The sequence below is a fragment of the Chryseobacterium sp. GVT01B genome (genome assembly GCF_019970045.1).
Taxonomy (GTDB): Bacteria; Bacteroidota; Bacteroidia; order Flavobacteriales; family Weeksellaceae; genus Chryseobacterium.
The window spans coordinates 1-57,671 of the sequence record NZ_JAHXYI010000001.1 but is presented as its reverse complement, the minus strand read 5'-3'; the positions used below and the strand labels follow the sequence as shown (position 1 = coordinate 57,671).

General features: G+C 36.2%; 46 protein-coding genes (1 of these 46 running past the window's edge). 15 read left to right on the top strand and 31 right to left on the bottom strand.

The window, feature by feature from the left end:
* The 4 genes from LC457_RS00230 to LC457_RS00215 all read left to right on the top strand — a co-directional run.
* Window positions 1-828 carry the 3' portion of an endonuclease/exonuclease/phosphatase family protein gene (locus LC457_RS00230; RefSeq protein WP_223598112.1) on the top strand. It extends 162 nt beyond the left edge of the window, so 828 of the gene's 990 nt are visible here — the last part of the coding sequence; its start codon lies off the left edge, out of view; the stop codon is at window positions 826-828.
* A 73-nt stretch (window positions 829-901) separates the two neighbouring features.
* Window positions 902-1,873 (top strand): endonuclease/exonuclease/phosphatase family protein, encoded by a 972-nt coding sequence (locus LC457_RS00225; protein WP_223598111.1) that lies wholly within the window; start codon window positions 902-904, stop codon window positions 1,871-1,873.
* A gap of 4 nt (window positions 1,874-1,877) precedes the next feature.
* On the top strand, window positions 1,878-2,189 hold the full coding sequence (locus LC457_RS00220; RefSeq protein ID WP_223598110.1) for a hypothetical protein: 312 nt from the start codon (window positions 1,878-1,880) through the stop codon (window positions 2,187-2,189).
* 28 nt (window positions 2,190-2,217) lie between these two features.
* Window positions 2,218-2,661: a hypothetical protein gene (locus LC457_RS00215; RefSeq protein ID WP_223598109.1), complete on the top strand. Its 444-nt coding sequence runs from the start codon at window positions 2,218-2,220 to the stop codon at window positions 2,659-2,661.
* Window positions 2,662-2,729: 68 nt separating this feature from the next.
* Here the strand turns inward: LC457_RS00215 and LC457_RS00210 are convergent, their stop codons facing one another.
* The 17 genes from LC457_RS00210 to mraZ form a co-directional block, all read right to left on the bottom strand.
* Window positions 2,730-4,244 (bottom strand): GH3 auxin-responsive promoter family protein, encoded by a 1,515-nt coding sequence (locus LC457_RS00210; protein ID WP_223598108.1) that lies wholly within the window; start codon window positions 4,242-4,244, stop codon window positions 2,730-2,732.
* 105 nt (window positions 4,245-4,349) lie between these two features.
* Window positions 4,350-4,760: a BrxA/BrxB family bacilliredoxin gene (locus LC457_RS00205; protein ID WP_034693910.1), complete on the bottom strand. Its 411-nt coding sequence runs from the start codon at window positions 4,758-4,760 to the stop codon at window positions 4,350-4,352.
* A gap of 457 nt (window positions 4,761-5,217) precedes the next feature.
* Window positions 5,218-5,664 carry a GatB/YqeY domain-containing protein gene (locus LC457_RS00200; RefSeq protein WP_223598107.1) on the bottom strand — a complete coding sequence of 149 codons (447 nt, stop codon included), beginning with the start codon at window positions 5,662-5,664 and terminating at the stop codon, window positions 5,218-5,220.
* 100 nt (window positions 5,665-5,764) lie between these two features.
* A complete protein-coding gene (gene ftsZ, locus LC457_RS00195) occupies window positions 5,765-7,675 on the bottom strand; it encodes a cell division protein FtsZ (protein ID WP_223598106.1) in 1,911 nt (636 codons plus the stop codon).
* 91 nt (window positions 7,676-7,766) lie between these two features.
* Window positions 7,767-9,152 carry a cell division protein FtsA gene (gene ftsA, locus LC457_RS00190; protein ID WP_223598105.1) on the bottom strand — a complete coding sequence of 462 codons (1,386 nt, stop codon included), beginning with the start codon at window positions 9,150-9,152 and terminating at the stop codon, window positions 7,767-7,769.
* Window positions 9,153-9,236: 84 nt separating this feature from the next.
* Entirely contained in the window at window positions 9,237-10,202 is a 966-nt protein-coding gene (locus LC457_RS00185) for a cell division protein FtsQ (protein WP_223598104.1), read from the bottom strand.
* Window positions 10,203-10,267: 65 nt separating this feature from the next.
* Window positions 10,268-11,626 carry a UDP-N-acetylmuramate--L-alanine ligase gene (gene murC / locus LC457_RS00180; protein WP_223598103.1) on the bottom strand — a complete coding sequence of 453 codons (1,359 nt, stop codon included), beginning with the start codon at window positions 11,624-11,626 and terminating at the stop codon, window positions 10,268-10,270.
* 81 nt (window positions 11,627-11,707) lie between these two features.
* Entirely contained in the window at window positions 11,708-12,805 is a 1,098-nt protein-coding gene (murG, locus tag LC457_RS00175; RefSeq protein ID WP_223598102.1) for an undecaprenyldiphospho-muramoylpentapeptide beta-N-acetylglucosaminyltransferase, read from the bottom strand.
* Window position 12,806: 1 nt separating this feature from the next.
* Window positions 12,807-14,045, bottom strand: coding sequence for an FtsW/RodA/SpoVE family cell cycle protein (locus LC457_RS00170; RefSeq protein ID WP_149834337.1), 1,239 nt, complete (start codon window positions 14,043-14,045; stop codon window positions 12,807-12,809).
* Window positions 14,046-14,131: 86 nt separating this feature from the next.
* On the bottom strand, window positions 14,132-15,457 hold the full coding sequence (gene murD, locus LC457_RS00165) for a UDP-N-acetylmuramoyl-L-alanine--D-glutamate ligase (protein ID WP_223598101.1): 1,326 nt from the start codon (window positions 15,455-15,457) through the stop codon (window positions 14,132-14,134).
* Window positions 15,458-15,539: 82 nt separating this feature from the next.
* The gene (gene mraY / locus LC457_RS00160; protein ID WP_223598100.1) at window positions 15,540-16,781 is read right to left on the bottom strand and encodes a phospho-N-acetylmuramoyl-pentapeptide-transferase; all 1,242 of its coding nucleotides are present in this window, start codon (window positions 16,779-16,781) and stop codon (window positions 15,540-15,542) included.
* Between the two features lie 44 nt (window positions 16,782-16,825).
* On the bottom strand, window positions 16,826-17,203 hold the full coding sequence (locus tag LC457_RS00155) for a four helix bundle protein (protein ID WP_223598099.1): 378 nt from the start codon (window positions 17,201-17,203) through the stop codon (window positions 16,826-16,828).
* Window positions 17,204-17,244: 41 nt separating this feature from the next.
* Window positions 17,245-18,705: a UDP-N-acetylmuramoyl-L-alanyl-D-glutamate--2,6-diaminopimelate ligase gene (locus LC457_RS00150; RefSeq protein ID WP_223598098.1), complete on the bottom strand. Its 1,461-nt coding sequence runs from the start codon at window positions 18,703-18,705 to the stop codon at window positions 17,245-17,247.
* A 57-nt stretch (window positions 18,706-18,762) separates the two neighbouring features.
* A complete protein-coding gene (locus LC457_RS00145) occupies window positions 18,763-20,754 on the bottom strand; it encodes a penicillin-binding transpeptidase domain-containing protein (RefSeq protein WP_223598097.1) in 1,992 nt (663 codons plus the stop codon).
* Complete coding sequence (locus LC457_RS00140; RefSeq protein ID WP_047377999.1) at window positions 20,738-21,103, bottom strand: FtsL-like putative cell division protein; 366 nt, start codon at window positions 21,101-21,103, stop codon at window positions 20,738-20,740. Before LC457_RS00140 ends, LC457_RS00145 begins: the two co-directional genes overlap by 17 nt.
* 66 nt (window positions 21,104-21,169) lie before the next feature.
* Window positions 21,170-22,063 (bottom strand): 16S rRNA (cytosine(1402)-N(4))-methyltransferase RsmH, encoded by an 894-nt coding sequence (gene rsmH, locus LC457_RS00135; protein ID WP_223598096.1) that lies wholly within the window; start codon window positions 22,061-22,063, stop codon window positions 21,170-21,172.
* A gap of 49 nt (window positions 22,064-22,112) precedes the next feature.
* A complete protein-coding gene (gene mraZ / locus LC457_RS00130) occupies window positions 22,113-22,571 on the bottom strand; it encodes a division/cell wall cluster transcriptional repressor MraZ (protein WP_223598095.1) in 459 nt (152 codons plus the stop codon).
* Between the two features lie 272 nt (window positions 22,572-22,843).
* Between mraZ and LC457_RS00125 the strand changes: the two genes are divergently transcribed.
* The 3 genes from LC457_RS00125 (at window position 22,844) to LC457_RS00115 (ending at window position 24,739) form a co-directional block, all read left to right on the top strand.
* Window positions 22,844-23,605, top strand: coding sequence for an alpha/beta fold hydrolase (locus tag LC457_RS00125; protein WP_047379978.1), 762 nt, complete (start codon window positions 22,844-22,846; stop codon window positions 23,603-23,605).
* Window positions 23,606-23,673: 68 nt separating this feature from the next.
* On the top strand, window positions 23,674-24,297 hold the full coding sequence (gene yihA / locus LC457_RS00120; RefSeq protein WP_223598094.1) for a ribosome biogenesis GTP-binding protein YihA/YsxC: 624 nt from the start codon (window positions 23,674-23,676) through the stop codon (window positions 24,295-24,297).
* Window positions 24,290-24,739, top strand: coding sequence for a GNAT family N-acetyltransferase (locus LC457_RS00115; RefSeq protein ID WP_223598093.1), 450 nt, complete (start codon window positions 24,290-24,292; stop codon window positions 24,737-24,739). The genes yihA and LC457_RS00115 overlap by 8 nt, the downstream gene beginning before the upstream one ends.
* Window positions 24,740-24,870: 131 nt before the next feature.
* Here LC457_RS00115 and LC457_RS00110 read toward each other — a convergent pair whose 3' ends face one another.
* The 3 genes from LC457_RS00110 to LC457_RS00100 all read right to left on the bottom strand — a co-directional run bounded on the left by LC457_RS00110 (window position 24,871) and on the right by LC457_RS00100 (window position 27,489).
* A complete protein-coding gene (locus tag LC457_RS00110) occupies window positions 24,871-25,536 on the bottom strand; it encodes a response regulator (protein WP_223598092.1) in 666 nt (221 codons plus the stop codon).
* Window positions 25,537-25,548: 12 nt separating this feature from the next.
* On the bottom strand, window positions 25,549-27,012 hold the full coding sequence (locus LC457_RS00105) for an ATP-binding protein (RefSeq protein WP_223598091.1): 1,464 nt from the start codon (window positions 27,010-27,012) through the stop codon (window positions 25,549-25,551).
* Window positions 27,013-27,303: 291 nt separating this feature from the next.
* Window positions 27,304-27,489, bottom strand: a complete 186-nt coding sequence (locus LC457_RS00100; RefSeq protein WP_223598090.1) for a hypothetical protein — start codon at window positions 27,487-27,489, stop codon at window positions 27,304-27,306.
* A gap of 359 nt (window positions 27,490-27,848) precedes the next feature.
* Between LC457_RS00100 and LC457_RS00095 the strand changes: the two genes are divergently transcribed.
* Window positions 27,849-28,688 (top strand): hypothetical protein, encoded by an 840-nt coding sequence (locus tag LC457_RS00095; protein ID WP_223598089.1) that lies wholly within the window; start codon window positions 27,849-27,851, stop codon window positions 28,686-28,688.
* 75 nt (window positions 28,689-28,763) lie between these two features.
* A complete protein-coding gene (locus LC457_RS00090; protein WP_223598088.1) occupies window positions 28,764-30,551 on the top strand; it encodes a metallophosphoesterase in 1,788 nt (595 codons plus the stop codon).
* 136 nt (window positions 30,552-30,687) lie between these two features.
* Here the strand turns inward: LC457_RS00090 and LC457_RS00085 are convergent, their stop codons facing one another.
* Window positions 30,688-31,764, bottom strand: coding sequence for a phosphatidylinositol-specific phospholipase C1-like protein (locus tag LC457_RS00085; protein ID WP_223598087.1), 1,077 nt, complete (start codon window positions 31,762-31,764; stop codon window positions 30,688-30,690).
* A gap of 330 nt (window positions 31,765-32,094) precedes the next feature.
* On the opposite strand from LC457_RS00085, the gene LC457_RS00080 reads away from it, so the two are divergent.
* Window positions 32,095-35,139 (top strand): SusC/RagA family TonB-linked outer membrane protein, encoded by a 3,045-nt coding sequence (locus tag LC457_RS00080; RefSeq protein ID WP_223598086.1) that lies wholly within the window; start codon window positions 32,095-32,097, stop codon window positions 35,137-35,139.
* 18 nt (window positions 35,140-35,157) lie between these two features.
* Complete coding sequence (locus LC457_RS00075) at window positions 35,158-36,918, top strand: RagB/SusD family nutrient uptake outer membrane protein (RefSeq protein ID WP_223598085.1); 1,761 nt, start codon at window positions 35,158-35,160, stop codon at window positions 36,916-36,918.
* Between the two features lie 179 nt (window positions 36,919-37,097).
* Here LC457_RS00075 and msrA read toward each other — a convergent pair whose 3' ends face one another.
* The 9 genes from msrA to LC457_RS00030 all read right to left on the bottom strand — a co-directional run bounded on the left by msrA (window position 37,098) and on the right by LC457_RS00030 (window position 50,797).
* Window positions 37,098-37,652 (bottom strand): peptide-methionine (S)-S-oxide reductase MsrA, encoded by a 555-nt coding sequence (gene msrA, locus LC457_RS00070; protein WP_223598084.1) that lies wholly within the window; start codon window positions 37,650-37,652, stop codon window positions 37,098-37,100.
* Between the two features lie 559 nt (window positions 37,653-38,211).
* Window positions 38,212-39,180 (bottom strand): ROK family protein, encoded by a 969-nt coding sequence (locus LC457_RS00065; RefSeq protein WP_223598083.1) that lies wholly within the window; start codon window positions 39,178-39,180, stop codon window positions 38,212-38,214.
* 79 nt (window positions 39,181-39,259) lie between these two features.
* The gene (locus tag LC457_RS00060; protein ID WP_223598082.1) at window positions 39,260-40,471 is read right to left on the bottom strand and encodes a PepSY domain-containing protein; all 1,212 of its coding nucleotides are present in this window, start codon (window positions 40,469-40,471) and stop codon (window positions 39,260-39,262) included.
* 51 nt (window positions 40,472-40,522) lie between these two features.
* On the bottom strand, window positions 40,523-42,637 hold the full coding sequence (locus tag LC457_RS00055) for a TonB-dependent receptor (protein WP_223598081.1): 2,115 nt from the start codon (window positions 42,635-42,637) through the stop codon (window positions 40,523-40,525).
* On the bottom strand, window positions 42,637-43,839 hold the full coding sequence (locus LC457_RS00050; protein ID WP_223598080.1) for a PepSY domain-containing protein: 1,203 nt from the start codon (window positions 43,837-43,839) through the stop codon (window positions 42,637-42,639). The genes LC457_RS00055 and LC457_RS00050 overlap by 1 nt, the downstream gene beginning before the upstream one ends.
* 40 nt (window positions 43,840-43,879) lie before the next feature.
* Window positions 43,880-46,057: a TonB-dependent siderophore receptor gene (locus LC457_RS00045; protein WP_223598079.1), complete on the bottom strand. Its 2,178-nt coding sequence runs from the start codon at window positions 46,055-46,057 to the stop codon at window positions 43,880-43,882.
* A 151-nt stretch (window positions 46,058-46,208) separates the two neighbouring features.
* Window positions 46,209-49,283: a preprotein translocase subunit SecA gene (gene secA, locus LC457_RS00040; protein WP_223598078.1), complete on the bottom strand. Its 3,075-nt coding sequence runs from the start codon at window positions 49,281-49,283 to the stop codon at window positions 46,209-46,211.
* Window positions 49,284-49,410: 127 nt separating this feature from the next.
* Window positions 49,411-49,632, bottom strand: coding sequence for a DUF2795 domain-containing protein (locus tag LC457_RS00035; protein WP_002662059.1), 222 nt, complete (start codon window positions 49,630-49,632; stop codon window positions 49,411-49,413).
* Between the two features lie 136 nt (window positions 49,633-49,768).
* A complete protein-coding gene (locus LC457_RS00030) occupies window positions 49,769-50,797 on the bottom strand; it encodes a GDP-mannose 4,6-dehydratase (RefSeq protein WP_223598077.1) in 1,029 nt (342 codons plus the stop codon).
* Window positions 50,798-50,886: 89 nt separating this feature from the next.
* Between LC457_RS00030 and LC457_RS00025 the strand changes: the two genes are divergently transcribed.
* Both LC457_RS00025 and LC457_RS00020 read left to right on the top strand, forming a co-directional pair.
* The gene (locus LC457_RS00025) at window positions 50,887-51,684 is read left to right on the top strand and encodes a DUF2797 domain-containing protein (RefSeq protein WP_223598076.1); all 798 of its coding nucleotides are present in this window, start codon (window positions 50,887-50,889) and stop codon (window positions 51,682-51,684) included.
* A 31-nt stretch (window positions 51,685-51,715) separates the two neighbouring features.
* Window positions 51,716-54,367 carry a hypothetical protein gene (locus LC457_RS00020; RefSeq protein ID WP_223598075.1) on the top strand — a complete coding sequence of 884 codons (2,652 nt, stop codon included), beginning with the start codon at window positions 51,716-51,718 and terminating at the stop codon, window positions 54,365-54,367.
* 106 nt (window positions 54,368-54,473) lie between these two features.
* On the opposite strand, the gene LC457_RS00015 is transcribed toward LC457_RS00020, so the two are convergent.
* Entirely contained in the window at window positions 54,474-54,824 is a 351-nt protein-coding gene (locus tag LC457_RS00015) for a hypothetical protein (protein ID WP_223598074.1), read from the bottom strand.
* Between the two features lie 175 nt (window positions 54,825-54,999).
* Here LC457_RS00015 and LC457_RS00010 point away from each other — a divergent pair, with 175 nt between their 5' ends.
* Window positions 55,000-55,194, top strand: coding sequence for a hypothetical protein (locus tag LC457_RS00010; protein ID WP_047378034.1), 195 nt, complete (start codon window positions 55,000-55,002; stop codon window positions 55,192-55,194).
* Between the two features lie 122 nt (window positions 55,195-55,316).
* Window positions 55,317-56,363 (top strand): PA0069 family radical SAM protein, encoded by a 1,047-nt coding sequence (locus LC457_RS00005; RefSeq protein WP_223598073.1) that lies wholly within the window; start codon window positions 55,317-55,319, stop codon window positions 56,361-56,363.
* The last annotated feature ends 1,308 nt before the right edge of the window (window positions 56,364-57,671 follow it).

Sequence of the window (57,671 nt, the reverse complement as noted above, 5' to 3'; positions counted from 1 at the left end):
ATTTTCTGGGTTTTAAGCTGGAAAAAAAGAGCGTTTGTATTTATGTTTGCAGGTCTTGCTTTTATTAATCCTGTAAAACATTGGGTTAACTACTCTGATAAAAAAGGAAATTCTGAAATAAAAGTAGTTTCTTTCAATACCAGAGCTGGTGGCAGAGGAAACAAAGAGATTGCTCCTTATCTGAAGTCTCAGAATGCAGATGTTCTTTTTTTACAAGAAGATGCTGGTAAAGATTATCAGTTTGAGGGATATCAGAAAGCAAATCCCGGAGGCGGGTTAACGATTTTAACAAAGCATAAAATCATTAAGCAGCAGATCATAGATCCGCAAGATGAAAATGTAAGAATTCCTGGATTACAGGTTGACATAGAAATTAACGGTAGGATATATAGATTCATTGATGTTTATCTTAATCCTTTCCGGTTCGAAAAAGATATGGTGAAACTTAACGGAAATACCGACACCAACGAACAAAAAATAAAAGATGTTGTTAAAAGGCTCATTCCCACCTTTAAAAAACATCAGGAACAGGTTAGTTTAATTCATAAAGTAATTGAAAATTCACCTTATCCGGTCATCCTTGCCGGAGACTTTAATTCTGTCCCCAATTCTTACGAATATTACCATTTATCAGATGGGCTTGAAGATGCATTTTTAACGTCTGGAAAGGGCAGTGCGACAAGTTTTCACGATTATAAATTTCCAATCAGAATCGACTATGTCTTTTCTTCAAAATCATTAGAGGCAATATCTTACGAAGTTGACCGTTCTATAAGTATTTCAGATCATTATCCTGTCATCGTGAAATTTTCCGCGGAGAATAAATAATCATAAAAAGAGTTAAAATTGTCTGCTTGGTAGGATTTTTGTTGAAAGAAAACCGTACCAAGACCGTTTTTTCATGAAGTCGAATCAGATATTACTATTTATACATATCGTTATTGCTGTGTTGCTGTTAAGCACATTAGGGAATGCATGGATTCCGCCTAACCTTTTGGGCAATCTTAATCTTCTCTCACTTGGTTTTCCCTATCTGATACTGGCGCATATAATTCTTACACTGATCTGGATTTTTAAGAAACAAAAAATAGCAATCGCATTTGCATTAGGTACACTTATTTTCTATAACCCAATCAGACGATGGATCAACTTTTCTCCAAAAACGGAAAATGGGAAAACAATTCGGGATATTAAAGTATTGACATTTAATGTGAAATATGGAGAATACGGTTGGGATAAAGTGAAAAATTACATTAAAGAACAGGATGCAGATATTATTCTTGTACAGGAAAAAGATACCAACCGCGCTATAAAAAGAGACCTTATAAAATACCCGTCAGTTATTCTTAAAACAAAACATAAAATTGTAAGACAGGCAGAACTGATTGATGAGAAAGCAAGAGGAAATTCATTTTATGCTGATATAGATATTAATGGAAAAGTAATCAGAATTATTAATGTTTATCTTGAACCTTTCAGACTTAATAAGTCTATGTTTACGAAGCTTGACGGCTTAGGTTTTGGAAACGTTTCTCAACTGCTTTCGCATATGACCCCTACATTTCAGGCTCATGAAGATCAGGTGAAAAGAATCAGAAAAATGGTAGATTTATCGCCTTACCCTGTTATTTTAGCCGGAGATTTTAATTCTGTACCCAATTCTTATGAATATTATAATCTTGGAAAAGACCTTCAGGATGCCTTTTTGGTGGCGGGAAAGGGAAGTGCAAGCAGTTTTCATGACTATAAAGTGCCTTTGAGAATTGATTATATTTTCAGTTCAAAATCCATTATTCCTTTAAGCTATAAAGTAGACCAGTCTGTGAAATTATCGGATCACTATCCTGTAATTGCAGAATTTCTGCTAAATTAGTTCCATGAAAAATATACTGTCTGCGATTTTTATTTTCACAATCCTTTTCACTGCATGTTCCAAGAAAGAAACTCCGGGATTTGCTGCTGAGCAGGAAGTTAAGATGAATTATGATACTGTTGCTGTTGATTCCTTTTCCACAGGTGCTGTTTCAGTAGATATTGCCCGCAAGATAAGAATGTCTTCTCCTCAATATCTGGATTCTGTAAAACAGGCTAAAAAACTTCAGGAAGAAGAGAATAAGCTAAAAGCAGACGCAGAAAAGAAACAGAAACCTGCAGAAACACCTTCAACTCCAGACTCTAAAACACAATAATGCCAATATCATTAAAAAAATATATAATATGAAAAAACAAATTCTTGCCGCAATAGTGATCTCAGTATTCACTGTAGCATGTACAAAATCAACAACAAAAACAGAACAGGTAGAAAACGCTGATGGGTCAGTTACTACAACTACTACCACCGTTACAGAAACGCCAAACACTGTTGATACTGCAAAAATCAACAATGCAAAAGAAGATGTTAAAGCAAAAGTAGATGCCGCTGGAAATAAGATTGATGATGCAGCTCAAAAGGCTAAAGATAAAATTGATGCAACAGCCGATAAGACGAAGCAGGATCTTCACAAAGCCGGACAGGATATCAAAACCGAAGCCAATAAAGTAGGTAAAGATATTAAAACCGGAGCTAAGGAAGTAGGACAGGATGCTAAAGAAGTTGCCAAAAAAGGAGCTTCAAAAGTAGAGGAAGCTGCGAAAAAAATGAAAGAAGATTTAAGTAAATAAAAAAAAGCCGTAATTCTAATTGAGTTACGGCTTTTTTATTAATTGACTAGAAAGGATATTCTAAGTCTTTATTTATTCATTTCCAGCAAAGGTTCAATATATTCTCTGTCGTTGCTTAATCTTGGCACTTTATTTTGTCCGCCAAGTTTTCCTTTAGCTTCCAGCCAGTGATAGAAAAGATTGGTTTTCGCGATGTGTACGATAGGCCTTTTAAGGGTCATATTGTTGTATCTCTTCGCTTCATAATCAGAATTAATAGTCTTTAAATGCTTATCAAAAGCATCAATAAAGTTATCCAGATCATCCGGATGCTGACTGAATTCAAAAATCCATTCGTGTGCACCTCCTTCGTTTCCTTTCATAAAGACAGGAGCTCCTGTGAAATCCGTGATTTGTGCTCCTGTAACTTCACAGGCTTTTGAAAGAGCAGATTCTACATTGGTAATCATCAGCTCTTCACCAAAAGCATTGATATAATGTTTGGTTCTTCCTGTTATTTTAATTCTGAATGGGTTTGTTGATGTAAAGACAACAGTATCACCAATCAGATATCTCCACAAGCCGCCGTTGGTTGTGATAACCATTGCATAATTTTTTCCTACTTCCACATCTTCCAGGCTTACCACTTTTGGATTCGAAAAATGGAACTGATCCATAGGAATGAATTCGTAAAATATACCGTAATCCAGCATCAGCAGCATTTCGTCACTGTCTGATCTGTCCTGTATCCCGAAGAAGCCTTCAGAAGCATTGTAAATTTCGTAGTAATTGATGTTTTTTCCGATGATCTGCCTGAATTGCTCCCTGTAGGGCTTGAAACTGATTCCACCGTGAAAAAACACCTCCAGATTCGGCCATAGTTCTGAAATACTTCCGATATTGGTTTCCTTTAATACTTTTTGAAGAAGAACCATCATCCAGCTTGGTACCCCAAGGATACTTCCCACATCTTCATTTTTTACTTCAGAGGTAATTGCTTTCAGTTTGCTTTCCCATTCTCCCATCAAAGAGACCTTTTTGCTTGGAGTGGTGGTAATTTCTACCCAAAACGGAAGATTATCAATTAAAATAGCGGATAAATCGCCAAATTTTGTGTTAAAGTCAGCATACAATTCAGAACTTCCTCCTAAACGTAAATTTTTATAATTAAAAAGCTGGTTTTCGGGATGGTTATTGGCGTAAATGGATACCATGTCCTTTCCTGCCTTCATATGACAGTATTCAAGGCTCTCTGCAGAAATAGGGATGAATTTACTCTTGGCATTGGTAGTCCCCGATGATTTGGCAAAATGTTTAATGAGCCCGGGCCAGCTTACATCCTTTTGTCCCTGTCTTGCTTTTTCAATATAAGGTTCCATTTCTTCGTAGGTAACGATCGGAACTTTGTTTTTAAAATCCTGATAACTTGATATAGAGTTGAATCCGTATAATTTACCGTATTCCGTATCTTCAGCATGAAACAACTGAGAAAAGAGTATACCTTTCTGAGTCTCAATGGGATGGTCCATGAAATTCTGTATCTGATCTATCCTTTGACGGATGAACCAGTTAACTACGGTATTGAAAAGTGCTTTGGTTGCCATTCCAACAAATATAATGATATTTGAATTTTCTGAGAATTTTTTACAGGATTAAATAAAAAAACCGTTACAAAATATGTAACGGTTTGATATTTAGATTATTGTTTCTTAGCAATATTCATCATATGCAGCCTGAAGGTTTGCTGCGATAGCTCCCGCAGGGTTCCCTTCGATGTGGTGTCTTTCCAGCATGTGAACCAATTCACCATCTTTGAAAAGTGCTACACATGGAGAACTTGGAGGGAATGGAGCAAGGTGTTTTCTTGCCTCTGTTACAGCCTCAGTATCAAATCCTGCAAATACAGTTGTTAAATGATCAGGTTTCTTATCTCCAGTCAAAGAGTATACAACTCCTGGTCTTGCAGCACCTGCAGCACAACCACATACGGAGTTAATAACCAATAATGTAGTTCCGGACTGCTTCAAGGCATCTTCTACCTGAGTTGGAGTTGTTAAGTCCTGGAAACCTTTATCTGTAAGCTCTGCCTTCATAGGCATTACTAAATCTGTTGGGTACATATATTTTGTTTTTATCTGTACAAAGTTACGCATTTCTTTGCGTTTGTTCAATATATAAAAACTATCAATCGATTAGTCATATAAAATTAATCAAATATTAATATTGTAATAATATTCAAAAAAATGTGAATTAAGACTAGGAATAATGGAAAATTATTATTAATTTTGAAATGATTCTGAAAAACAAACGACCATGAAAAAAACATTTAAGGCTTTCCCTCAAGCAATCAATCACTTAAATACGCTATGAAATATGGTAGTATCTTAATTCTTTTTGCAGTTTAGAATCAAAACTGATTAACAAACTTTAATATCCAAAAGAAAGTGAAGCCCGGAACTGAAAAGTTCCGGGCTTCTTTAATCAAATCGATATGCAAAGGTTGTATATCCTAATATAAATAGTTGATAGAAAATAAGTTGAAGGGTTATGGATATGCCATCAACGGTTAGCTTTCAACTAAGACAGCAGCTTTTTGGCCATCTCGGAAATACTTTTTCCGTCTGATTTTCCGGCTAATGCTTTTGATGCTGCTCCCATTACCTTCCCTAAATCTTTGATAGATTCGGCTCCGGTTTCAGAAATAATATTTTTAATTTCTGTTTCAAGTTCTTCAGCAGAAAGTTGTTTAGGTAAAAACTTCTCAATTACTTTCATCTGAGCTTCTTCTACTTCTGCAAGATCCTGTCTTCCCTGAGCGGAAAACTGCTCAAAAGAATCTTTACGCTGCTTGATCATTCTCTGAAGAATAGCAATTTCCTGCTCTGCAGAAACTTCAGCACCTCTTGCTTCTGTCTGTAAAAGAAGAATCTGAGATTTTACAGCACGAAGAGAGTCCAGAGCTATTCTGTCTTTTTCTCTCATGGCTGTTTTTATAGCTTCGCTTATTATATTTTCTAAACTCATGTTATTTTTATTTGTACTAACGTAAAAAGTATTAATGTATAGATGAATCGATATGTAAAATCATTAATACATTTTACATCAATACATTAATACGCTTGTTTTAATCTACGTCTTTATTTAAAAATCTGTTTTCTCTGATCTGCATAGAGCCATTGTTATCAGACAGATACGTGTTGATGTTCTGATCTGAAGCATTGGTTCCGTCAATCGAAATATTTTTTCTTTTGAAAGCAGGAATAGATTCAAATTCACTCGTGCTGTCAAAGCTTTGGTAGCGGGAATTGAATTCTTTCAATTTATTTCTTCTTTCAATCACTCTGTCCTGGTCAATCGTTTTATTCACAAAAGTGAATTCTGATTCTTCAGTTTTCGGAGTTTCAATTTCTGTTTTGTTCTCAAAAGAAGTTCTTGTTTCAGCTTTTGGTTCTTCCTGTTTCTGGTAGAAGGTTTCAATCTTCTGAGCCGGTTCTGCTACAGCAGCATTGCTTGGGTTGTTAAACTCTGCTTTTGGCTGTCCGAAATCGGTATTAGGCTCATTTCTGACAGGTTCGTTTACAAAGAAACTGAATTCAACAGGTTTTTCTTCTGCAAAAGAGCTGTTGAAAGTACTTCCAGACTGTGGCTCATCTTTTTTATTTTCGAAATCAAATGAGAAAGACTGAATTTCCAGATCATTTGGATCTTCATTCTCTTCGTCAATAGAAAATAAACTGTATTCCTGCTCAACTTCTTCTTCGTTTTTCCAAGCCTGTTCGGGAGTATTAATATCTTCCTCTTTATCAGAGAATTTAATTTCGGGTTTCACCGGTTCTTCTTCAAGAATCATTTTTTTTTCAATAGATGTCACCTTGAACTGTGTGCTGTGGTCTTCATCATCTAATCTGAAATGATTGGCTCTGCTTGAATCATACGTTGTATCAGGTGCAGACTCTCTTTCCTCTCTTGTTTTGAAAGGAGAGTTTTTAGGAGCGTCAAAGCTGTCATTAAGACTGATTCTGATTTTCTCTGTAGGTCCTGCAAATTTCTTGTTCTCGTTAGAGAATCCTGTTGCAATAACAAGAACGCTTACTGCATCTCCTAATTCTTCATCAGCTCCCACCCCGAAGATAATATCTGCTGTGTTTCCAGCTTCTTTCTGAATGTGGTCCATGATGATACCAATCTCATCCATGGTTACTTCTTCAGCACCACTTCTGATCAATAACAGAACGTTTTTGGCACCTGTAATCTTATTATCATTCAATAACGGAGAATCAAGAGCTTTTCTTACCGCTTCTTCGGCTTTATTTTCACCTGAAGCAGTTCCTGTAGACATCAAAGCGGTACCTGAATTCTGAAGTACAGATTTAGCATCTCTAAAGTCAATGTTTACATCAAAGTAACCTGTAATAACTTCTGCCATTCCTTTAGCAGCATTGGCTAAAACTTCATCGGCTTTTGAGAATCCCTGCTTGAATCCAAGGTTTCCGAACTGCTGTCTCAGTTTATCATTGTTGATTACAATTAATGAATCAACATTATTTTTTAGTTTATCAAGACCATTTTCAGCCTGATCCAGTCTTCTTTTACCTTCAAAACTGAAAGGCACAGTAACAATACCTACCGTTAGAATTCCCATGTCTTTTGCTACTTTAGCAATGACAGGAGCGGCTCCGGTACCGGTACCACCACCCATTCCGGCAGTGATAAACACCATTTTGGTGTTTTGTCCCATAGCAGCTTTAATATCTTCAATACTTTCGATTGCAGATTTCTCTCCAACCTCAGGGTCTGCACCTGCTCCAAGACCTTCTGTGATTGTGGTTCCTAATTGAACTTTATTAGCAACCGGGTTATTATCTAAGGTTTGAGCATCTGTATTACAAATCACGAAATCTACTCCGTGAATTCCTTTCTCGTACATGTGCTTCAGAGCGTTGTTTCCACCGCCCCCTACACCGATTACTTTTATGATGGATGAATTTCCTTTTGGCAAATCAAATGAAAATCCTTGTGTACCTATATTTTCCATAACTATACTTTTAATAATTATAATTGATATCTGATCAATGATAATTGATAAGGAAAAGATCGTTTATCGCTTATCATTCATCATTTATAATTTACTCTACTTCTTCAAAGAATTTTTTTACTTTTTCCATAAGCGACTGCCCGAAGGTCAATTTCGCCTTTCTGTTCTCCTGTCTTTCATTCTCAAAAGACTGCTGCTCCTGAACAGGTGCTGCCTGCTGAACCTGCTGAACCGTTTCTGTCTGTACTGAAGCGGTTTCCTGCTTTGGCTGTTCTGCAACAACTTCTATGATTTCGTCAGCATTCTGTTTTTTGTCTCTGATCTTTAAACTCTCCATCAGTAACCCGATAGAGGTAGCAAATTCAGGGCCTTTCAGGTACTGATTTTTATCGTTGGCGATATATTCATTCGCAAAACCGATTCTGCTGTCAAAACCTGTGGTATAATTGGCCAGCTGACGAAGATGTTTTAAGTTTGAACCACCGCCTGTAAGAACGATTCCGGCAATAAGCTTTTTCTTTTGTTCAAAAGCACCATAAGCTTTCAGTTCTGTATTAACCATTTCCAAAACTTCTTCTACTCTTGCATTGATGATCTGTGCTAAAGTTTTTAAAGAAATTTCTTTGTCCGGTCTGCCGTGAAGCCCCGGAATGGTTACAAAAGTACTGTCTTTTTCTAATTCGGGAACAGCCGAACCAAACTTTACTTTAAGTTGTTCTGCATGTTTCTCTATAATGGAACAGCCTTCTTTGATATCTTCGGTAATAATTCCGCCTCCGTATGGAATCACACAGGTATGACGGATGATATTATCTTTAAATATCGCAATGTCTGTTGTACCACCACCAATGTCAACAATGGCAACACCGGCTTCTTTTTCTTCTTTTGTAAGAACAGCTTCTGAAGATGCCAATGGTTCTAAAGTAAGGGCTTCCATTTCTAATCCGGCTTCACGAACGCATCTTGCAATATTTCTGATGCTGCCCATCTGGCCTACTACAACGTGGAAGTTGGCTTCTAAACGCTTTCCATGCATCCCGACGGGTTCCTGAATTTCACCCTCGGAATCCACTTTATATTCTTGAGGAAGTACGTGGATAATTTCTTCTCCAGGAAGCATCACCAGCTTTTTCACCTGATCTTTTAATGCTTCAATGTCATCGTCTGTAATAAATTTATCAGGATGTTCACGCATAATATAATCGGAGTGCTGCAGAGAACGGATGTGTTTTCCTGCAATACCTACCGTAACTTTGCGGATAGGAACGCCTGCACTGGATTGTGCTTCGGATACTGCAGCCTTGATTGAATTAATAGTCTGTGAAATATTATTCACAATACCCTTATGAACACCAAGACTTTTAGCTTTTCCTACACCGAGAACTTCTATTTTCCCGTGTGCATTCCTTCTTCCGACAATCGCGACTATCTTTGTTGTCCCGATGTCCAGACCTACTGAATACTCTTGATTTTCCATTTTATATCGATTTGATTTTTTCTACTTTTTCCTTTTTTTCTCTAAGGATGATCTCCTATTTGTGTATTGAATGTCCAAAAGGACTTATTCTATTTTTACTTTTGTCTTTGGCTTGGACAAAGCCTTAGCACTTGATTTTTTCTCTGGTTTTTTTGCTTCTTTTGTATGTGCTTTTGTGCTTTCTTTTGTTTTTGCAGGCGTGGGGCTTGTCTTTTTTGCTTCCGCTATCTTTGGCTTAGCATCTGTCTTCTTTGCTGCTGCCATTGGAGTAGGGGCTTTTGCCAGTTCCATTTTTCCTGCTTTTAAAATACTATCGTTTTCTTTAAAATAAGGGTTTAAAGTAGTAACAATCTGATTCTGGTATTTTACTGAAACCATGCTGTACTTCTGTGGATCCTGGTACACAAGATATTTTTCCACAAAGGTTTTAAATCCTTTTACTTTAAAGTCAATATTATCCAGATCTCCAATTTCTACCCGGTAATTTCCTTCACTTGTCAGAAGATTGTAGCTGTCTTTGCTTTTTGAAATTCCAATAAAATATTTCTTGCTGAAATCATCTTTATCGATCTTTTCTACCAGTTCTGCCAGTTTTTCATATTCATCCGGCTGTACATTTCCGGTTACCAGCATACATGGATGAGAATACGTTCTTGAAATGGGAAACTCAATCCCTTTTTCATCTACATAAAAGTCTTTTCCATCTTTATTAAGCCTGAAAACAGGTACTCTCTGCTTAATATCCAGATTCAGTTTTCCATTCAGGTTCAGATAGACATTGGCACTATCGACCGCCGGAAGTGCATTGATTCTTTTTTCTAAGGAAGGGATATTAAGGTCACCCACTTTTCCAGAAGGATTTTCTTTTTTTACAATCTCTCTGATATCTTTTTCATCAACAAAATAAACCGGAGTTTTTTCACTCATTTTTACAGAAATCTTATTGTCTGTAATCTGTTGGTGGCTGAATCTCTTCAACGAGAAACTCAGTAACAATCCAAGGATGATTACAGTGACAGCAATTTTTAATATTCTGTATTTATTTTTCATACATTTTTTGTATTCACGTATTTATGTAAAATGTATTCATGAATACTTAAATACATTATTACTTTTTACAATTTACTTATCCATTCACAGATAGCATCATACAGGGTGTCTATATTTCCTGCGCCTACAGTAAGAAGGATGTCAAAATCTTTTTCTTTTATTTTTTCAAAAGCATCGGATAATGTCGATACTTCTTTTTTATCTAATGTTACTTTTTCCAGCAGCCAACTTGAAGTAATTCCTTCAAAGTTTTCCTGAAGTTCTCTTGCAGGGTAAATATCAAGCAGAATAAGTTCATCTGCTTTGCTTAAACTTTCTGCAAACCCGTCCGCGAAATCTCTGGTTCTGCTGAAAAGGTGGGGCTGGAAGGCTACCAATAGTTTTTTATCAGGATAAAATGTTTTGATTGAGCCCATTACAGCATTGATTTCTGTAGGATGGTGGGCATAATCATCAATGTAAATTTTACCATTTTGATAAATATGTTTCGTGTATCTTCTTTTAATTCCTTTAAAATTGGCAATTGCCTTTTTCAGCGTATCAAAATCTGCGCCTAAATTATGCAGAATAGCCAGTGCTACAGTAGCATTCTCCACATTATGGATTCCCGGAATTTCCCAAACGAAATCCTTTATTGTTTCAACAGGAGTATGGAAGTCAAAATAAATTTTATCATGCTCCATACGCAGGTTGTCAGAATAGTAGTCTGCAGGTTCATTTACTGCATAGGTTTGGTGCCCTCTACCAATTTCCAGTCCTTTTCTTACAAAAAGCTGTTGGTCTTGAGGTACTAAAGCTGCAAACTGTCTGAATCCTTCTTCGATATGACTTTTATCTCCATAAATATCCAGGTGATCTGCATCTGTAGAAGTTACCACTGCCCAGTCCGGGGAAAGGTTAAGGAAGCTTCTGTCATATTCATCAGCCTCTACTACAGAATAAGTAGAACCATTGTACAGGAAGTTGGATTTAAAGTTTTCGGAAATTCCTCCTAAAAAGCATGAGAAAGGAAGATCTGCTTCTTTGCATAAATGAGCCACAAGAGTAGACGTTGTTGTCTTTCCATGGGTTCCTGCTATAGCAATACAGTCTGTATTTTCAGTAATTAATCCTAAAACCTTAGCTCGTTTCAATACTTCAAACTGATTTTCATTGAAATAATCCAATATTCCAAGCGTTTTGATGGCCGGGGTATAGATCACCAATGTGTCTTCTTTCTGAAGAGAAGTTATCCTTTCATCAATAAGGTCTTCAAAAACAATATCAATCCCTTCATTCATCAGATTCTGAGTCAATTTTGTATTGGTCTTGTCGTAACCCAATACTTTTTTTCCGGATGCATTGAAATAGCGCGCTAATGCACTCATTCCGATACCTCCGATTCCAACGAAGTAAAAAGTCTGATATGTTTGTAAAATGTTCATTTTTTTGTTTTGTATTGTTGTATTCATGTACAATGTATTCATGAGTATTGTTGTCATTAATACATTTTACAATGGTACTTTTTACAGTTTATTAAATATTTCGTCTACAATCTCTTTTGCAGCATTTGGCTTGGCAAAATATTTCAGATTGTCGGACATTTCTTTTCTTACACTTTCATTTTCGCAGATCTCTGATAATGTATTCCAGAATTTTTCCTGCATTTCAGAGTCTTTTATCATTCTGGCTGCATTTTTTTCAACCAGATTCATGGCATTTTTCGTTTGGTGGTCTTCCGCTGCAAAAGGGAAAGGGACCAAGAGTACCGGTTTTTGTGCCACTGCCAGCTCTGAAATGGCAATTGCTCCGGCTCTGGAAACGATGATGTCAGCTGCAGAATAAGCCAGTTCCATGTCTTTGATGAATTCAAGGATCTGAATGTTTTCGGTGGCTATATCTTTTGTTTCGTTTATAATATCTTTATAATCAAGCTTTCCTGTCTGCCAGATCAGCTGATAATCTTTATCTACAATTTGTTTTAAATGAGATTTCCAGGCATTATTCAATGTTCTGGATCCTAAAGAACCTCCTACAGAAAGAATGGTAAGCTTGTCTTTATTCAATCCCATTTTTTCTTTTGCCTGAGCGGTTTCCTGCATTCCTGAAACGATGTTCTCACGAATCGGATTTCCCAGGAATTTTATTTTCTCTGCCGGAAAACCTTCTACTTTCGGGTAAGCTGTAAAAACGGCTTTAGCTTTCTTGCTTAAGATTTTATTAGTTACTCCTGCATGGGCATTCTGCTCTTGTATGAAAATCGGAATTCCCATTTTGCTTGCTTCATAAAGGGCTGGTCCGCTGGCAAATCCTCCGGTTCCTACAGCAAAATCGGGAGCGAAGTTTTTGATAATCCTTTTAGATTTTGATAAACTTTTCAGAATCTTGAAAGGAAGTCCCAGATTGGATAACAGGTTTCCTCTGTCTATTCCTGCGATATCAATTCCTTCGATTTTATAACCTGCCTGAGGAACTTTTTCCATTTCCATTTTCCCGTTGGCACCAATGAACAAAAATTCTGCTTCAGGAAATCTCTTTCTGATCTCATCCGCAATGGCGATAGCCGGGAAGATATGTCCTCCTGTTCCTCCGCCGGATAATACTATTTTTAATTTTTTGTCCATTTTAAGCGATATCGTTTATTTCTGCTATACTTTGTTTTTTGCCCATTCCTTCTTCATCATAAATCTGGATTCTTGAGCTTATATTTAAAATAATACCTAACTGTAAATAGGTGACTAGCATTGAGGTTCCTCCATAACTGATCAAAGGCAGAGGCTGTCCTGTTACCGGGATCAGATTTACAGCAACGGCTATGTTTACCGAAAGCTGAATGAAGATCATCACTCCAAGACTGAGCACGAGCAACGATCCGAAAAATGCAGGCATCTTACTGGCAATCATCACGATCCTGATCATCATAATCAGATATAAACTGATTAGAAAAGCAGCTCCTATCACTCCGTATTCTTCTACAATGACAGCGAAAATAAAGTCGGAGGCAGATTGTGGAAGCATTTGTTTCAATGCGCTTTTTCCTGGCCCCATTCCGGTAATCCCACCGTGTACGATGGCTGCTTTGGCCTGCATTACCTGATAGTTTTTCGCTTTTACACTCTCATCATCTACATCGGCAGATTTTGCTTTGCTTGAGGTAAATGTTTCTACACGGCTCATCCATGTGTGAACACGGTTACCTCCGATCATGTTTGTATTCAGCGCTATTAATAAAAATAGAACAATGGCTACGAATGATGCTGAGATAAACCCTGCAATGTATTTCCAGTGAAGCTGTCCTATGACAAGAACCACAACGGAAACCATTAGAATCATTAATGCCGTGGAACCGTTATCCTTTGCTACCAATACGAAAACAAGCAGGATAGGTCCGAAAATATACATGATATTCTCTATCGGAAGCCTTTCTCTGGTGATCTTTTTGGTTAAATATCTGCACAGATAGATGATTAACATTAAAAAAGCAAATGATGAAGGCTGGAAGGAAATCGGTGTTCCCGGGATTTTAAGCCATCTGGAAGCACTGGCTCCGTCAATGGTCTGTCCGGTAAACATGGTGACAATCAACAGAACAATCATAAGGCCAAGCAGGATACTGCTGAGCTTTCCGATGTATTCATATTTTATGGTTCCTACCAGTCTCATAATGGCTAATCCTAAGACTACAAAGAACATATGTTTGATCACGTGACCTGTTGTGGTCCCGTTATTAACAATGTATTCGAGATTTGAACTTGCAGAGTATACCGGGAAAATAGAGAAGATGGAGATCACAAGGATAACCATCCAAAGTACTTTATCGCCCTTTAGAAATTCAAATCTGTTTTCTGTGTTCTGTTCGTCCATAATTATTGTATTCATGTACTGATGTAAAATGTATTGATGAAATTGATGATCATTAATACGTTAATACATTAATACTTTTTACATTTTTACTTTAATACCTGCTCTTTAAACTGGCGTCCTCTGTCTTCATAGCTTTTGAACAAGTCAAAGCTTGCGCAGCATGGAGATAGTAAAACAGTATCACCCTTTTTAGCCAGTGATTTTGAAATTCTCACGGCTTCTTCCATGCTTGAAGTATCATAAATAACCTCTTTTTTGTCTTTAAAGAAATCTATGATCTTCTTGTTATCTACTCCAAGGCAAACAATGGCCTTTACTTTTCTTTTGACTAAATCTTCAATTTCGGTATAGTCATTTCCTTTATCTAGTCCACCAACAATCCATACGGTTGGTGTTTTCATACTTTCCAGAGCGTAGTAAGTAGCATTCACATTGGTTGCTTTACTGTCGTTGATGTATTTTACACTGTCAATTTCAGTTACTAATTCCAATCTGTGTTCTACAGCCTGAAAGGTCATCAGTGAATGTCTGATGCTTTCATTGTTGATTTTTAATATCTTACCGGCAATAGATGCTGCCAAGCTATTGGCTACGTTGTGATTTCCCAATAGAGACAATTCATCAACTTTCATTGAGAATTCGTCTTTCATTTTTACCACAATCTCATCTTCATTCACAAAACCTCCTTCAGGTAGCTTCTCTTTTGTTGAAAAAGGAACCATTTTAGCCTTTATTTCAAGTTTTTCAAGAAGGTTTTTGCTCATTTCATCATCCTTGTTATAGATGAAGAAATTATCATTTTCCTGATTTTCAGTGATTCTGAATTTTGCCAGCGCATATTCTTCATAGTTGTAGTTGTACTGATCCAGGTGATCTTTTGACAGATTCAACAGTAAAGAAATATAAGGTCTGAAATTCTGAATATCATCCAACTGGAAAGAGCTTACCTCCAGCACATAATATTCATGGTTTTCATCTGCAACCTGCTTGGCAAAGCTATATCCTATGTTTCCTCCCAAACCTACATTCAATCCGTCATTTTTCAGGATATAATAGATCAGGGAAGTAGTGGTTGTTTTTCCGTTGCTTCCGGTAATGGCAATGATCTTGGCGTCTGTAAATTCAGAAGCAAATTCAATTTCAGAGGAAAGTCTGATTCCTTTTTCATGGATTTTATTGATGATGTCTGCCTTTTTCGGAATTCCCGGGCTTTTTACGATCCAGTCCGCATTTAAAATCTTTTCTTCATCGTGGTTTCCTTCTTCAAATTCAATTTCATTATCGGTAAGAAACTGCTTATAGTTATCCTTAATGGCTCCTTTATCTGAAAGAAATACTTCCAGACCTTTCTTTTTAGCCAAATAAGCAGCTCCGCATCCGCTTTCTCCACCTCCTAAAACAACTATTTTCATATTATTTTGATTTAATGATTAAAAGATTTAATGATTAAAAAAATTATTCAATGTTTCAATCTTTTAATTTTTAAATTGATTTTTATCTCATTTTTAATGTGATCAGACATACAATAGCCAGTATTACCCCGATGATGATCATTCTGTTTACGATTTTACTTTCGTGGAAACCTTCTTTCTGATAATGGTGGTGTAATGGTGACATTTTGAATAGTCTATTGTTCTGGGCATATTCCAGCCCGAATTTTCTTTTTCTGTATTTGAAAACTACGACCTGAAGCATTACAGATACGTTTTCAATTAAGAAGATTCCGCATAATACAGGAATCAGCAATTCTTTTCTTAAAATAATAGCTAAAACGGCAATTACTCCTCCAAGCATCAAACTTCCGGTATCTCCCATGAAAACTTGTGCAGGATAGGTGTTGTACCAGAAGAATCCGATCACGGCACCTACCATTGCCACGGCAAAAATGGTGGTTTCTCCCATATTAGGAAGGAACATGATATTGAGATAATCTGCAAAGATGATGTTCCCTGAAAGATAAGCGAAAAGAGCCAGTGTAAGCAATATAATGGCACTTGTTCCTGCGGCGAGACCGTCTATTCCATCTGTAATATTGGCTCCGTTTGAAACGGCTGTTACAATAAAGATGACAATAGGAATAAAGACAATCCATGCCCACTCATGGGCATCTTTATCATTCATCCAAAATAAAATTCCGCTATAATCAAACTCATTGTTCTTTGCAAAAGGAACGGTGGAAACGGTAATTTTTTCTGTAGGCATAAAGTTTTGTTCTACATTGTTTCTGTTCACCACTTTAGCATCGGCATATTTTCTTTTAACTGTAATATCCGGGTGGAAATACATTGTAATTCCGACAATTAGCCCTAATCCGACCTGTCCTACAATTTTGAATTTACCACTTAATCCGTCTTTATTTTTTTTGATTTTCTTTAAATAATCATCAAGGAAACCAATGGCTCCCATCCAAAACATTGAAACCAATAACAGTACAATATACACATTGGTAATTCTTGTAAACAGCAATACGGGAATGATGGTTGCCAAAATGATGATAAGTCCTCCCATGGTAGGAGTTCCTTCTTTTTGTTTTTGGCCATCTAATCCAAGATCACGTACCAATTCTCCCATTTGTTTTGTTCTCAGGTAATTGATTACTCTTTTTCCGTAGACAAGAGCAATAATCAGAGAGAATAATACAGCCATTCCGGCACGGAAGGAAATGTATTTCAACAATCCTAATCCCGGAACGTGAATTCCATGGCTGGTTAGATATTCGTATAGATAGTATAGCATGTTTCTGTTTTTTTATTATTTAAAAATTTAATTTATTTAAAGATTTAAAAATTGGGTTTCTCAATATTTTCACTTAAATACTTAATAAAGTTTGATATGTTTGAAGAGACCTCTCTTGAAAGGGTGATGATTTCTTCAGCTTTATTTTCGTCTCCTAATTTTAATCTTTTACTTACAATCAGCATACTTTTGACTTCAGCACAGCTGCCTTTCGCAATTTTTAAATATCTAATAAATTGTCTGTTGTTATTATATTCTGAGCCTTCTGCAATATTGTTGCTAATTGAAAAGCTCGCTCTTTTTATCTGGTTATTAAATTCAAATTCTTTTTCAAAGCTTGGATTTTGAAGAAACTCATAAACTTTTTGAATAAGGTCTAAACTTTTGATATATACAGGAAAATTTTCAAAATTCTTCGTCATTATCAAATTTTTAAATCATTAAATAAGTTTAATCTTTCAATCTATTTAGACATTAATTTCCAAAGCTCATTAATTACTTCTTTGTCATCAAAATGATGTTTTACACCATTTATCTCCTGATAGGTTTCGTGGCCTTTTCCGGCAACCAAAACAATATCTTTAGGTTCTGCAAATTTTATCGCCATCTTTATGGCTTCTCTTCTGTCCGGAATTGAAGTGTATTTGCTGAAGTTTTGAGGTTCAACGCCTGCTTCAATTTCTTTGATGATCTGTGTAGGATCTTCTGTTCTCGGATTATCTGAAGTGATGATTGCCAGTGTTGATTTTTTAGTGGCAATATTTCCCATTTCCGGTCTTTTGGAGTGATCTCTGTCTCCTCCGCAGCCGAATACGGTGATTAATCTTTCGTTTTTGGTTCTGATATCGTTGATGCTGTCCAGAATGTTTTCTAATGCATCCGGAGTGTGCGCATAATCTACGATAAAGAAAATACCACCATCGGATTTGAAAGTTTCAAACCTTCCGGAAACTCTTTTTAGTTTGCTGACTGCCTGAAGAATTTCGTCCTGTTCAAAACCAAGTTCTTCAGCAATTCCGAATACAAGCAGCAAATTGTATACATTGAATTTTCCGGTAAGGGTCGTCCAGAATTCTTTTCCGTTAAAGTTCAACAGCATTCCGTTGAAATCTACTTCTAAAAGCTTTCCGTGATAGTCTGCCATGGTTTTTAAAGCATAAGACTTCTTTTTAGCCTTCGTATTCTGAAGCATGACGTTGCCATTTTTATCATCTACATTGGTGATAGCAATAGCTGTATCTTCTAATTGGTCGAAGAATCTTTTCTTTGTTTTTAAATATTCTTCGAAGGTTTTATGATAATCTAAATGATCATGAGTAAGGTTGGTAAAGCCCGCTATTTTGAAGTGTAATCCTTCAATTCTGTTTTGAGCAATTCCATGTGAGCTTACTTCCATGAAGGCAAATTCACATCCTTTTTCTACCGCTTCAGCCAAAATCCTGTTGATCGTAATTACATCAGGTGTAGTGTGTGTTGCCGGGATAATTTCTTCACCAATTCTGATTTCAACAGTGGAAAGCAATGCAGAATCATATCCTAAGTTTTTGAAGACATCAAAAAGTAGGGTAGAAACAGATGTTTTCCCATTAGTTCCTGTAACGCCAATCAGTTTTATTTTCTGAGAAGGGTTTCCATAGAAGTTGGAAGCAAGATGTCCCAAAGCTTTAGAAGAATCTTTTACCTGAACATAGGTTACATTTTCAACCAATGTTTCCGGAAATTCTTCACAAACGATTGCTGCAGCACCTTTTTCAATAGCAGATACAATGAATGAGTGACCATCCACCACTGTTCCTCTCATTGCAATATAAAGAGAGTTTTCTGTAACCTTTCTGCTGTCGATCACCAATTCCGTAACCTCGCGGTTGTTATCACCGTGAATTTCCAGTACTGGGATTCTGTTTACTAATTCTGTTATAATCATTTTTATCAATAAGGCTCTGCCCTATTTTGGTTTAAATTGTCCTTACGGGACTTTGTTTTAGTTCTGCAGAGATAAATAAATTCTCTGATTTTTACTGATCGTTGTGCCTTCTAATGGGAATTGTTCTTTAATTCTTCCCACTCCTTTATAGTCGACACGATATCCTAAGTTTTCCAATTGCGGGATTACGTTTTTACCGATTAATCCTACGACATTTGGCATTTGCTTATCATTTACTGCTACTTTTACATTAGGCTCAACCATTTTACTCAGGTTTACCTTTTTGTCTACAAGCATTTCTTTTTCAATATTCTGAGGTGTTTTCAGGAATGTTTTACCTGCAATTTCCTTAAACACGGGTGCTGAAACGGGTCCCCCATAAAATCCTATTGATGTATTGGGTTCGCTGATCATTACATAACAGGTGTATTTTGGTGCATCTGCCGGATAAAACCCAGCGAATGATGCTCTGTATTTCATAGGGCCAGGCAGCCAGTATTCAAATCTTGCGGTTCCGGTTTTACCTGCCATTTTAAGGTTAGGAGTAAAGATGCTTCGTCCTGTTCCTTTTTCTACGGCTTTGGTTAAAGCACTGGTCATCATTTTAATAGCTTTTTCCGATGCCATTTTATTAACCATTACTTCAGGCTTGGCATTGTACATTACTTTTCCATCTTTCATGATTTTATCGATGAATAATGGCTTAAGCATTTTACCTCCGTTGGCAACTCCGTTGTAGAAAGTTGTCAATTGTAAAAGGTTGACGTTGGAAGAGTATCCGTAAGAAATAGATGCCAGTGTTGCAGCATTCCATCTTTTATTTTGTGGAGTGACAATCTTCGGTTTTGTGATTCCCGGAAGTTCGATATCCATTTTATCGAATAGTTTCCAGCGCTTCAGGTGATCAAGGAATATCTGAGGCTTTTCTGCATAATATTTTGTGATCAGTTTTGCAGTTCCTACATTACTGGATTTAGCTAAAACATCACTGATATCATACGTTCCTCCGCCGTGCCCGTCTGAAATTCTCTGTTTTGCGTAAGTCCAGACACCGTTTCCTACGTTTACAGTGGTGTTTTCATCAATGAAACCGTCATCCATTGCTGCCAGAAGCGAAATGGTTTTAAAAGTCGATCCCGGCTCAATATTATCTTTCAGGGCATAGTTGTAAGAGTCTTCGTAATCTCCTGAATCTGTTCTTCTTAAGTTAACAAGAGCACGTACTTTTCCGGTCTCAACCTCCATTACAATCACTGTTCCGTGTTTTGCTTCAAAATGGATCAGCTGTTTCTCCAGAGCGGAGTGTGCAATGTCCTGAATTCTAAGGTCTAAGGTAGTGTACACATCTTCTCCGTCTACAGGTTCCTGTACTTTCCAGAAGTCGATAGGTTTCCATTGAGAAGAATTGATTCTTTGTTCAAGCCTTTTTCCGTCAGTTCCTGTCAGATATTTCGAGAAAGCACCTTCCAGTCCGGATTTAAGCTCACCGTTATCCATACCAATGGTTCCGCCTCCGATTTCCGAAGTAGCCAATTCTCTTTTATAATTTCGGTCAACAATAAAACCTCCTTTATTTTTGCCTCTTTTAAAGATCGGAAACTTTCTGATTCTGTCGTATTGGTCAAAATCAAGACCTTTTACCAACGTGTAGTATTGGTTTTTCTTTTTCTTCTGCTCGTCAAATTTCTGTCTGAATTCTCCTCTGGATTTTCCGAACATTTTGCTCAATGAGTCCGTCAGCGCTCCGATATTATTGGAGTACACTGTATCTTTCATCGTTTTGAAGTCAAGATAGATATCATATCGCATCACTGTGGTTGCGAGAATAGAGCCGTCAGATGCAAAAAGATTTCCGCGGGCAGCCTTTAAAGTAGCTTCACGATAGTTTTTATTAATGTAATCGTCTTTAATTTCCTGAACATTGGTATTCTGAAGAATAACAATTCTTGCCAAGAACATTACAAACACGCACAAAGCTACCACTGCAAAGAGGTAGCCCCATCGTAACGTTTTCTTACGTTTATTGTCGTATTCATTTTGCTTTTGCATCTGTACTGTCCAGTTTTATTAGCAATTTGTGAGGGTGGTTTTCCAGGGTCATTAATGAATCCCGGGCGACCTCTTTCCCCAGCTCTGATTCCATTTTTACTTTGATCAGCTTACTCTGGGCGTAAGCGTTTCTTGATTTGTATTCTTCTGTTTCCTCCTTTAAGGCGTTTACAATTTTAATTTTTTTATTGACGAGATGGTTGGTATAAATCATGGCCATCATCAGTATAAACAACAGGAGAAAATACTTGTAATGTATTTTGATCTCATCACGATTCAGAAAGTTTCCTTTTATAATATCTATAAAAGTGAGTCTTTTCTGGGGGCGATTTGTTGTTCTTTTAGCCAAAGCTTTATTTATAATTGATTAATGATAAAAGATAATTGATATCGTTTATCACTTATGATTGATCATTTATACTTTTATTCCTGTTCTCATTTTGGCACTTCTTGCTCTTGAGTTTTCTTCGATCTCCTGATCATCAGGAATGATTGCTTTACTCTTTATCAATTCGAATGCCTTTTTATAATTTCCGTAGATATCTCTTGCCGGTTCTCCTTCGAACATTCCGTTTTTCAGGAATCTTTTTACCAAACGGTCTTCTAAGGAGTGGTAGGAAATAACAACGAGTCTTCCTTCCGGTTTTAAAACATTGTAAGCCTGAACCAGCATTTCTTTTAATACCTCAAGTTCCTGGTTTACTTCAATTCTTATTGCTTGAAAAAGCTGTGCATAGAACTTATTCACTTTGTGAGGCGGAATATAGCTGAACAGTTTTTTCAGATCTTCCGTAGTATCTATACTTTTAGTTTTTCTGTGGTGAACAATTTCTCTTGCCAGTTTTCTTGCCTCTCTTAATTCTCCATAGTGAAAGAAAAGATCTGCAAGTTCACTTTCTTCATATTCATTAATCACTCTTTTGGCATCAAGGTTCTGCATTACATTCATTCTCATATCCAAAGGAGCATTGCTTCTTGTAGAAAAGCCTCTGTCTGCTTCATCAAACTGATGTGAAGAAACACCCAGGTCAGCCAAAACACCATCTACCTGAGGAACTCCGTACATCAGTAATGAGTTTTCCAGAAATCTGAAATTCTGATTAACTAATGTAAATCTTGGATCATCAATTGTATTTTTAAGTGCATCCAGATCCTGGTCAAAACTGAACAATCTTCCTTTGTCAGAAAGTCTGCTCAAAATCTCCCTGGAGTGGCCTCCGCCTCCAAAGGTGCAGTCCACATATATTCCGTCAGGATTCGTCACCAAATCATCAACACTCTGCTTCAACAAAACGGGGTTATGATACATGCTTAATTGTGTTTTTTATTTAATACTATTAATTAATAACCTACTGTCATTATTCTTCGTCAAAAGAGCCCATCACATCTTCGGCAAGGCTTGCAAAATCAGCTTCATTGGTAGCAATTACCTTTTCATAGGCATCTTTGTCCCAAATTTCGAAGAGTTCTCCTGCGCTGGTAATCACAATATCTTTCTGAAGATTTGCGAAAACGGTAAGGTCTTTCGAGATCTGTAATCTTCCTGCATTATCCAATTCTACTGTTTTTACTCCTGCCGTAAACATTCGTATGAAATCAGCATTCTTTTTTATGAATCTGTTCAGTTTATTAATTTTGCACATCAGTTTGTCCCATGCATTCATAGGATAGACTTCCAGACAGGGTTGGAACACAGATCTCTTGACTACAAATGCCTTGTCTTCGAAGTTTTCCATCTGTTTAATTAAAGATGAAGGAACTTTTAAGCGGCCTTTGTCGTCAATTTTGCACTCATATGTCCCAATGAAATTTTTCATTTGGGACAAATTTATATAATAATTTCCAAAATTTCCCACTTTTTCCCACTTTTTGACTCAATGTTAATAAGTTTTATTAGAGATTGAATTTCAATAATGTAAAATACTGATATGAAGATAGTTGCTGAAAGTGTTATTTGGCCCATAATAAAGCGCGTTTGAAAAAAAAAGTTAAAAAGGAGAATATTATATTATTTTTATCTTAAATTAGGATAATCAAAATTTTTTTGAGGTTTAATTTGTATTTTTGCAAGGCTTTATTAAGGCGTTTTATGATATTTAGTACAAAAAAAGAAAAGAAATATTCCTATGTAGAAGCGGGAGAAGGACATCCATTAGTGCTGTTGCACGGGTTAATGGGTGGTTTGAGTAATTTCGATAAAATGGTAGATTTTTTTTCGGAAAGAGGCTTTAAAGTATATGTTCCTCAGTTGCCGATCTATGATCTGCCGGTACTCAATACGAATCTTACCACTATCGCAAAATATATTATCAAGTTTATAGAAAGTCATATTTCAGGTCCGGTTACCATTATGGGAAACTCAATGGGAGGGCATGTAGGACTTATCTTGACTTTAGCAAGACCTGATTTGGTAAAAAATCTTGTGCTTACAGGAAGTTCCGGATTGTATGAAAGAACTTTCGGGGACAGTTTTCCAAGGAAAAATGACCGGTCTTATATCAGAAAGAAAACGGAAGAAGTTTTCTATGATCCAAAGATTGCAACAGAAGATCTTGTAGATGAAGTTTTTGCGGTGGTAAATGACAGAATGAAAGGAATAAAAACAGTAATGCTGGCAAGAAGTGCCATCAAACACAATATGCTGAATGACCTTCCGAAGATTGTGACACCTACGTGTCTGATCTGGGGGAAACAGGATAATGTAACTCCTCCGGAAGTGGCAGAGGATATGCACAAGTTTATTCCAAATTCGGATTTATTCTGGATAGACCATTGCGGGCATGCAGCCATGATGGAGAAACCGGATGAATTCAATGAAATCCTGTACAACTGGATAAAAGATAAAGTTTAATAAATACATCATAAAATGACCATTAAGAGCTTTTCTTAATGGTTTATTTTTCTAAAATACATTCAACAATGATTATCAAGACAGCAGAGTTTGTAAAGAGCAGCGGAAAATGGCAGGAATGCCCTGAACCCAATATTCCTGAATATGCTTTTATCGGAAGATCAAACGTAGGAAAGTCGTCATTGATCAACGCAATGATGAACCATAAAGATCTGGCTAAGACATCACAAACTCCAGGAAAAACCCAGCTGATCAATCATTTTTTAGTGAATGAAAACTGGTACCTTACCGATTTACCGGGTTACGGTTATGCAAAGGTTTCAAAAGTTCAGCGAAAGGATTTTGAAAAGCTGATCACGAACTATATTCTTAACAGAAGAAATCTTGTTAATCTTTTTGTATTGGTAGATATAAGACATACTCCACAGAAAATTGATCTGGAATTTATTCAATGGTGTGGTGAAAGTGGAATCCCTTTTTCAATTGTATTTACCAAGTCTGACAAACTAAAACCGAACGTTGCTGTTAAAAACGTTGAAGACTATAAAGCTGAGCTTCATAAAACCTGGGAAGATCTTCCTGAACTATATGTGACCTCAGCAGAAAAGAAAGAGGGCGGAGATAACATTCTTAATTTTATTCAAAAAACCAATGAGTTTTTAACCAATAATAATATAAGCTTCGATGAGTAATATTATCTGGAAAATCAAAACGTTTGATGAGTTAACAGTTCCTGAATTGTATTCGGTACTGAAAGCACGTATTGACGTTTTTGTTATTGAACAGAATTGTCCTTATCCTGATCTGGATAATTATGACCAAAAGGCGGTTCATATCTGGGCTGAAGAAGACGGACAGGTTCTTGCTTATTGCCGTGTTTTTGATAAAGGAGTAAAATATGATGAAACTTCTTTCGGTAGAGTTTTGACAACAGAACAGGCGAGAGGTAAAAGCCTGGGAAAACAGTTGATACAATATGCTGTAGAAACAATAGAAAACCGTTTTCATACTTCTGAGATCAAAATATCCGCACAGGATTATCTTTTAAGATTCTATAGTGGATTTGGATTTATAGATACGGGCAAGAAATATCTGGAAGATGATATTCCGCATACGGAAATGATAAGAAAGTAAAAAGGTATCTCAAACGAGATACCTTTTTCGAACTGTATAAAATTATATTGGGTGTTATTAGTTTTTCATCATTTCTTACTCCAAAAGTAGAACAATTAAGAAAACTAACCTTACGGAAAACCGTAATGGATTTAAATAATTCCCAAATCTTTACAAAAAGCTACAAGCTGTTCATTGCTTGTTATCTGAAGATCTTCTTTCATGCTGTTCAGTTTTTTCTCTACACTGCTTAAGCTATTGGGCTTAATATCATTGTTTTGAAGATAAACAGGGATGTTTTTCTGTAAAACTCCCTGAGATAAGAGAGATACCAAAGTGATGTCATAGTTGGAAAACTCATAATTGTTAAGCTTCTTTACTTCCTGTTTAAGATCAAGAGAAAGATAATTTTCATCCACATAGGTTGAGGCAATTGCCTTTTTAAGTTCTTTTGAGTCATTCCGGGCTTTACGGACAAAACCATTGATTCCATATTCGTTGAAAAGGCTATCGATAATTCCGGACCTATGTTCTGCTGAAAAAACAATTACTTTTAAAGAAGGCTGCAGCTCTTTAATGGTTTTTATCAGCTCTTTTCCATCTTTAAGATTTTGTATGTTGTGGTCTTCTTCAAAAGAAAGATCTGTAATTAACAAATCATAAAGATCATTTTCACGAATGGATTTTTGAATTTTAGCTAATGCATCATCACAATAATAAACATAATCTGTGGTGGAAATAGTAAGGTCTTCTAATGTTTTCTGTACAGAAATACTGCTGCTTTCGTGATCTTCAGCTATTAAAATTTTTTTGAACATTCTTTTTCTTTTTTAAGAAGCAGGAAATGAAATATAAATTTTCAACCCTTTTTCGGTTTCAGTGTCAAAAATAATTTCTCCATGGATAGCTTCAATACGGGAATCCGTATTTGTTAAACCATTTTTGTAAGTAATTCCTTCTGAAATGCCGATGCCATTGTCTGTATACTGAATTTGTATATTATTATTTTTTCTTTCAAATTTAAAAGCAACATGGGTCGCGTGGCTGTGTTTTTTCATATTTACCAAAAGTTCCCGCATAACCTGATAGATTTCTTCCCGGGTAAATTCTTTCAGTGTTTTCCATATATTTTCATCATTTCCGGCCAGGTAAGTCTTTACATTTTCATTATTAAAAGACGCAATGAGAGTTGATATTCTCTTACTGAACTCTGGTTTATCTTCGGAGACTGCTTTCTCGTAGGAAATATCTCTGGATTTTTCGTAGACAAACTCCAGTTCGTCCAGTATTTTTTCTTTATCGAAATCTTCCTGATTTTCGATTTTAGTCATTACCTGATAAATACCGTTGGCTACCACATCGTGAATTTTCTTGGAAACTTTTAGCTGTTGTTCTTTTAACTTATTGTCGGATTCTAGAAGTAGAGTCTGCTTACGTTTTTTATACCAAAAGAAAGCACTGATTATAAAGGCGAGTGCCCCTAAACTTATGCTTATAATTAAAATATTCTGTTTAGTGATTTGATATTCCTTCTGAGCAATTCCCTTTTGGAGTGAGAGATTCTCTGCTTTATTTTTTTCTGTTTCATAACGGATTAACGCAAATTGATTTTTAGCTTTTTTTCTTGCCGCATCAATGCTGTCATTTCGTTTTTGATAAATTTTAAAAAAGAATTTACTTCTTTCTGGCGACTCTAAAAGGATTATTTTTTGTAAAGCTTCAACTTCATCATTTGGGTTTTTTATTTCTCTCGAAAGTTCATACATTTTTTTGGCATGAAATAAGGCTTTTTGAGGATCTTTTTCCTGATAGGTATCTGCTAAATGGGAATGGCTAGATACCTGTCCATACATATCATGCTCTTTAATTCTAATATCTAATCCCTTATTAAATTCTTGGATTGGATCATATGCCGGATTCTGAAGCCATTTCGTCCTGGCTTGATTCGTAATAACCATTGCCAATAATTTTTTACTTTTTGGAGAATCTTTTAAAATTGAGGCATACATTTGTAATGCATTTTTATAGTCTTTCTTTTGACGGTATGCATTTCCTTTATTATTAATGAATGTTTTTTTTTCGTCAGGGCTTGGTGAGAATTTTATTGCAAGGTTGTAAAATCGTATGGCATTGTCACTCTCCTTTAGATTATAACTGGTTATTCCGAGATTATTATAGTTTGACTTTACATATTCATAATTTGCTGTATTACTTTCATTTAAATATTTAGTTGCTTCTAATGAAGTTTCTTGGCTCCCATAGTTATCACCGAATTGTTCTTGAATAATTGCCATATTGTTTAAACACTTTCCGGCACCTAAACTATCCTGTCTTTGAAGGAATAAATCACGAGCTTTGTCAAAATAGAAATATGCACTGTCAGGCTGTTTACTTTCTCTATATTCAAAGGCTTTATCATAGAAAAGATTGGTTAAATTATGTTTAACAACCGGAGGTTTATTCTTAGAGCACGATAGAATAATCAGACAAAATAGAATAAAATAAAACTTCAAAATTATTTGTTTTGTCGAATTTAAAAAAAAACAGCGAAAGATTTCTCTTTCGCTGAATATAGATGTGTCTTTTTATTTTTTTGGAGGGAGTTGTCCGTTATCTCCACTCGTATCACCATCAATTCCGCTTTCTCCCATAAATATTCCTTCGGATTGCATAGTCATTGTGGTTATGTTATTGCCGTTTACTGTTGCTGGCGTATTTGCATTATTATCTGAAAATGCTAAGCCTAATAGCATCAATATAATTTGGATCATTCCTTTTAAAATTTTCGAAGTTGAAACCGTATTTCTTCCTCTCGCGAAGTGTTATCGCGAGCTGTACACTATTAAATTTCGAAGCGCTTCTTAATTTATTTGGGAAGTGAACCTTTAAAAACGGAGGAAAAACATCTGCTTCCCTATCCGGAGTTTAATCTCTGTTTTCTCTGGTTTTTTTGAAATCAGTTTTTAATGTTTTTGTTGATTTCTAAAGCAAATTTGCAGCAAAAAAGAATAGACATGTTAGACAAAGAATAGACATCAATAGACAGTAAATAAGTGTGGAGTTATTACGGAAATCCGTAATGTGGTGTGATTGAAAATCATCTACTTTGTAATGCCCGAAAACACTGTTTATGTCCAAGAAAAAACTACTGATTAATGAAGTATTTGAGCAGGCAAGAAGAGAGTCAGAGAAAACCACAAAAAGTGGATTAGCTTCTTATCTGCATCTTTGTTTTATTGATAATCTGAAATTCTATGATATTTCAGATAAAACATTCATACGATATTATGAAGATTTTGTGGAAGGCAATAGCAATAGGAATATTGAACCGGAGAGACTGAATAAAATGAGCCAGTATATCGGGTATAAAGATTTTACAGAGTTTTCCAGGACTTTTATCAGGAATGATGATAAAAAAAATCTGACTACGGTAAAAATCAGTGTGGACCAGGATGAGGAGATTATATCTGAAAGGCTGTCCAAAATTAATATTAATATCATCAATGAACAGCATTTTAAAATGCCGGAATTTGTCAGACAAAATAGTTTTGGTCTTGTAGGGATGTTTATCCTTGGAAGTTTTTTTATTGGTAATTATTATTGTTCAACAGGAAATAGAAATGCATATGAATCATTCAATCTCTTGAATCTGTCAGGTATTGAAAAGAACTGCATGTACTGGGATAATAATGAATACAGGCTGACAGACTGTAAGGAAGGTAACCCAGTTCTGAATGTTATTCCGAAAGATAATGTTCAGATTAAATTCTTTAAACGTATTACGAGAAAAGACACACTTACAGTAGAGAACGCGCTGGGGAAAACATGGTATTCCAAGGTTAACGGAAAAGTCGAATTTTTCACAATGGACGGAATCGATCCGGAGAATAAAAAAGAGTTAAAAAGATCAACTGAATACATCATTAGAAAATATTCAGGAAAGAAACCCGGTATAATGCCGGCAGAATAAATTTCCTTCACAATAATTTAAAATTCAATTAAAACATTTCCTCGTTCATTCCTGTAATTTCGTCTTATTTTTAAGATGAATAAACCAATTGTCTCCGTTTTACTTTTTATAAGTACTCTTTTTTCGGCGCAGAAACCTATACAGATTGCTTTTCTGTCTGACGTACATTTTCAGGATTTGTATGGAAGTTTTTCAGATCATGATTTTAAAGGAATTATGAATCCTAAAACGGGAAAATCCACGATCCTGAGGACGATGGATTCTCAATTACATTCCACAAGAGTTTTTAATGAGAACTATTTTGCCTTTCTCAAGGCTTTGGATGATATTGCTGCTAAAGGAATTAAAATTGTAGCGATGCCAGGTGATTTTTCTGATGATGGACAGGCTTATAACCTTCGCGGACTTCATACAATTTTAGACAATTATCATCAGAAATATGGCATTAATTTTTACCTGACAACAGGAAATCATGATCCCGTTGGACCGTTTCGAAATGATGGTGGGAAAGATGATTTTCTTGGTAAGAATGGAAAGCCGCTGGGGATTTATAGTAGAGAAAATATCGGAAAATCAACAGATAAGATCATTACAAAAGATATTGCAGAATCAGGGTATCTTGAAATTTTGAATGAATTAAAAGATTTTGGATTCTATCCTAAAAAAGAAGATTTATTCTGGAGTACACCTTTTGATCAAGATATTTTTAAAAATTACACTTACAAAAAAGGTCTGGAAACCGCAGAGTATTCCAAAAGGATGTATGAGGTGGTCAAAGGTTTTCCTGTTCCTGATTTAAGTTATGTTGTTGAACCGGTGAAGGATGTATGGATGATTGCCATAGACGGAAATACCTATATTCCCAAAAACATCAATGAAAATCCAAGTAATGCATCTAATTATAAAGGAGCAAGTATTGGTTATAATAATGTACTGACCAACAAACAGCATTTAATAAAATGGGTAAGGAAGCTTGCTGATGAAGCAAAGAAAAACAACAAAACCCTGATTGCATTTACCCATTATCCGATGATTGATTTCAATGATGGGGCAACCAACGAAATTAAAAACCTGTTGAGAGAAAAAAAGTGGCAGCTGGAACGTGTTCCACAGGAAGAAGTTGCAAAAGTATTTGCTGAAGCAGGATTACAGGTTCATTTTGCGGGACATATGCATATTAATGATACAGGAATCAGAAAATTTGGAGAGAATGTTTTGGTTAATGTTCAGGTTCCGTCACTGGCTGCTTATTTGCCTGCTTATAAAATTTTGACTATAGAATCTCCTGATAGGATGGAGGTACAAACCGAAGTTGTAAATGATGTTCCCCGGTTTAATGAATTGTTTCCTTTGTACGAAAAAGAATATAAAACCTTACGGTATGATACAACTAAAATACTTTGGAATAAAGACATTTTAAAAACAAAATCTTACCATGACTTTATGCTTTTTCATTTAAAAGAATTGGTTCGGCTAAGAATGATTCCTGATGACTGGCCAGTAGATTTTATTGATAAAACTAAAAGCTTAAATGGAGAAGATCTCCTGTTACTCATTCAAAATAAAGATCAGTTAAAAGTGAAAGGTATCATTTCTGAGGATTTTAGAAAATGGTCTTTCGATGATTTACTACTGGATTTATATAAATTTCAATCTGCAGATGAGCTGGCGAAAAGAGATATTCCCAAACAACGGCTAGAGCAATATCAAATATTGGAGAAGCTATATGAGAAGAGTCAGTCTCGGAATTTATTTGTTATGCAGTTAAAATCATTTTTTAAAATCCTTTCATTACTTTCTCACGGAGATCCGGCAGATCATTTTGAAATAGATTTGAAAAAAAAGGAAATAATAAAGCTATAAATATAATACTTCATAAATCTTCGGCTTGTATTTTGTGGCATTTGTGAAAAGAATTAGTGTTATTTGTGTTTAAATAAAAAGAAAAGGCCACCAGTCTGGCGGCCTCCTCAATTATAAATCTAACAGCAAAACAGGACTACTTTCCTGCCAAAGGATTCTTTCTTTCATAGGTGTTGTTGTCAAAACTTACCTTATAGTTGGATTTGAATAATTTGCTGGGATAATAATAATCCGTTGTAATGATCTGTGCTCCGCTTTCTTTTGCCTTTTCAAATCTTGAATAATCCTCGCTTCTTGCTTCAATTGTATCCGCATCTGCTCTGGTACGGATGATGTATCCCTTTTTAACCAGATCTTTGATCACTGTATCATCTTTCTTCGGTTCATTCATAAACAGAACAGCAGCTTCAGGAGTTCCGGGTGTTGAATTCGTGAAAATCATTCTCCCTTTTAATGAAGGATGATCCTTGGCGTAGAGGTCTCTGTTTTCTCCGTTATTATCCATTACAAAAAGGAATTTTCCCTTTACGTCTTTTACTTTTGGCCAGTTTTTATTTAAAACAGCTTCATTCAGTGTTTTATAAGATCCTCTGATATCATCAGGGATAATAATTTTATCTTTCCCGAGGTATTTTTTCAGTTCATGATCCAGATCGTCAAAAAGTTTTGCGGTATAGTGTTCCGGTTTTGTCCCGAATTGATTTGCTTTTCCATCTTTGGGTTCAAGCGTTATAAAAACAGGATCGTGATCAGGATTTCTGTCAGACCATTTCTTCAAATCCTTCAGACATTCTTCCAGGGTATAATACCATGTCTGATAATCAATATCTGTAATGTGAATCATTTTGTAACCCGGTTTTTTCATTTTTCCTTCAGGATCAAAAGATTTGCTGGTCTTTACAAGATCAAGAATTTTCGGATGAGCATATTTTCCTCCTTTGCTGTCTGCATAGACATCAATTTCCAGATTTCTAAGTCCAAGATCCAGCTGCTCAGGAATAGGAATGTGTTCATATTGAATCTTTGGCAAAGAGTTCTGAGTGTCTTTTTGTGACAAATAAGCGTAAACTTCAGGCAGAATGGCTTTCTTATAAGAATTGTGAGAACCTATTACCTGAATTTCATTGATCTTTAGCTCATCAAGTTGCTGAGATTGTGACCAAAACAGGTTAAATGAAGATAAACAGATGCCAAGAAAAACCGCCTTTTTCATTTCGATACATTTTACATACAAAATTAATCACTCTTTGCAGGTAATGACTTGTATATTATGTTAAGTAATTTTTAAAATTCTGTGAATATTGGGAAAATAGGGTTGTATAAGGGTTTGATATTTAGTCTGTTTCTATTCTCTCAAATTGAGATATTTATATTTTGTTGACTTTAAGATAATATTATGTTAAAATAGATTTGTGGTAGATCCTTTTACTTTGTATGCCGAAATAAAAACTAACCGTTGCCTGAAAAGAAAACCACTGTTGCGGGAACAACAGCGGCTTTTTGATAAGCAATGTAACGTCTTGCAATTACTTTACTTATTGATATGTACCACAAAATTAATTTTTTTAAGTTTAAAAAGCTAATCCCGATTGCATTAATTTTTTTGGTGGCTCACCAAGCTGATGCTAAAGGATTTACTTCAAACTATCCTGTGTTTTCGCAGGTAAACGAAACCATTTCCGGAAATGTAACGGATCAGAATGGTTCTGCAATAGAAGGCGCAAAAGTCACTGTTATAGAAACCGGAGACACTGTTTCTACCGATGCATCAGGAAACTTCTCAATTTCGGCCGGAATTGGACAGACTTTATCCATTTCTTATGAAGGATATGGAGAACAGATGGTGAAAATTTCCAGTACTTCAGTTTCTATAAAACTAGAATCCAAAAAAGGTTCAACTTCCATTGAAGAAGTAACTTTGGTAGGGTATGGTTCTCAGAAAAAATCTGATTTAACAGGAGCCGTAAGCCAGCTGAAAGCCGAAAATTTCAAAGAAGGAATGAATATTTCCGTGGATAACCTGATGCAGGGAAAAATCGCGGGTGTTCGTATCGTTCAGTCGAATGGAGAACCTGGTGCGGGAGTGAATGTTTCCATCAGAGGTATCGGTTCCATCCGAAGCGGAAGTACACCTTTATTCGTTGTAGACGGAATTCCTTTGAATAATGATCCTGTAAGTGCACAAAGTCCGAATGTAGGACTGGGGAATACAACCGCAAAGAATCCTCTTAATTTTTTGAATACAAGTGATATTGAGTCTATCACGGTTTTAAAAGATGCTTCAGCTGCAGCAATCTATGGAGCAAGAGGGTCAAACGGGGTGGTTTTGGTAACAACAAAAAGAGGAAAGAAAGGAGAGCCGATGTTTACGTATGATACGTATTTAGGATTTTCTTCAGTGATTAAAAAATTAGATTTAATGACTGCAGATGAATACAGAGCTGCGGGCATAGATAAATCTTATGACCATGGCGGAAATACAGACTGGCAGGACGAAATCTACAGAAATGCCGTTTCATCCAATCATTCCGTTTCATTTTCAAAAGCTACAGAAACCGGGAATTATTTTGCATCCCTTTCTCACATGGATCAGGATGGTATTGTTCTGAACAGCAGTTTTAAAAGAACAACAGCCCGTTTGAATGCTGAAGAATCTTTCTTTGATAACAAGAGATTAAAGGTGAAGTTAAACCTTACCGCCAGTGATATCAGAGAAACAGGAATTCCAAACGGTGGAAATGCAGGATCTGACGGACAGCTTATTATCCATGCTTTAATGGCAAATCCTACGCGTTCTGTTTACGATCAGAACGGAAATTATACCAATTTCAATATGAACGCCCATTATAATCCACTTTATTTATTGAGCGTTTACGAAGATAAAACGAATACTTTCAGAGTATTAGGAAATACCGAAGCAACGTTGAGAATTTTACCGGGATTGAATTATAAATTTAATTTAGGGGTTGACAGAAGTTTATCAGAAAGAAATACCACCATGTTCCCGAATATTACAGACAGAAGCCCGAAAGGAATCTATTCCCAGGCCAATCTGGATTCTTATAATATTCTTTTGGAACATTATTTAACGTACGACCTTAGTTTTAAAAATCATAATTTCAGTGTATTAGGAGGTTTTTCTTATCAGAAGTTTAAAGCTACTGCCACTTATCTGGGTGTAAGAAACTTTGTGAATCAGGGAGCCGGGATTTCGCCGGAAATTAATCCGGGATATTCCGGAGATGTATTTATTCCTCAGCCGGGAACTTCTCAGGAAAATGAACTGCAGTCTTACTTTGGAAGAGTAAATTATAATTTTGACAAAAAATATTTCTTAACCGCTTCGTTAAGAGCTGATGGTTCCACACGTTTTGGAGATAATAATAAGTATGGATATTTCCCATCAGTTGCTGCAGGCTGGACCATTTCAAAAGAAAACTTTCTAAAAGATGTTTCATTTATCAATGAGCTGAAACTAAGAGGAAGCTGGGGAGAAACCGGAAATCAGGAAGTTCTCAATAAAATTACAAAAGCAAGTTATCTGTTATCACAGAATGCAGGATATTATCTATATGATAACTTAAACCTCATCAATGGAGTTCAGGTGGTAAGAACACCCAATCCTAATCTGAAATGGGAAGTTGTAGCGCAAACCAATATTGGTTTGGACTTCAGCCTATTCAGTAATAAATTATACGGTTCATTAGAATACTATAACAAGACAACCAAAAATCCAATATTATTTATTCCTTCCACTCCATTGAGTCCTACAGATTTTGTTTGGCTGAATGCTGACGGAAAGATCGTTAATAAAGGTTTTGAATTCTCTTTAGGATCAGAAATTATTAAAAACGAAAACTTCACATGGAATCTTGACATTAATGGAGCTACAGTAAATAATGTGGTGAAAGATCTTCCGGTTTCAGGAATTAATTCCGGTGAAGTTTCAGGACCGGGACTTTCAGGTGTTACTGCAAATATCTATAGAAATGGCTATGAAGCAGGATCCTTCTACATGTACAATTACTTAGGAATTGATGCCAACGGAAAATATATCTATGAAGATCTGAACGGAGACGGAAAGATTGACCCGAATGACAGAAAGATTTTTGAAGGTGCTATTCCTAATTTCACTTTTGGGATCAATTCTTATATGAAATACAAAAAGTTTGATTTTGCATTCTCTTTCATTGGACAAACAGGAGGTTATCTTGTGAATAATACAGCTTTAGATTTGAATATTAACAACTTAGCTTCAGACAGAAATGTATTGAAGAAATATTACGATTCAGGAGCAAGTTTTGCCAATCAGCCGCAGTTATCTTCTTTATATCTTGAAAAATCAGACTTTATTCGTTTAAGCAACGTAAGATTAGGATATACTTTTGACATGAATCAATTGAAATTTCTGAAAAGTATCAATCTGTATGTAAGCGCACAGAATCTGTTTACCATTACCAGCTATTCAGGCTACGATCCACTTGTTGATACTAATAAGCAGGTGCAGGGAAATCAGTCTTTAGGAATTGATTATACGACCTATCCGTCTGCGAAAACTTTCATTCTGGGAGCTACTATTAAGTTTTAATTTAAGTTAAAAGAAATTATGAAATCTAAATTTTTAAATCTAAATAAAATCGTTTTGTCCATCGCTGTGATGTCATTAGTGGGATGTACCAATCTGGATGAAAAAGTAATTGATGAGGTAATGGGAACTGAAAATGCAGACCCTGAAGCTTCTCTTGCAGCTGCTTACGGACAACTTGGTGACGGAACTTTTGTAGATCATGGAAGTGTGTTTGCATTACAGGAATATTCTACTGATGAAGCTATCCTGCCAACAAGAGGAAGTGACTGGGGAGACGGAGGAAAGTGGAGAGCCATGCACGAATTTACCTGGGATGCAAATAATGATGTTGTAAAAAACACTTGGAATCAGCTGAACTCAGGAATTACGAAATCTCTTTTTGCTATAGGAAGTATCAACAAAAGTAATATCAATAACAAGCCTTTATTTCTGGCTGAAGCTAAAGGGTTACTGGCCTTTTATACCTATACAACAATTGATTTGTATGGACAGGCTCCGTACAGAGACCCGGATAATTTAAATGCACCCATTCAGATCAGAAAAGCGGAATCTACCATTGATGCATTGATTACTGAAGTGGAAGGTCTTATTCCAAACCTGGCAGATATTAAAACCCAGAACACGCACGCAGGAAGATTTACAAAACAGGCAGCGTATGCATTATTGGCTGATATGTATCTAAACAGAGCTGTTTTAAAGAACAAGACGGCAGGTACTTTCAACTTTAAGGAACAGGCTTTAAGTGGAGGAGGGAATGATATGGATATGGTGATCAAGTATTCTGATATGCTGATTAATGGAGGCTTTTTTAGCTTAGAATCAAACTACTTCCACAATTTTGATATCAATAACGACACAAGTAAGGAAATGATCTTTACCATTGTTCAGAAGAAGAATTCAAACAGAAATGCGGACAATGACCTGGCTTATATGTCTATGGAAAGAATCCAGAAGCCTTCGCCGGATAACAGAGGAACGAATGCTTCTTGTGTTACGCCGGAATTTTATTATTCATGGAACGGAAATCATGATGATCCGCGTTTTCAGAGAACCTACCAGTATGAGGATGGAACATGGTTCAGAAATGATGGAACGGATGTGAGTGTACCGTCAACAAGTAAAGTGGAAGGAACAGGAAAACCATGGTTTCACTTCAACAGAGGATTACAGGTTGGTCAGCAATATGGACCTAAAATTCTTGCCAATGGTAACTTTGACCTGACTTCAGACGGAAGAATCAAAGTATACAAATTGTTCACCGAAAAAAATACAACACTTGCCGCAGATTTTACTCCGGAACTCAATTTTGATAATCCTTCAGAAGCTGTATTTACACAGGCTCAGATCAACAGAGGGGTAAGAAACTTTAAGTTTGAATTTGATCCAGGTTACGGAAATAACGGAACAAGCGGAATGGATGTTCCATTATACAGATTAGGAACGATCTATATGATGAGAGCAGAAGCCTTTTTCAGAAACGGAAACGTATCTGGAGCGCTGGCTGATGTTAACAGATTAAGAACAACAAGAACGAATGATGCTTTAAAGAATAATGCTCCGGGAGTTGCGCTTACTTCTCTGGATGCTGATGCGCTTTTTAAAGAATCAGGATATGAATTATATTGGGAAATGTACAGAAGAAAGGCAATGATCAGATTTCAAAAATTTGATTTGCCGGGAACTGCAAAAGCAGCTACTCAGCCTTACAGAAGAATCTTCCCGATTCCTCAGGCAACCCTTGATGCCTCAAAGGATTTCACTCAAAACCCGGGATATTAGTTTTTTTCATATAACAATTATTTTTGCGTAAACAAGAAGCGAAGAGATTTCCTCTTCGCTTCTGTTATTTTGTATCGGTTTGTGGTGATTCAGTTGATATCAATAGGAACGGAATTTAGTCCGTTTAACCCAATATACATCATCAATCCGGCTTTAGCCAAAACTTAGAATATAAGGTTTTATTCAACGTTTAGCATTCCCAGTTCTCCGTAATACTTTTTGAACTTTTGGATCTTAGGACCAACAACAGCACTACAATAAGGCTGTGTAGGATTTTCATTATAATATCCCTGATGATATTGTTCTGCCGGCCAGAATTTATCGAATTGAGTCAGTTCCGTTACATAAGTTCCTGCCCATCTTCCTGATTCCTGAGATACTTTGATAGCTTCTTCAGCCTTTGCCTTTTCAGCAGCATCTTTATAGTAAATAACAGAACGGTATTGGGTTCCGATATCATTTCCCTGTCTGTTTAATTGGGTAGGATCATGAAGGAAGAAAAATACATCCATCAATTGTTCATAGGAAATAACCGCCGGATCATAAGTGATCTGTACTACTTCTGCATGTCCTGTTTCTCCTGTACAAACTTCCTGATAGGTCGGATTGTCTTTATGTCCTCCGGAATATCCTGAAATAGCAGATTTTACTCCTTTAAGCATATTGAAACAGCTTTCCACACACCAGAAACATCCACCACCGAAAGTAATCTGTTCTAAATTATTGTTGTCCATTGTTGGTAATTATATTGTTTTATTATCCTTTCCTGATGCAGAAAAGACCAATCAAAAATAGGAAAAACTTTTTCATTTGAACACGATTTTAGCCTTATAAACTTAAATTGCCGTGATAGATGTGACAAATGATTTTTAAACACAATTATAAAAGTTTTTATAGGTAATACAGTATATAAAATGACAGAGATAATTGCTCAAGGTTTTCAAAACATTTAGTATTAGCAATGTCATGCTGAGCGGAGTCGAAGCATTTCAATTAAGCTGAATTTTAAACACAAATAGCACTAATGTTTTCACAAATAAACACAAGAAAATATAACCCGATCATCTGCGAAAATCTGTGAGAAAATAGAGCAATACAAAATGTGAAAGGCAGATATCTGAGATATTTTAAAACAGCTGGTATTAGCAATATCATGCTGAGCGGAGTCGAAGTATCTTATGATACTGAGTTTATACCTTATAAGAAAATATAGTATAATCATCTGTGCAATCTGTGGGAAAAACAAAAAGCACCCTAAGAAGGATGCTCTGTATGATATAAATAGTGTTCAGTTTATTTTTCCCAAACCAAAGCACTTGCTCCAAGAATAGCAGCATCAGCCTCGTCAAGTTCACTGAATACCAGTTTTACTTTATTTCTGAAGATAGGAAGAAGGTTTCTTTCCATATGAAGCTTAGCAGGCTTTAAAATAAAATCTCCTGCTTTGATTACTCCGCCGAATAAAAGAATGGCTTCCGGGGAAGAGAACATCACAAAATTGGCCAATGCCTCACCCAGTTTCTGACCTGTATATCTGAAAACCTCAATAGCAATTGGGTCTTCTTTCATCGCACACTCGTATACTGTTTTAGAATTGATCTCATCTTCAGGATACTGGTTCAGCATAGATTCCGGGAACTCAGCTCTCATTTTCTTTGCTGTAATGGTAATTCCTGTAGCAGAAGCATAGGCCTCAAGGCTCCCCTCAGAACCCGTACTCCAGTGTTTTCTACCGCCTGGTTTTACAATTGTATGTCCCAATTCTCCGGCGAACCCGTCATGTCCGTAGATTAAGCTTCCATTAGCAATGATTCCGCTTCCAACTCCTGTTCCAAGTGTAATCATGATGAAATCTTTCATTCCTCTGGCTGCTCCGAAAAGCATTTCTCCAAGAGCCGCAGCATTCGCATCATTGGTCACTGTACAAGGAAGTCCGAATTTTGCTGTCATCAGCTCAGCAAAAGGAATTACTCCTTTCCAAGGAAGGTTGGGAGCTAATTCTATGGTTCCTTTATAGTAATTTGCATTAGGAGCTCCTACTCCGATTCCGTCAAAATGTGCTTCAGTACCATATTTTTCCATCATTGGATGAACATGTTCATATAAAGCATCGATGAAATCCTCAACTTTGTCATAAGCATCGGTTCTCAGGTTTCCTTTATCCAGAACTTCTCCACGGTGGTTTACGATTCCGAATTTAGTATTGGTTCCGCCGATGTCAACTCCAAGGGCAACTTGTTTTGATAAATCTATTAATGACATTTCTATTATTAAATTCTAGGGGCTAAAATTATAAAAAAGATTGTATTAATGGATTATTAACTGGGTTTTATTTAATATGTTAAGCTGTTTTTAACGGTTTTTTCTTTTTTCTCCCCCACCAAATCATAAATCCGGTAACCGGAAGAGAGGCACAGATCAAACTTACGATAAAGGCAATGATCTTAGTAGGAAGTCCTAAAATAGCTCCTACGTGGATATCATAATTAGCACTCACCGCCTTTTCTCCAAAGTTTTTGTCCTTCGGATCATGGGTGTGCAGCAATTCTCCTGAGTTTTCATCAAAGATTAAACTACTGCTTTTATGGTAAGAATAAGAAAGATGTTTCACATACACCTCAAAGTTAGGGTGTTCATGATCATCCATGTGTGGGTGTCCTAAATCTATAGCAAAACCATAGGAATCAGGATATTTTGTCTGTACAGTATTGATGATTTTATCCAGCGTGCCCTCTGTTCTCAGCTCAATAGGGGCTTTTGTCTTGATATGGGAAAAATCCGGGTACTTTGTTTCTCCTCCTGAAAATATCACGTAGATCATCGCCTGAACGACAAAAAATGCATAGAAAAGTCCTGTAATAGAAAAGATCAAAGCAAAAATAGAGGCATAAAAACCTAATACATTATGAAGGTCATAGTTCTTTCTTTTCCAGCTTTTAATATTTTTCCATTTGAAAGCAAAACGCTGTTTTCTTGCTGCTTTGTTCTTAGGCCACCATAAAATGATCCCCGAGATCAGCATAATGATAAAGATAATAACCGGAATTCCTACCACATAAGTTCCCCAATCCTGTTTTAAAAGGTAGCTCCAGTGGATCATTTTTACGATATTGAAGAACCCGTTTTTTTCATCATAAACTCTTAGTACTTTCCCGGTATATGGGTTTACATATGCTTGTTTATAAATTGGAAATTCATCAAAATAATTCCAGGCATCTGTGTTGTGTTCATACCAGAAGAACATATAGGACATCTTTTTGTCAATAGGAACATTGACCCAGTGGATCGGGTATTTTTCCTTGACCTGTTCTGCAACAGCTTTTTCCATTACTCTGATAGGAAGCACCTGCTTCTGTTCAATATTCTGCTCATGGTGGTAGATGACATCTTTTCGGGTGATGTTTTCAACTTCATCCTTAAAAACGTACAATGCTCCGGTAATAGAGATAATAAAGATCAGAAAACCTATTCCCAATCCGAACCAAAGGTGCAGCTTGGCAGACCATTTTTTAAAGAATCCCGGTTTCTTTTTATGATGATGATTTTTCTTCATATACAGCTAAAAAGTAAAGCAAAGATATGTTTTACTTTTTATTTAGTTTAATTAAAATTTATATTCGATCATGAAGGTTCCCCTCAACCCAAGAGCATTGGTGAAATCACTGTCTCTTGCCGTCCACCATGAGATGGCTGGCTGATATACTTTGTTAAAAAGGTTTTCAACTCCTAATGATACCCTCCAGTTGTTATTCACCTCGTAGCTTGATTTGAAATTAAAAACGGTATACTCAGGAACATATCCTTCGCCGTAAGCATACAATCCTGTTTTAGCGTTAGGCTCGAATCTGTTTTGCTGGAAAGAATGAAGCATGTCTAAACCAACTGATAATGTGGGAATAGGTTTTGCCTGTACATAAGCCAGAACTTTTGGAGCGGAAATTCTGCTGTTATTGATTTTTGCTGAATAATCACCATCATCTTTTACAGAAGTAATTCCTTCCATCCAGCTATAGCTTCCACCAAACTGAATCCATTTTGTAGGAGTAAAGTGTAAGAAACCTTCAACACCATATACAATTTCAGGAGATCTTTGAATCATCAGGGCTCTGTCCGGGCTCTGCACAAATGATGCACCTAGTTTAGATGTACTTACATAGGAAGTCAGTTCATAATTAAGCCAGCTGGAAAGTTGTCCTGTAGCTCCCAATTCGTAATTATTAACGATAATTGGTTTCGTTTCCAGATTTTTAATCGTTTCAGAAGTTGAGGTTCTTAAAATTCTTCCCAATTCATTGATAGAGTAGGCTTGAGAAAAGCTTCCGAAAAGGTTGATATAAGGTTCAATATTATAACGTACACCGATATTTCCTACCAAAGCATTATAGCTTAATTTTCCTCCGGCTACAGGAATACTCTTAGTAAATGTTCCGTCACTTTTAAGGGAAGAAAGCGTATTGAAGTCATCCACATTCACTTTGATATTTTCGTAGCGGAATCCACCTTTGATGGTGAATTTTTTGAAAAGATCAATTTTTGCCAATACAAAAGGTGCTATATTGGTCATGTTCATATTAGGAGTCCAGAAACGCCCGTCTTCCAGTTTCTGCACGGTCTGATCGTTTAGGATATCAGCTCCGTAGATGATTTCTCCCTGTGAGTTCGGGGAGTTCCATAGTTGGGTATCCAAATTGATTCTTGCTCCTTTTTTCTGGGAAATAACATTGGATTGCCCACCGTTGAAGAATGTATCACTGTATCCGTAAACGGTTTTAAAATCCTGATAATAAAGATTAATATTTAAAGAAGTTCCTGCAAACAGGTTCTTATTGTCATAGCTTACTCTGATGTTGTGGTTTTTCGGAGTTCCCTGAGGCGTTGTTTCCAATCCTTTTCCTAATCCTTCACCAATGGTAGGAGTGATGCCGTATTTTCCTGTTTTTAATCCTACATTCAGGTCTGATCTTGAAGAGTAACCAATATAAGAGGCTTCAACTCTTTGATTCTCGTTGATATCATAACCAATTTTAAGCAATCCGTTGTAGTTGTCCATCTTGGCAATGCTGTAAGTAGGGCTTATCAAAACACCGTCTCCATCTTTTGTATATCCTGTTCTTTCGTAGGCTAATGAAAGGGTATAGTCGAATTTATTAATCTTTCCGGTTAAAAGCTGGCTGGCTCTTACTCCTAAAGTCCCTCCGTAAGGCTGTCCTGTAAGACCAATCTGTGAAACCCCGGAGATTTTTTTATCTGTTCTGCTTCTTTTCGTAATGTAATTGATGATTCCTCCATCTGCTCCGTTCCCATAGATGGAAGAAGCTCCTTTGATCACTTCGATTCTTTCGATAGCTGAAGGGTCAATAGTCCTTAAATCTCTTGCTCCGTTACGAAGTGGGGTAGACTGCGGAATCCCATCAATCAAAACCAAAACCTGGCGCCCTCTCAATGTCTGTCCCGAATTGGAAGTCTGCCCTGAATTGGTTCCTAAGCTGGGAACCGTATATTGCAAAATGCTCGTAATATCAGAATTTACTGTAAGCTGAGACTGAATCTGTTTCTCTCCCACAACAGTGATGGAGCTTGGAACTTCTTTTATGTTTTCCTTTTTCCTGGAGGCAGTCATTACAACCTCGTCTACATTTTTGGTTTGTAGAGTATCTTTTACCTGAGCAAAAACGGTAGTGGTTCCCAGACAGGCAGCTGATAAAAGCGCTTTTTTCATTATATTTTCTTTCCTTTTTTCTTTCTTTTTCCCCACCAAACCAGAAATCCGGTTACAGGGAGTGATGTACACGTGAGGCCGGCAATAAACCAGATGATTTTTCCAAACAGACCGAAGTAAGATCCTGTATGAACATCATAATTGGCATTGGCATATTTTTCGGCGTTGCTCAGTTTTTGATGAGGTTTGTTGGCCAGTAGCTTTCCTGAGTATTTATCGAATGTCAGCAGATTTCTTTCGCTGAATCTTCCGTCTTTTCCGTAAATGGTAACGGGAAGGTTCTTCAGTTCTTTTCCTTTTTTATTCTTTCCGTTTAAATTGATTCTGAAACTGGATGAGCCCGCATACAATTTTTCGGTCTGCGCTGCAGCTAAATCAAAAACAGCTTCATTTTTTACCATCAATGAATCCGGAGACTTGATTTCTTTTTCTTTTGGAGCTTCCCAATAGCCGGATATGGCGAGGTTAAAGGTATTTTTCACATACGGATAGGCAAAATAAATCCCTGTAACACTCATTATTAAGGCAATGAATGAGGCATAGAACCCTAATACATTGTGAAGGTCATAGTTTTTACGTTTCCAGTTTTTTACATTTTCCCAATTGAACCAAAAGCGTCCTTTTCTGGCATTTTTATTTTTGGGCCACCACAAGATGATTCCCGTAATCAGCATTATAATAAAAAGAACGGTTGGGATTCCTACAGTAAATGGTCCCCATTCGGAATTGAGCAGAAGCCCCCAATGGATATACTTCAGAATATTAAATACATCATATTTTTCATCATATACCGCAATGATTTCTCCGGTATACTGATTTACATATGCCTGCTTGTTGATGAGAACCTGTTGAAAATAATTCCAGCCCTTTTTACTTTTTTCATAATAAAGAAAACGGTAGGATTTGCTTTTGTCTAAAGGGATTTCTACTGAACTTAGCGGATGTTTTTCGTTGAGTTCCAGTGAAACTTTTTCACGAAGCAAATTAAGTGACAATGCCTTCTTTCCGAGATCTTCTGTTTTTACATAAATGGCTTCTTTGCGCAGACTGTTTTGTACTTCATCCTTAAAAATATATAAAGTCCCCGATAGAGAGACTATAAATACAATGATGCCGACAGACAGACCAAACCACAGATGGAGTTTGGCAGACCATTTTTTTGTTGGCGAAACTTTCTTTTTATGGTGATGCTTTTTTCTCATAGCAAAAAGTTAACCCCACGAGGGGTTAACCTTTGATTTTTTAAAATTTATATCCTATTGATACTCTCCAGTTACGCGGAGCATTATAGATCCATGCGTATTCTCCTCCATCTCCTCTGTATCCGCTGTAAAGTTTTCTGTTAAGAACGTTATTCAACATAAAGTTGACATCGAATTTTTTAGCAACATAGGAAACCCCGAAGTTGGTATCAAAATAATCAGGTAAGCTTTGATCTTTTGTGGCACTTACCCCATACCAGGATTGTCTTCCTCCCTGATACTGATAACCTGCTGAAATACCAAAACCTTTCATAAGGCCATTTTCAAACCTATAGTTTACCCATGTATTTTGTACATTTTTAGCATTCCCCGGAGACTGAATTCCAATTTTTGCAGGATCTGTATCTTTAACTGTTTTTGCATCTGTATATGCATAGTTGATGATAATGTTCAACCCTTTGATGATCTCTCCTTTGATATCAGTTTCAAATCCTCTGGCTCTTTGTTCTCCGGTAGCAACCTGGAAAGGCTGTCCTTCATTTTGTTCTTTAGGTCCCGCAACAAGAATATTTTGTCTTCTGATTTCGTATACAGCGAAAGTAGAGTTCCATTTTCCTCCAAACCAGTCTTTCTTCAGTCCGAATTCAATATTCTGTCCTCTGAAAGGATCTGTAATTTTGGTTTTGTTAATTCCTGTTCCGGATTGTGGTACGAAGGTTTTGTCATAGATACCATAAGCCGAGAAATCTTTATTGATAGAATAGCTTATTCCTACTCTTGGTGTAAATTCTCCAGCTGTGTCAGGTACAATAGGCGTTCCCGGGCTCAGATTAGGATATGCGGAATAGGTTTTACCGCTTGTATATCTTCCTGCTAAGGTTAATCTTAGTTTATTATCAAACATTTCAATCTGATCCTGAGCATAATAAGAAGTGTATTTTACTCCCTGATCATTATAAAATGGGGCAGAAGTATTTAAAGTATAAAAATCAGAAGAAGGAAGTTTTGTAGCATCCACTCCATAATTCACATTATAAATATCGATAGGGAATAGTAAGGTCTCTTTGCCATCTACAATTTTTGAATAAGAAGAAAAGTCGGCAATGTATTTTCTGTCTCCGTAATCAAATCCTGCAATAACTTTATGTACAATATTTCCTGTATTAAGCTTTCCTCTTACATACGTCTGGAAAATGTGATTTTTTCCTTTTGCCTGCCAGTTGCTTAATGTCCTGTTTAAAACATTTTTATTGGCTGGATCAAAAGTTCCCCACCATGAACCTCCGTCATAATTCAGGTCCATGTAAGCATATTGTGTGCTCCAAACCCAATCTTTAAAAAGTTTCTGGTCTAAGCTTAAGAATAAACTCTGATCTTTTACTTCAGTTTTTTTGAAGTTCGGATCATTAAAGTTGGTATGTACATTCAATGAAGCGTATCCGTCATTAGACATCAGGTAAGCCCCCGGTTGATTGAATTTTAAGTACTGATAGTTGTATTGTGCTGTAAAGGTAGTGGTCTTTGTAGGTCTGAAAGTAATGGAAGGAGCAACAATGATTTTACTTGTTTTATCATTTTCCACCCATGAATTGTTGGAGCTTCCCATCAGATTGATACGGTAATCTAAAACTCCGTCTTTTACAAGAACTCCGTCAAGATCTGCTTCCCCTCTGAAAAGATTATAGCTTCCTGTAGTGAAACGAACACTATTAGCAAATTTTCCGGTAGGTTTTTTGGTTACCACATTATAAAACCCGGCAGGATCTCCCATAGAACCCATGAATCCGGCAGGACCTTTTACAAACTCTATTCTGTCTATAATAGAAGCATCAGGATTGATAGGTCCCCAGGTAGAAGAAACATTCATTCCATTCATGAAAGTGGCAATACCGGCTCCTCTCATAAATACATTGGAATACACATTATCCCAGTGTTCTACTTTTCTTGCTCCACTTACATTACGGACAATCCCTTCCGACATGTTCAATGTAATCTGATCAGCAAGAACCTGAGAACTTACAGATTGTACATTCTGTGGAAGCTCAAGAATAGGAGTCTGAATTCTCAGTGAACCCGAAACCTCATTCAGCTTGTACTTCTGATAATATCTTCCGTTAACAACTACTTCTTCAATATCGTTGGATTTGATGGTGTCTTTTTTTTGCGCAGAAACCAGCATTGTTCCCAGTGCGGAAGCACAGATCAGTACATTTTTCATGAAACTCAAATTTTCTGCAAATATATTATTTTTAACTGTTCTAAATAAATAATAAGATTGATATTTATCATAAAATTATTATATCCTGAATAACAAAAAACCGCTATGACCAATGCCATAGCGGTTTTTAGATGATATTATTAAATTTTTCTTAAGCTGGAATTTCTCCTTTATATAAGAAAGAAATAATTTCTTTGTTCAATTTGTCGATCATTTCACTGAATAAGTGGAAAGATTCCTGCTTGTAAATTACCAATGGATCTTTCTGCTCGTAAACAGCTCCTTGTGAAGATCTTCTTAAGTCGTCCATCTCACGAAGGTGAAGTTTCCAGTTTTCATCGATGATCGATAAAGTGATGTTCTTTTCGAAATCGTTTACTAAACTTTCACATTGCGTATCGTAAGCTTCTTTAAGATCAGCTACAATTGTCATTGTTTTGTGTCCGTCTGTGAAAGGAACCTGGATCATTTTGAACATTGAACCTTGATTTTGGTAAACATTCTCAATGATTGGGAATGATTTTTCTTTCAATAAGTTCAATTTCATTTTGTAATCTTCCTGAGCTGCGTTGAATAAGATATTCGTCAGATCCTGAACATTTTTATTATTAAAATCAGTTTGTGAAACCGGAGATTCCATGGTAAATGTTTTAATAATTTCGTATTCAAAATCTTTATAATTTCCGGTAGCTTTTCCTTTCGCAACGATAGAATTGGCAACATCAAAAATCATATTGGTGATATCATACTTCAGGTGATCTCCGAATAGAGCATTCTTTCTTCTCTTGTAGATTACATCACGTTGTTTGTTCATTACGTCATCATACTCAAGAAGTCTCTTTCTTGTTCCGAAGTTATTTTCCTCTACTTTTTTCTGTGCTCTTTCGATAGACTTACTGATCATAGAGTGCTGAATTACTTCACCTTCTTTATGACCCATTCTATCCATCATTTTAGCGATTCTCTCAGAACCGAATAAACGCATCAGGTTATCTTCAAGAGATACATAGAACTGAGAACTTCCAGGATCTCCCTGACGTCCTGCTCTACCTCTAAGCTGTCTGTCAACACGTCTTGAATCGTGTCTCTCAGTACCGATAATAGCTAAACCTCCTGCTTCTTTTACTTCCTTAGATAATTTAATATCCGTACCACGACCTGCCATGTTCGTTGCAATCGTTACAACTCCCGGCTGTCCTGCTCCAGCTACAATCTCTGCTTCTTTCTTGTGAAGTTTCGCGTTCAGTACCTGGTGAGGAATTTTTCTTAACTGAAGTGCTTTTGAAAGCAATTGGGAAATTTCAACAGAAGTAGTACCTACCAATACTGGTCTTTTTTCTGCAGTTAATCTTTCAATTTCTTCAATTACAGCATTATATTTTTCTCTGTTAGTCTTGAAAACCAAATCCTGTTTGTCATTTCTTAAAATTGGACGGTTTGTTGGGATAACCACTACATCCAGTTTGTAGATTTCCCAAAGTTCACCAGCCTCAGTTTCAGCTGTACCAGTCATCCCCGCAAGTTTGTTGTACATACGGAAATAGTTCTGAAGTGTAACTGTTGCAAAAGTTTGAGTAGCAGCCTCAATTTTTACATTTTCTTTTGCTTCAATTGCCTGGTGAAGACCATCTGAATAACGACGTCCCTCCATGATACGTCCTGTCTGCTCATCAACGATTTTTACTTCACCATCAATAACTACATACTCATCATCTTTTTCAAATAATGTATAGGCTTTCAATAGCTGGCTCATAGTGTGAACACGCTCAGATTTTTCTGCAAAGTCAGCAAAAAGTCTTTCTTTAGCTTCAAACTCTTCTTCTTTAGAAAGGTTTTTAGCTTCTACTTCAGCAATTTCAGTCCCGATATCAGGAAGAACGAAGAAATTCGCATCAGAGTTTCCTTGAGACATGTATTCAACACCTTTGTCTGTAAGGTCTACCTGATTGTTTTTCTCCTCGATTACGAAGTAAAGATCTTTATCTACAATCGGCATATCGCGGTTGTTGTCCTGCATATATTGTGCTTCAACTTTCTGAAGTAATGCTCTGTTTCCGCTTTCCGATAAGAATTTGATTAATTGTCTGTTTTTTGGAAGACCTCTGTAAGCCTGAAGTAATTTGAATCCTCCTTCTTTTGTATTTCCTGCAGCGATTAATTTTTTCGCTTCATTGAAAATAGCAGAAACAGTTTTCTTTTGTACTTCAACAATTCTGTCGATAGAAGGTTTAAGAACATCAAACTCCTGTCTGTCTCCCTGAGGAACCGGGCCGGAAATGATCAAAGGTGTTCTTGCATCATCTACCAATACAGAGTCAACTTCATCCACGATAGCAAAGTTCAATTCTCTTTGTACCAATTCTGAAGGTGAAGTCACCATGTTATCTCTCAGATAATCGAAACCGAATTCATTGTTGGTTCCGTAAGTAATATCTGAGTTGTATGCTTTTCTTCTTCCGTCTGAGTTCGGCTGGTGGTTATCGATACAGTCGATAGACATTCCGTGGAACTGGTAAAGAGGGCCCATCCATGCCGAGTCTCTTTTTGCAAGATAGTCGTTTACGGTTACAACGTGTACTCCTCTTTCCGGAAGTGAATTTAAGTAAATAGGTAATGTTCCTACCAAAGTTTTACCTTCACCGGTTGCCATCTCGGCAATTTTACCACTGTGAAGAATAACCCCTCCGATAAACTGAACATCATAGTGGACCATATCCCAAACTACTGGAGTTCCGGCAGCATCCCATGAGTTTTTCCAAACAGCTGTGTCTCCCTGAATGCTAACGAAATCTTTTCCTGCCTCAGCCAGTTCTCTGTCCCAGTCACTTGCTGTTACACGAATCTCTCCATTCTGTGCCCATCTTCTTGCTGTTTCTTTTATCAATGCAAAAGCTTCAGGAAGAACCTGAACAAGAACTTTTTCCTCAATTTCGTATGATTCTTTCTTTAGAGACTCAATTTTTGAAAAAAGAGCTTCTTTTTCGTCAACATTGGTTGAATTTTTTATCTGCTCTTTTATCTGTTCTATTTGAGCTGTGATCTTGCTGGTTGCAGATTTTATATTCTCTTTAAACTCAGCCGTTTTTTGTCTCAACCCATCATCCGTCAATTGTTGGATGTTAGGTTCTACAGCCTTGATTTTTGTTACAACTTTTTTTACTTCTTTTAGGTCCTGCGCTTTTTTGTCTCCCAAAAACCCTTTAAGAACTTTGTTTAAAAAACTCATAAATTTTTTGCTTTATGCTTAATGCAAGATGCTTTAAGCGTTTTAAATGACACGCTTATCGTGTGAAATTAATATATAAAAAAGGGCAAAAAAGCTCTAAGCACGCAGCCTAAAGCTTATCGCTTTATTAATATTCGTCCTCGTTCCAAAGGAAATCCTCGTCAGTAGGATAGTCGCTCCATACTTCTTCGATAGATTCATAAATTTCTCCTTCGTCTTCGATTGCCTGAAGGTTTTCTACTACCTCCATAGGTGCACCAGTTCTGATTGCGTAGTCAATAAGCTCTGCTTTTGTCATTGGCCAAGGTGCGTCACTTAAATATGAAGCTAATTCTAATGTCCAGTACATAATTTTCTAATTTTTTGCAAAAGTATAAAAATAGGTTGTATAATAAACTTTTTTATACTTGATTTTCAATTCTTTTTATAATTTTTTCTTATAAATGGCTGTCACAAACTGAATGGCAGCTGTGTCAGCAATTTACTTAATGTCGTTTTCTCAAAAACCATTCCACAAATTTTTTTATGCCATTTTGGAAGTCTGTGGCCGGTTTATACCCTATTAAATCCTTTGCTTTTGTAATATCTGCATTGGTTTTTGTGACATCTCCCGGCTGCATTGGCAGAATTTTTTTAATGGCAGATTTTCCAAGTGCCATTTCTATAGTGGCAACCATTTCTGATAAAGTGACTACCTGGTTTTCTCCGAGATTAAGAATCTCATAAACTCCGGTATTATTTTCCAGATAAAGGATAGATTTGGTAATTCCGTCAATAATGTCATCGATATAAGTATAGTCTCTGGCAGTATTCCCATCACCATAAAAAGGAATTTCCTGATCCTCTGAAATAAGCTTTACAAACTTGTGTATTGCGAGGTCTGGTCTTTGCCTTGGTCCATATACCGTGAAGAACCTAAGCTGTATCATATCTATATGGTATAGATTGTGGTAAACATGTCCTATGACTTCACCACTTTTTTTGGTGGCTGCATAGGGCGATATCGGATTGTCTACATTATCCGTTTCTGCAAAAGGAACCTTTTCATTATTCCCATAAACACTTGATGAGGAAGCGCAAATAAATTTTTTGATATTAAAATCCTTACAAAGTTCCCAAAGATTCATAGTACCTCTTACATTGACTTCTTCATATTCTAAAGGACGTTCAATGGAAGGGCGTACACCAGCAAGTGCAGCCAGATGGATCACCATGTCGATAGGGTGATTTTTAAAGATGTTTTCAAGACCTTTCATGTCTCGGATATCCTGCCAATAGAGGGAATATTGGTCAGAATGAGTAAGTGAAATCAATTGGCGGATATCAGTCTCTTTGTCTGAGTATTCAAAATCCGAAATTTTACCAATTGACTCTAAAGTATTTTTAATTTTTACCTGATAGTTATAGAAATCATCAAAATTGTCAATGTTTATGACAGAATGTCCATTTCTTAATAATCGTTCAATTAAATGAGATCCGATGAATCCACTACCGCCTGTTACAAGATAAACCATTTGTATTTTTTATTGGTACAAAAATATAAATTTTACTTTTTGAAAAATATAATCATTAAATTTACTTAAAAAAGTAATATAAATATAATATGCAGTTTCAAGGGCAAATTTTAAAGATGACAAGCTATGATGCAAAGCCAATCCAGTACTATCTCAATCTTTCAGGGGACCTGATCCATATGAATGAGCTGATTGGAAAGGAATTAAGTATCAGGCACACCGGATTTCAATGTGTAAACTGTGGAGAAAATAAACCTATTTACAGGATGGGATTCTGCAAAAACTGCTTTTTTGAAAGTCCTTATGCAAGTGATACCATTATCCGTCCCGAGCTTTCTACAGCACATTTAGGCGTTGCAGAACGGGATCTGGAGATTGAAAAACAAATTCAGCTTCAGCCGCACACCGTGTATCTGGCTTATACCGGAGACGTAAAAGTAGGAGTAACGAGAAATACTCAGATTCCGACAAGGTGGATTGATCAGGGTGCGACTTTTGCATTACCCATAGCAAGAACCGAAAACCGTTATGAAGCGGGAATGATAGAAGTAGCTCTGAAAGAACATTTGGCAGATAAAACCAATTGGCGAAAAATGCTGCAGGATGATTTTGAAGGAGAAATAGACCTTGCGGATTTCAGACAAAAGATCAAAGAATATTTTCCTGAAGATTTTCAGAAATTCTATAGAGAAGGAGAAGAATTATGGATGTTCGATTATCCTTTTGAAAAACCAGAAAAGGTTACTTCATTTACATTAGATAAAAAACCTGAATTTTCCGGAAGACTTTCCGGTATCAAAGGACAGTATCTGGGATTTGAAGGAGGAAATTTCATGAATGTAAGAGGACACGAAGGATATGTGATCGATCTTGAAATAAGAAATTGATCGATGTAAAAATAAAACCAAATCGCAAAATATGGGAAAATGGGTTAAAAGACTATTGATAAGTTTCGGAATCCTGGCAGGAATTCTTCTTGCTGCGAATTTCGGACTGAATATATGGCTTAAAACCCAGCTTCCGGAGTATATAAAAAAGAATACTGACTATAAAGTTTCTTATAAAACCCTGAATGTAGATTTAGGAACCGGAAATATCTTCGCTTCCGGAATCTCTGTTAACAGCAAAGATCCGCAAAATACAGACGTTATTGGATTGCAGGGAACTATTGATACTCTGAGAATAAGCCGTTTTGGAATTTATGATGCTATTTTTAATAAAAGAATAAGCTCCTCGGACCTCTTACTGGCAAAACCTAATCTGAATGTCATTCTCGCAAAACCCGTCGATCGTAAAACCGGAAAGAAGAGAAGCCCGTTTTTATTTGAAAATATCAGGATCAATGAAGGAAAGATTGCCGTTTTTAAACATACCAAACAGAAATTTTTATCTGTACAGCAACTGGATCTGTTCGTTGAAAACTTACAGATGACAGAAGAGTCTGTTGAAAATAAACTTCCAATAGTTTTTGACAGATACAGTATTAAAGGAGAGAAGTTCTTTTTCCGTCCCGATGAAACCTACGCCATTACCATTAATAGGATTAATACACGTGATGGGCAGATGTCAGTTGAAAATTTCAGACTGACTCCACTTTTTTCTTTTGTACAGTTTAAAAAGTTTTATCCTAAAAAGCCACAATTATTTGAATTTAGTGTTCCAAAAATGGAATTCAAAGATGTGGTTTTGACAAAAAATAAGGTTTCACTTACCAATGCTGATTTTCAAAATCCTGCTTTTACAGTATATAATACAGGAGTAAAAGCGATAAAAAGTAATAAAAATTCCAGTTTTGAAGTTGATTTAAAAAATATTAAACTGAATAATGCTGTAGTTCATATCAACAAACCAGATGGAAATAAGCTCTTGTCTATAGGAAATCTTAATTTGAATATCAACCAGATGATGTTTAATAAAGAAAGTTCACAACAGGTAATTCCTATCGGGTATAAAGATTTTCTGCTTGCCGGGAAAGATATCCAATATTCCAATCATCAGAATGTCTCTATAAGAAGTTTTGCATTAAGCCCTAAAAGCGGAGAAATTATGGATGTTCTGCTGACACCCGGAACTCCATCAGTAGAAAAAACGGCTGCAGTTCTAAAGACAAACCACATTGCTTTTAATATTAATAAATTAGAATTTCTTAATAAAAAAGTGAACCTTGATCTTAAAGATATCCTTATAGACAATGTAAATGGAACAATTAAAACAGGCGAGAAGAAGCAAAATAAAACTTCGGGCCCTGGAATCATACAATCTGTTGTTGTAGGTAAAATGTCTTTGAAAAATTCAAATATTACTTATGATAATGGGAAAGAACCCTTGGTTTTTCATGATTTGAATGCCACACTTAACGCGATAGAATTAGCGCCCAAGCCCAATCAGTCAGGATTATCATTTAAAGTTAAAGATTATTATCTCACCACCCGGAACTTTGCATATAAAACTCAGTTCTATAACATGAACTTAGAGCTTCTCAAGCTGAATAAAAATAAAGTTCAGATCAATAATTTTTCAATGAAACCTCTCGTTTCGAGAGCACAGTTTATCAAAATGATACCCGTTGAAAGGGATCTGTATGATATAAAAGCCGGACAAATCTCGGCAGAAGGAACATGGGATCTATTTTCCCATCAAAAAATGGTGAATGCTTCCCATGTCACAATCCAGTCAGCTAATGCCAATATTTTCAGAAGCAAAATTCCGAAAGACGATCCAAAAATAAAAGCATTGTATTCCAAAATGCTGCGTTCTATTAAAATTCCGATGACGATCAGTAATCTTGATCTGAAAAACTCAGTATTAGTCTATGAAGAGGATACTCCGGAAAGTATGGGACCCGGAAAATTGATATTCAGTAACTTTAATATGAACGTCAAAAACCTGAATTCTGCTAAAATAAAAGGAAAACCCACAAAGGTAGACATCAAAATCAATTGTTCATTCATGAATCTTTCGCCACTTTCCGTAAACTGGAACTTCGATGTTGCCGATAACAATGATAATTTTACAATTGCAGGGAAAACTACGGGCCTTCCCGCCAGTGGAATCAATCCGTTTATCAGGCCTTACCTTCATGTAACGGCTACTGCAGGAACTATCCAGGAAATGCTTTTTAATTTTAAAGGAAACCCTGCCGGATTACACGGAACCTTTAATCTTAAACACAAAGATCTGAAAATTGCAGTACTTAATAAGAATAATCATGAGAAGAAAGGGTTCCTCACAGCTGTTGCCAATGTTTTTCTGAAATCAGATTCAGGCAGTTTTCCCGAAGCTGTTACCGTAGAAAATGTAGAGCGAGATCCTACAAAATCTTTCTTTAATCTCTTCTGGAAAGGAATTGAGCAAGGATTGAAGAAAACGCTCATTGGTAAAAACGTAGAAAAGACGGAAAAGAAAGTAAAAGAAGCAGTCACTTCTGTGAAAGAAATGAAACAATCTGTAAAAGAAATAAAGCAGGAGATCAAAAATAAAAAAGAAGCCTCCAAACCGGAAGCAGAAAAAAAGGAAAAGAAAGGTTTTTTGAACAATATATTCAAGAAAAAAGAAAATTCAGGAGAATAATTCCTTAAACCATTAAAGCAGAACGATTGATGATTACATAAAACCAACGATCTTTTTATTGAAATAACCTTAATGGTTTAAAGAATTAATATAAAGTGGTTATAGTTTAAAAATTGAACTCGTCGCTTTCCAATATAGGAATATCTCTTAGGAACTTATCAAACTCTTCACCTGGATAATTGCTGTCTGCTCCGTAAGAATCTATGATCATTCCACGGTTTCCGGCATTATCTTTTACTACATAAAGTACTGCATTGTCATCAGGATTGCTGTCTCCTTCAAAACGGTATGTTTTTAAGATCACCAATTCTTCAGGCTGATAAACCTTTTCAGAATTTTCAAACTTCATTTCACATTTCTCATTCATCCTGAATTCTCGCTGTATTCCTCTTTCAGAAAGCGTTTTCATGACTTGGCTTAAGGTTGTCATCCTGTCAATGTTTTCTGGATTTTCCATAATGTTATTTTTCTTGTTAAGTACAATAATTAAACCATTGCAATTTTTAAATATAATAAAAATATCGGATTGTAATTTCCCTAATAATAAAGTTCAATGTTAACAAAATTTATAATTTGAAAAAATAAAATAGGTATGCTTTTTGCAATGCTAACAATATTAAATGAAAGAAAATATGAAAAAAGAAGTTGGAGTTTTACTGGCAGGAGGAGTTGGTCTTTTGGCAGTATTAAGTTTAATAAGCATAAAAAAAATATTGACTAAAAAAGATAAAAAATATAGTGATTCCTATTCGGACTATCACAGACACTTTGATGAAAAGAATCAGGATGATGAAACTCATGGAGTGGAATTTTACGCACTGAAGTAGTAAAAAAATATATTTAATTATGTTAAAATCCAACGCTTTTGAAAGTGTTGGATTTTTTTGTGGAAAACTTTAATGTTAAAACTCATTATTTTATGCAAATTCCATTCTAATTTTACACCAGAATGCAAAACGAAAATTTCATAAAAGGTCAGGGAGCTCAGCGGAACGTTATCAATCGTTTCGACAGGTATACCTATGAGCCTGATGATGAAGATTTCGAAACAATAAAAACCTCCTTTACTGAAGTTTTTCCCAAAACCATTGTTAATCAGGTGAAAAGCGAGGATCTTCCGATGGAATATTCTATGAATCCTTATCAGGGATGTGAACATGGCTGTTCTTACTGTTTTGCAAGGCCTACCCACGAATATTGGGGGTACAGCGCCGGAATTGATTTTGAAAGAAAGATCATGGTAAAGAAAAATGCCCCGGAATTACTGGAGAAGTTTTTTCAAAAAAGAGGGTACAAAGCAGCTCCAATTCTGCTATCCGGTAACACAGACTGCTATCAGCCCGCCGAAAGACAATTTGAAATCACCCGAAAACTACTGCAGGTATGTCTGGATTACAGACATCCTGTCAATATTCTGACAAAAAATGCAATGGTTTTAAGAGATCTGGATATCTTAAAGCCTATGGCGGAGCAAAATCTGGTATCTGTTTCTTTAAGTATTCCCACTATCAACGAAGAACTGAGACGGAAGATGGAGCCCAGGACGAGTTCTGCAAAAAATAAATTAAAAGCCGTAGAAATTCTTTCCGAAAACAACATCCCCGTACACGTAATGGTTGCTCCCATCATTCCCGGACTCAATAGTGATGAACCGTTGAATATATTAAAAGCTATTTCCGATGCAGGAGCTTTAGGATTCGGATATACTCTGGTGAGATTAAATGATACTGTTGAGCCTGTTTTTGTGAATTGGATAGAAAGTCATTTTCCGGACAGAGCGCAAAAAGTTTTAAACCTTATCCGCTCTATGCGGGGCGGAAAGCTTGGAAATAAAAGATATTTCGAAAGACAGAAAGGAGAGGGAAACATTGCTGAAATGATTCATACCACTTTTAAGATCGGCAGAAAGAAGTTTTTTGACGGTAAAGAATTTCCAAAGCTCTCAACCGCTAATTTTACCGGAACCCGCGATCAGCAATTAAGACTATTTGATTGATCATTACATCCGGATTAATCCTACCTATTATATTATAGTATAAAGAGCAGCAGTTTTTCAATATTGTTGTCATTAATAAACTTTCCACTTCTGGTTATTTTATACTTATCATATATATAGTATATAGTACGATTTTTTCAGGAGCTTCATCCTGCTATCCATTCATACTCCTCACGCCGATGCTTTCCTACACTCAAACCCTCCAACTCTCCAATCTAAGTTGCGGGGTAACCATTTCTATCAGGGCTAGGAAGACGAATGATGAATTATAAGTTATGAATTATGAATGATGAATGATGAATGATGAATGATGAATGATGAATGATGAGTTTCGGTTTTCTATGTAGAAAAGGACCATTGGTGTTGAATTTTCATCTTCCTGATTTCTATGGAAGGTGGCTAGTGAGTATAAACCTCTATTCCCATTTTGTCATTCCGCAGGAATCCAAACTTCTTTATGAGAGCTTTTAAAGGAAGTAAGCTGGCAGGATAATGTTTAAGATTTTTTTATCAGTTAGTATTAGCAGTGTCATGCTGAGCTGAGTCGAAGCATTTTAATTAAGGTGAATTATATTTCTGCTATTTTAATTTTACAGAAGAGTTTTGTTCTTATTCCTACGGAGTGACAATGCTATCTGGGGATATAGAATAATAATGATTATAAAGACTATAGCGAAGCCAAAACTTTTAAAAAGCTATTCTATATAATAATTATGTATATTTTGATCATTCTAAACCCTAAAACCCCGCATCTCACCCTCTGACTCACACCCCGCATCTCGTATCTCGTATCCCTTTCCACCGACCCAAAATCCTCTCCAACGCTCAAACCCTCCGACTCTCCAAGATTTCCTTCCTTCTTCCAAACATTTGTTTAAAATTTTTGCTCCTTTGTTTCAATGGTTTAGGGTTAAATATTACGGAAAGGTAAAATTTATGTTAAATAAAGTTGCAGGGTGTCGTATAAGTTTCTATCTTTGCCCCACTGAAAAACGAGAGTAAGACAGTAGCGCAGAAGAGCTTTTAGATAAGCTAAAAACATTAAGATACTTCAAGAAGAGACGGACGAAAAAAAACTTTAAATTTTTAATAAAAAAAGTTGCGGGTTAAAAAAGAGTTTGTATCTTTGCAGTCCCAAATAAAGGGAGCGCAGGAGTAGGGTGATTGAGGTTGAGAAAGGAATTAAGGTTACTTAAAAAACTTTAAAATTTTCTTTCAAAACATTTGGTCATTAAGAAATAAAGTTTTACTTTTGCACTCGCAAATACGGAGCGACACTGACAGAGAAGATTGCTACGTTGAAAAGCG

What these genes read in the sequence shown, in the direction of transcription:
- LC457_RS00225 (WP_223598111.1), top strand. Translation starts at nt 902, where the DNA reads ATGAAGTCGAATCAGATATTACTATTTATACATATCGTTATTGCTGTG.
- LC457_RS00220 (WP_223598110.1), top strand. Translation starts at nt 1,878, where the DNA reads ATGAAAAATATACTGTCTGCGATTTTTATTTTCACAATCCTTTTCACT.
- LC457_RS00215 (WP_223598109.1), top strand. Translation starts at nt 2,218, where the DNA reads ATGAAAAAACAAATTCTTGCCGCAATAGTGATCTCAGTATTCACTGTA.
- LC457_RS00210 (WP_223598108.1), bottom strand. Translation starts at nt 4,244, where the DNA reads ATGGCAACCAAAGCACTTTTCAATACCGTAGTTAACTGGTTCATCCGT.
- LC457_RS00205 (WP_034693910.1), bottom strand. Translation starts at nt 4,760, where the DNA reads ATGTACCCAACAGATTTAGTAATGCCTATGAAGGCAGAGCTTACAGAT.
- LC457_RS00200 (WP_223598107.1), bottom strand. Translation starts at nt 5,664, where the DNA reads ATGAGTTTAGAAAATATAATAAGCGAAGCTATAAAAACAGCCATGAGA.
- ftsZ (WP_223598106.1), bottom strand. Translation starts at nt 7,675, where the DNA reads ATGGAAAATATAGGTACACAAGGATTTTCATTTGATTTGCCAAAAGGA.
- ftsA (WP_223598105.1), bottom strand. Translation starts at nt 9,152, where the DNA reads ATGGAAAATCAAGAGTATTCAGTAGGTCTGGACATCGGGACAACAAAG.
- LC457_RS00185 (WP_223598104.1), bottom strand. Translation starts at nt 10,202, where the DNA reads ATGAAAAATAAATACAGAATATTAAAAATTGCTGTCACTGTAATCATC.
- murC (WP_223598103.1), bottom strand. Translation starts at nt 11,626, where the DNA reads ATGAACATTTTACAAACATATCAGACTTTTTACTTCGTTGGAATCGGA.
- murG (WP_223598102.1), bottom strand. Translation starts at nt 12,805, where the DNA reads ATGGACAAAAAATTAAAAATAGTATTATCCGGCGGAGGAACAGGAGGA.
- LC457_RS00170 (WP_149834337.1), bottom strand. Translation starts at nt 14,045, where the DNA reads ATGGACGAACAGAACACAGAAAACAGATTTGAATTTCTAAAGGGCGAT.
- murD (WP_223598101.1), bottom strand. Translation starts at nt 15,457, where the DNA reads ATGAAAATAGTTGTTTTAGGAGGTGGAGAAAGCGGATGCGGAGCTGCT.
- mraY (WP_223598100.1), bottom strand. Translation starts at nt 16,781, where the DNA reads ATGCTATACTATCTATACGAATATCTAACCAGCCATGGAATTCACGTT.
- LC457_RS00155 (WP_223598099.1), bottom strand. Translation starts at nt 17,203, where the DNA reads ATGACGAAGAATTTTGAAAATTTTCCTGTATATATCAAAAGTTTAGAC.
- LC457_RS00150 (WP_223598098.1), bottom strand. Translation starts at nt 18,705, where the DNA reads ATGATTATAACAGAATTAGTAAACAGAATCCCAGTACTGGAAATTCAC.
- LC457_RS00145 (WP_223598097.1), bottom strand. Translation starts at nt 20,754, where the DNA reads ATGCAAAAGCAAAATGAATACGACAATAAACGTAAGAAAACGTTACGA.
- rsmH (WP_223598096.1), bottom strand. Translation starts at nt 22,063, where the DNA reads ATGTATCATAACCCCGTTTTGTTGAAGCAGAGTGTTGATGATTTGGTG.
- mraZ (WP_223598095.1), bottom strand. Translation starts at nt 22,571, where the DNA reads ATGAAAAATTTCATTGGGACATATGAGTGCAAAATTGACGACAAAGGC.
- LC457_RS00125 (WP_047379978.1), top strand. Translation starts at nt 22,844, where the DNA reads ATGATATTTAGTACAAAAAAAGAAAAGAAATATTCCTATGTAGAAGCG.
- yihA (WP_223598094.1), top strand. Translation starts at nt 23,674, where the DNA reads ATGATTATCAAGACAGCAGAGTTTGTAAAGAGCAGCGGAAAATGGCAG.
- LC457_RS00115 (WP_223598093.1), top strand. Translation starts at nt 24,290, where the DNA reads ATGAGTAATATTATCTGGAAAATCAAAACGTTTGATGAGTTAACAGTT.
- LC457_RS00110 (WP_223598092.1), bottom strand. Translation starts at nt 25,536, where the DNA reads ATGTTCAAAAAAATTTTAATAGCTGAAGATCACGAAAGCAGCAGTATT.
- LC457_RS00105 (WP_223598091.1), bottom strand. Translation starts at nt 27,012, where the DNA reads ATGGCAATTATTCAAGAACAATTCGGTGATAACTATGGGAGCCAAGAA.
- LC457_RS00100 (WP_223598090.1), bottom strand. Translation starts at nt 27,489, where the DNA reads ATGATCCAAATTATATTGATGCTATTAGGCTTAGCATTTTCAGATAAT.
- LC457_RS00095 (WP_223598089.1), top strand. Translation starts at nt 27,849, where the DNA reads ATGTCCAAGAAAAAACTACTGATTAATGAAGTATTTGAGCAGGCAAGA.
- LC457_RS00090 (WP_223598088.1), top strand. Translation starts at nt 28,764, where the DNA reads ATGAATAAACCAATTGTCTCCGTTTTACTTTTTATAAGTACTCTTTTT.
- LC457_RS00085 (WP_223598087.1), bottom strand. Translation starts at nt 31,764, where the DNA reads ATGAAAAAGGCGGTTTTTCTTGGCATCTGTTTATCTTCATTTAACCTG.
- LC457_RS00080 (WP_223598086.1), top strand. Translation starts at nt 32,095, where the DNA reads ATGTACCACAAAATTAATTTTTTTAAGTTTAAAAAGCTAATCCCGATT.
- LC457_RS00075 (WP_223598085.1), top strand. Translation starts at nt 35,158, where the DNA reads ATGAAATCTAAATTTTTAAATCTAAATAAAATCGTTTTGTCCATCGCT.
- msrA (WP_223598084.1), bottom strand. Translation starts at nt 37,652, where the DNA reads ATGGACAACAATAATTTAGAACAGATTACTTTCGGTGGTGGATGTTTC.
- LC457_RS00065 (WP_223598083.1), bottom strand. Translation starts at nt 39,180, where the DNA reads ATGTCATTAATAGATTTATCAAAACAAGTTGCCCTTGGAGTTGACATC.
- LC457_RS00060 (WP_223598082.1), bottom strand. Translation starts at nt 40,471, where the DNA reads ATGAAGAAAAATCATCATCATAAAAAGAAACCGGGATTCTTTAAAAAA.
- LC457_RS00055 (WP_223598081.1), bottom strand. Translation starts at nt 42,637, where the DNA reads ATGAAAAAAGCGCTTTTATCAGCTGCCTGTCTGGGAACCACTACCGTT.
- LC457_RS00050 (WP_223598080.1), bottom strand. Translation starts at nt 43,839, where the DNA reads ATGAGAAAAAAGCATCACCATAAAAAGAAAGTTTCGCCAACAAAAAAA.
- LC457_RS00045 (WP_223598079.1), bottom strand. Translation starts at nt 46,057, where the DNA reads ATGAAAAATGTACTGATCTGTGCTTCCGCACTGGGAACAATGCTGGTT.
- secA (WP_223598078.1), bottom strand. Translation starts at nt 49,283, where the DNA reads ATGAGTTTTTTAAACAAAGTTCTTAAAGGGTTTTTGGGAGACAAAAAA.
- LC457_RS00035 (WP_002662059.1), bottom strand. Translation starts at nt 49,632, where the DNA reads ATGTACTGGACATTAGAATTAGCTTCATATTTAAGTGACGCACCTTGG.
- LC457_RS00030 (WP_223598077.1), bottom strand. Translation starts at nt 50,797, where the DNA reads ATGGTTTATCTTGTAACAGGCGGTAGTGGATTCATCGGATCTCATTTA.
- LC457_RS00025 (WP_223598076.1), top strand. Translation starts at nt 50,887, where the DNA reads ATGCAGTTTCAAGGGCAAATTTTAAAGATGACAAGCTATGATGCAAAG.
- LC457_RS00020 (WP_223598075.1), top strand. Translation starts at nt 51,716, where the DNA reads ATGGGAAAATGGGTTAAAAGACTATTGATAAGTTTCGGAATCCTGGCA.
- LC457_RS00015 (WP_223598074.1), bottom strand. Translation starts at nt 54,824, where the DNA reads ATGGAAAATCCAGAAAACATTGACAGGATGACAACCTTAAGCCAAGTC.
- LC457_RS00010 (WP_047378034.1), top strand. Translation starts at nt 55,000, where the DNA reads ATGAAAAAAGAAGTTGGAGTTTTACTGGCAGGAGGAGTTGGTCTTTTG.
- LC457_RS00005 (WP_223598073.1), top strand. Translation starts at nt 55,317, where the DNA reads ATGCAAAACGAAAATTTCATAAAAGGTCAGGGAGCTCAGCGGAACGTT.